Origin of the sequence: Streptomyces sp. NPDC014894 (assembly GCF_043080985.1) — a bacterium.
Taxonomy (GTDB): domain Bacteria; phylum Actinomycetota; class Actinomycetes; order Streptomycetales; family Streptomycetaceae; genus Streptomyces.
The window spans coordinates 1-57671 of the sequence record NZ_JBIBWD010000025.1; the positions used below are offsets into that span (position 1 = coordinate 1).

Annotated in this window: 29 protein-coding genes (1 of these 29 running past the window's edge); 10 read left to right on the forward strand and 19 right to left on the reverse strand. The window is 72.2% G+C overall.

The window, feature by feature from the left end:
- From ACF089_RS34795 to ACF089_RS34805, 3 genes are all read right to left on the reverse strand, one after another.
- Nucleotides 1-17600, reverse strand: a 17600-nt coding sequence (locus tag ACF089_RS34795; RefSeq protein ID WP_392035872.1) for an amino acid adenylation domain-containing protein, incomplete at its 3' end; no start/stop codon positions are given.
- Nucleotides 17601-17988: 388 nt separating this feature from the next.
- Nucleotides 17989-20055, reverse strand: a complete 2067-nt coding sequence (locus ACF089_RS34800) for an ABC transporter ATP-binding protein (protein WP_392035875.1) — start codon at nt 20053-20055, stop codon at nt 17989-17991.
- Nucleotides 20056-20154: 99 nt separating this feature from the next.
- On the reverse strand, nt 20155-20379 hold the full coding sequence (locus tag ACF089_RS34805) for an MbtH family protein (RefSeq protein ID WP_392035877.1): 225 nt from the start codon (nt 20377-20379) through the stop codon (nt 20155-20157).
- A gap of 405 nt (nt 20380-20784) precedes the next feature.
- Here ACF089_RS34805 and ACF089_RS34810 point away from each other — a divergent pair, with 405 nt between their 5' ends.
- Nucleotides 20785-21438, forward strand: a complete 654-nt coding sequence (locus tag ACF089_RS34810) for a response regulator transcription factor (protein ID WP_392035880.1) — start codon at nt 20785-20787, stop codon at nt 21436-21438.
- 2 nt (nt 21439-21440) lie between these two features.
- Complete coding sequence (locus ACF089_RS34815; protein ID WP_392035883.1) at nt 21441-22709, forward strand: sensor histidine kinase; 1269 nt, start codon at nt 21441-21443, stop codon at nt 22707-22709.
- Here ACF089_RS34815 and ACF089_RS34820 read toward each other — a convergent pair.
- The 8 genes from ACF089_RS34820 to ACF089_RS34855 all read right to left on the reverse strand — a co-directional run bounded on the left by ACF089_RS34820 (nt 22687) and on the right by ACF089_RS34855 (nt 34769).
- Nucleotides 22687-23487: an alpha/beta fold hydrolase gene (locus ACF089_RS34820; RefSeq protein WP_392035885.1), complete on the reverse strand. Its 801-nt coding sequence runs from the start codon at nt 23485-23487 to the stop codon at nt 22687-22689. The two genes, ACF089_RS34815 and ACF089_RS34820, sit on opposite strands and share 23 nt — an antisense overlap.
- Before the next feature lie 104 nt (nt 23488-23591).
- Nucleotides 23592-24395, reverse strand: coding sequence for an enoyl-CoA-hydratase DpgD (gene dpgD / locus ACF089_RS34825; protein ID WP_392035888.1), 804 nt, complete (start codon nt 24393-24395; stop codon nt 23592-23594).
- Nucleotides 24392-25702: a (3,5-dihydroxyphenyl)acetyl-CoA 1,2-dioxygenase DpgC gene (gene dpgC, locus ACF089_RS34830; RefSeq protein WP_392035891.1), complete on the reverse strand. Its 1311-nt coding sequence runs from the start codon at nt 25700-25702 to the stop codon at nt 24392-24394. Before dpgC ends, dpgD begins: the two co-directional genes overlap by 4 nt.
- Nucleotides 25699-26352, reverse strand: coding sequence for an enoyl-CoA-hydratase DpgB (gene dpgB, locus ACF089_RS34835; RefSeq protein WP_392035893.1), 654 nt, complete (start codon nt 26350-26352; stop codon nt 25699-25701). Before dpgB ends, dpgC begins: the two co-directional genes overlap by 4 nt.
- Before the next feature lie 23 nt (nt 26353-26375).
- Complete coding sequence (gene dpgA / locus ACF089_RS34840; RefSeq protein WP_392035952.1) at nt 26376-27443, reverse strand: 3,5-dihydroxyphenylacetyl-CoA synthase DpgA; 1068 nt, start codon at nt 27441-27443, stop codon at nt 26376-26378.
- 311 nt (nt 27444-27754) lie between these two features.
- Nucleotides 27755-30280, reverse strand: a complete 2526-nt coding sequence (locus ACF089_RS34845; RefSeq protein WP_392035897.1) for an aminotransferase class I/II-fold pyridoxal phosphate-dependent enzyme — start codon at nt 30278-30280, stop codon at nt 27755-27757.
- Nucleotides 30281-30431: 151 nt separating this feature from the next.
- Nucleotides 30432-33299, reverse strand: coding sequence for an AAA family ATPase (locus ACF089_RS34850; protein ID WP_392035900.1), 2868 nt, complete (start codon nt 33297-33299; stop codon nt 30432-30434).
- Nucleotides 33300-33626: 327 nt separating this feature from the next.
- Entirely contained in the window at nt 33627-34769 is a 1143-nt protein-coding gene (locus ACF089_RS34855; protein WP_392035955.1) for a prephenate dehydrogenase, read from the reverse strand.
- Nucleotides 34770-34960: 191 nt separating this feature from the next.
- On the opposite strand from ACF089_RS34855, the gene hppD reads away from it, so the two are divergent.
- The gene (gene hppD / locus ACF089_RS34860; RefSeq protein ID WP_392035903.1) at nt 34961-36058 is read left to right on the forward strand and encodes a 4-hydroxyphenylpyruvate dioxygenase; all 1098 of its coding nucleotides are present in this window, start codon (nt 34961-34963) and stop codon (nt 36056-36058) included.
- Nucleotides 36059-36104: 46 nt separating this feature from the next.
- Nucleotides 36105-37208, forward strand: coding sequence for an alpha-hydroxy acid oxidase (locus ACF089_RS34865; protein ID WP_392035906.1), 1104 nt, complete (start codon nt 36105-36107; stop codon nt 37206-37208).
- Nucleotides 37209-37355: 147 nt separating this feature from the next.
- Here ACF089_RS34865 and ACF089_RS34870 read toward each other — a convergent pair whose 3' ends face one another.
- Together ACF089_RS34870 and aroF are read right to left on the reverse strand one after the other, a co-directional pair.
- Complete coding sequence (locus ACF089_RS34870) at nt 37356-38390, reverse strand: ParB N-terminal domain-containing protein (RefSeq protein ID WP_392035909.1); 1035 nt, start codon at nt 38388-38390, stop codon at nt 37356-37358.
- A 357-nt stretch (nt 38391-38747) separates the two neighbouring features.
- Nucleotides 38748-39815: a 3-deoxy-7-phosphoheptulonate synthase gene (aroF, locus tag ACF089_RS34875; protein ID WP_392035912.1), complete on the reverse strand. Its 1068-nt coding sequence runs from the start codon at nt 39813-39815 to the stop codon at nt 38748-38750.
- A gap of 718 nt (nt 39816-40533) precedes the next feature.
- On the opposite strand from aroF, the gene ACF089_RS34880 reads away from it, so the two are divergent.
- Nucleotides 40534-40962, forward strand: a complete 429-nt coding sequence (locus tag ACF089_RS34880; protein WP_392035914.1) for a DoxX family protein — start codon at nt 40534-40536, stop codon at nt 40960-40962.
- A 31-nt stretch (nt 40963-40993) separates the two neighbouring features.
- Here the strand turns inward: ACF089_RS34880 and ACF089_RS34885 are convergent, their stop codons facing one another.
- Nucleotides 40994-41713 (reverse strand): SDR family NAD(P)-dependent oxidoreductase, encoded by a 720-nt coding sequence (locus ACF089_RS34885; protein ID WP_392035917.1) that lies wholly within the window; start codon nt 41711-41713, stop codon nt 40994-40996.
- A gap of 66 nt (nt 41714-41779) precedes the next feature.
- Between ACF089_RS34885 and ACF089_RS34890 the strand changes: the two genes are divergently transcribed.
- Nucleotides 41780-42352: a MarR family winged helix-turn-helix transcriptional regulator gene (locus ACF089_RS34890; protein ID WP_392035920.1), complete on the forward strand. Its 573-nt coding sequence runs from the start codon at nt 41780-41782 to the stop codon at nt 42350-42352.
- 158 nt (nt 42353-42510) lie between these two features.
- Complete coding sequence (locus ACF089_RS34895; RefSeq protein ID WP_392035923.1) at nt 42511-46071, forward strand: S8 family serine peptidase; 3561 nt, start codon at nt 42511-42513, stop codon at nt 46069-46071.
- A gap of 63 nt (nt 46072-46134) precedes the next feature.
- Here ACF089_RS34895 and ACF089_RS34900 read toward each other — a convergent pair whose 3' ends face one another.
- Both ACF089_RS34900 and ACF089_RS34905 read right to left on the reverse strand, forming a co-directional pair.
- The gene (locus tag ACF089_RS34900; protein WP_392035926.1) at nt 46135-47997 is read right to left on the reverse strand and encodes a protein kinase; all 1863 of its coding nucleotides are present in this window, start codon (nt 47995-47997) and stop codon (nt 46135-46137) included.
- Between the two features lie 118 nt (nt 47998-48115).
- Entirely contained in the window at nt 48116-48595 is a 480-nt protein-coding gene (locus ACF089_RS34905; RefSeq protein WP_392035929.1) for a GNAT family N-acetyltransferase, read from the reverse strand.
- Nucleotides 48596-48820: 225 nt separating this feature from the next.
- Here ACF089_RS34905 and ACF089_RS34910 point away from each other — a divergent pair, with 225 nt between their 5' ends.
- Nucleotides 48821-51640: an ABC transporter substrate-binding protein gene (locus ACF089_RS34910; RefSeq protein WP_392035958.1), complete on the forward strand. Its 2820-nt coding sequence runs from the start codon at nt 48821-48823 to the stop codon at nt 51638-51640.
- Between the two features lie 166 nt (nt 51641-51806).
- Nucleotides 51807-52445: a LysE family translocator gene (locus ACF089_RS34915; protein ID WP_392035932.1), complete on the forward strand. Its 639-nt coding sequence runs from the start codon at nt 51807-51809 to the stop codon at nt 52443-52445.
- Nucleotides 52446-52488: 43 nt separating this feature from the next.
- On the opposite strand, the gene ACF089_RS34920 is transcribed toward ACF089_RS34915, so the two are convergent.
- Nucleotides 52489-52935, reverse strand: a complete 447-nt coding sequence (locus ACF089_RS34920) for a hypothetical protein (RefSeq protein ID WP_392035934.1) — start codon at nt 52933-52935, stop codon at nt 52489-52491.
- Nucleotides 52929-53237 (reverse strand): SDR family oxidoreductase, encoded by a 309-nt coding sequence (locus ACF089_RS34925; protein ID WP_392035937.1) that lies wholly within the window; start codon nt 53235-53237, stop codon nt 52929-52931. The genes ACF089_RS34920 and ACF089_RS34925 overlap by 7 nt, the downstream gene beginning before the upstream one ends.
- Before the next feature lie 327 nt (nt 53238-53564).
- Here ACF089_RS34925 and ACF089_RS34930 point away from each other — a divergent pair, with 327 nt between their 5' ends.
- Nucleotides 53565-54266, forward strand: coding sequence for a LuxR C-terminal-related transcriptional regulator (locus ACF089_RS34930; protein WP_392035940.1), 702 nt, complete (start codon nt 53565-53567; stop codon nt 54264-54266).
- A gap of 136 nt (nt 54267-54402) precedes the next feature.
- On the opposite strand, the gene ACF089_RS34935 is transcribed toward ACF089_RS34930, so the two are convergent.
- Nucleotides 54403-57671, reverse strand: partial view of an SDR family NAD(P)-dependent oxidoreductase gene (locus ACF089_RS34935; protein ID WP_392035943.1) — the 3' end only. Its footprint extends 3493 nt past the window's final position; only the last 3269 of its 6762 coding nucleotides appear in the window; the start codon falls outside the window, past its right edge; the stop codon is at nt 54403-54405.

The window sequence follows — 57671 nt, forward strand, 5'->3', positions numbered from 1 at the left end:
GCCGTCACATGCACCGCCGTCAAACCATGCACCCCCACCAAACCCGCCAGAACCACCCCGTCCACCCGACCAGGCCCAGCCACCACCACCCGACCACCATGAACCAACGGCACCCACAACTCGAACACCGACGCATCGAACGCGAACGGAGCATGGAACAACACCCGACCCCGCGCCGCCTCACTCCAGCACCCGTCCGACACCAACGCCGCCACCGCCGAATGCGACACCACCACACCCTTCGGCACACCCGTCGAACCCGACGTGAACATCACATACGCCACATCCGAACCACCCACCACAACCGACGGCACCCCATCAGGACCCGCCAACAACTCCCCCACCGAAACCACCGGCACCGAAACCCCCGAAACCTCCCCATCCGCCACCACCACAGCCACATCACCCAACACACCCCCAACCCGCGCCGCCGGCCACGACCCGTCCACCGGCACAAACCCCGCACCCGACTTCGCGATCCCCAACAACACCCCCACCAACTCCACCGACCGCTCCATCACCACACCCACACGATCCCCACGCCCCACACCCCGCGCGATCAGACCACACGCCACACGATCCGACACCCGACCCAACTCCGCATACGACCACTCCACACCACCATCAGCCGCGACCACCGCCACCGCGTCCGGCGAACGAACCACCTGAGCCCCCACCAACTCCACCAACGACGAACCCGGAACCACACCATCCGTGTCATTCCACCGCTCCACCACCAACGACCGCTCAGCCTCACCCAACACATCAATCCGGCCCAGCAGAGCATCCGGATCCGCCGCCATCCGCCCCAACAACAACAGCAACCGATCCAGCACACCCTGCGCCTCATCAGCCCCGAACACATCCGGCCGATAGTTCAACCGCATACCCAGACCACCGATCGACCCCGCCACCAAACCCAGCGGATAGCTGATCGACTCTCGAATGCCGGAGTCCACCACCCTCAGGGCCGAGGGCCCGGAAAGCCGGCCCTGGGCCCCGGAGGGGAAGTTCTCGAAGGCCATGATCGTGTCGAAGGACGCCCCGGCGCCCGCCAGCCGCTGCACCTCGCTCAGGCTCAGGAACTGATGGTCCAGCAACGCCGACTGCTCCGCCTGAAGCCCGGACAACAGCCCCGCCACCGTCTGCCCCGGATCCAGCCGCACCCGCACCGGCACCGTATTGATGAACAGCCCGAGCATCGACTCCATCCCCGGCAACTCCGCCGGACGACCCGCCACACTCGCCCCGAACACCACATCACGACGGCCCGTCAACGTCCCCACCAACAACGCCCACGCCGCCTGCACCACCGTATTCATGGTGACCCCATGCTCCCGGGCCAACTCGGTGAGAGCGTCGTTCAGGGCGGTGTCGACCAAGGCGAATCGTTCATGGGACTCGGCCGGGATCTCGTCCCGATCGGCCGAGGGCGCGATGATCGTGGGCTCGTCCGCGCCCGCCAGCGCCTCCCGCCACGCCTCGCGCGCGGCTTCTTTGTCCTGGCGGGTGAGCCATTCCAGATAGTCGCGGTACGGGGTGACCGCCGGGAGCGCGGTCGTGCTGCCGCCGGCCTCGTACGCCGTCCACAGCTCCTGCGTCAGAATCGGCAGCGACCAGCCGTCCAGCACGATGTGATGCAGCGTGATCATCATCCGGTACTGGTCAGGACCCATCCTGACCAGCAGAATCCGCACCAGCGGCGGCGCGGCCAGATCGAACCGGCGCGAGCGCTCCTCGATTCCCAGCCGCTCCGCCGCAGCCGCACGCTCCCCCTCCGCCAGCCCGGAGAGATCCTCCTCCCGCCACGGCAGCACCACCTCGCGGGCGACCACCTGCACCGGCTCATCCACCCCCGACAACTGCCGGAACCCCGCCCGCAGACTCGCGTGCCGATCCAGCAGCGCCTGCCACGAAGCCCGCAGCACCGCCGGATTCACCGGCCCGTCCAGCCCGAGATCCAACTGCTCGACATAGACATCCGTGCCCTGCTCGTCGAAGAGCGCGTGGAACAGAAGCCCTTCCTGAAGCGGCGAGACGGGCAGGATGTCCACCAGCTGCGGAACCTCTGCCTCCAGCTCCTCGATCCGCGCCTGGTCCAGCGCGACGAGCGGGAAGTCGGACGGCGTATGACCACCGCTCCCCGCCACCGAGGCATGCGTCACCAGACCGGCCAGCATCGCCGCCCAGCCCTCCACCAGCGACCGCACGGACGCCTCGTCGACCAACGCCTCCGGCCACAGCAGGGTCAGCGTCAGCTCGGGCCCCTCCGGCAGATCGTGGACGACACCGAGGGCTTCCAGCGCATGCGCGAGGGGAGCGTCCGCGCTCGCTTCGTTCTCGTCGGCCAACGGCCAGCCGCTCGTCGACCCCCGGTCGGTCGTCGCCTCCGCGGCCGCGAACCGGCCGAGGTAGTTGAAGCCGATCTGCGCGGTCGGCAGCTCGGCCAGTCCGGGCGCCGTCTCCGGGTTGAGATGACGGAGCATGCCGTAGCCCAGACCGTCGCCGGGCACCGCCCGCATCTGCTCCTTGACCCGCTTCAGCACCCGCCCGGCGGCCGGACCACCGGCCCGCACCTCGGACAGATCCGCCGAGCCGACGTCCAGCCGCACCGGATGACTGCTCGTGAACCAGCCCACCGTCCGCGACAGATCATCGCTCTCGGCGAGAGGTGTGCGTCCGTGTCCCTCGACGTCGACCAGGAAGCCGCCCGCCGAAGCCTTGAGACGCCGCCAGTCGGCGACGGCCGCCGCCAGCCCTGTCAGCAGCACCTGGTCCACTCCCGCGTGGAAGGCGGTCGGCACTCGGGTGAGCAGCAGGGCGGTCGTCCCCGTGGGGATCTTCACGGAGATCTGGCGCGGTGCGGTGGATTCCGCAGGAGCGGGGAGGGGCTCGGCCCCGACGATCAGCGGCTCGGAACCCTCCAGGAGATCCGCCCACTTCGGCAGCTCCGCCAGCCGCTCTTCGCTCCCGGCCTGTTCGACCAGCTCACGGGCCCAGTGCCGGAACGACGTCGGTACGGGATCCAGCGCGGCTTCGCGACCGGCGGCCAGGGCCTCGTACGACTGGGCGAGATCGGGCAGCAGCACCCGCCACGAGACGCCGTCGACCACCAGATGATCCACGACCATCAGCAGCCGGCCCGGCGCATCGGGGCCGAGATCGAACCAGACCGCCTGGACCATCGCCCCGGCCCGCGGGTCGATGCGGTCGGCGGCCGCCCGTGTCTCGTCGCGGATGAGTCGCCGCAGATCGCTCGCCGTCGCCCCGACCCGTCGCACCCAGGGGGCGGCGGTCGCCGTGTCGGGGACGACGAGCGCCGGCTCCCGCCCGTCCACGAGCCGGGCCCGGAGCATGTCGTGCCGGTCGGCCAGCGCCTGGACGGCCGCGGTGAGCAGCTCGAAGTCCAGACCCGCCGGGGTCACGGTCAAGGTCGACTGAACAGCTGTGCCCGGCTCGGCCCGCCCGAGGAGTTCGCGCATGACCGGGGTCAGTGGGACGTCGCCCACTCCGATGTCACCGCTTCGACCGGGGCCGTTCGGGACGGCGACGGCGACAGCGGCCAGACTCGCCGGGGTCCTGTGCTCGAAGATCTGACGGGCGGTGATGACGAGCCCGGCCTTGCGGGCGCTCGACACCAGCAGCATCGACATGATCGAGTCGCCGCCCAGCTCGAAGAACGAGCCGTCGGCACTCACCTCCTCCAGCCCCAGCACCTCGGCGAACAGCGCACACAGCGTGGCCTCCACCGGCGTCTCCGCAGCCCGCCCGGCCCTCTCACCGCCGGACTCCGGAGCGGGCAGCGCGGCCTTGTCCAGCTTGCCGTTGACAGTCAGCGGCAGGGCGTCGAGTACGAGGACGGCGGCCGGGACCATGTACTCCGGGAGCCGTTCACCCGCGTACTCGCGCAGTGCCGGTATGTCGACTTCTCGACCGATCGCAGGTACGGCATAGGCAACCAGCTTCTTGTCACCCGGCCGGTCCTCGCGGACGATCACCGCGATCTGTCCCACGCTCTCGTGCGCGGCGAGAACGGACTCGACCTCGCCGGGCTCCACCCGGAAGCCGCGGATCTTCACCTGCTCGTCCGCCCGACCCGCGAACCACAGCTGACCATCAGCCGACCAACGCGCCAGGTCACCAGAGCGGTACATCCGCCCGCCGAACGGACTCGCCACAAACCGCTCAGCCGTCAGATCCGCCCGACCCGCATAGCCACGCGCCAGACCGTCACCGGCCACATACAGCTCACCCGTCACACCCACCGGCACCGGACGCAAAAACCCGTCCAGGACGAACACCTTCGCGTTGCCGATCGGACTGCCGATCGCCGGAGGCTGATCCTGCGCCGACATCCCCGGATCGAGCGGAACAGCCGTGGTGATGACCGTGGCCTCGGTCGGACCGTACGTGTTCCACACCCGGGAACCCGCCAGCCACCGGCTCGCCAGATCGGCGTTCAACCGCTCGGCGCCCAGAACCCAGTTCCGCACCCCCGGCACCGACGACGGATCCAGCACACCGAGAAGGGACGGCACCACGCTCGCGACCTCGACCCCGGACGTGCGGATCATCTCCGCCAGCGCCTCGGGCTCCGTCCGCTCCTCACTCGACGCGACCGCCAGCACTCCGCCCGCGGCGAGCGTCACCACCACATCCAGCACCGCCGCGTCGAAGCTGAACGACGCGAACTGAAGCGCCACCACACCCTCGCCCACACCCAGAGCCGGTCGCATCGCCAGCGCGAGGTTCGCCACGCCGCCGTGCGCGACCGCCACCCCCTTCGGCCGGCCCGTCGAACCCGACGTATAGATGACGTAGGCCAGCTGCTCCGCGCCCACCACGGTGTCGAGCGGCTCGGCGGACTCAGCGACGAGTTCCGCCTCGATCTCGTCCAGCAGTACGGTCCGGGCGGTGGCGGCGACCGTGCCGCCGGCCAGTGTCCGGCCCGTGCCCAGGACGACCGACGCGCCGCTGTCGGCGACCATGTACGCGAGACGGTCCGCCGGGTACTCGGGATCGAGTGGTACGTACGCCCCGCCGGCCTTCCACACCGCCAGCAGCGCCACCACCATGTCCACCCCGCGCGGCAGGCACAGACCCACCACCCGCTCCCGGCCCACGCCGACAGCGGTCAGATAGCGGGCCAGCCGGTTCGCGCGTCCGTCCAGCTCCCCGTACGACAGAACATCCGCGCCGCACCGCACGGCCAGGGTCTCGGGCCCGTGCTCGACCCGGTCCGCGAACAGCTCCAGGAAGGTGCCCGCCGCCACCGGCGAGGCCGTGTCGTTCCACTCCGACACCACCTGAGCGCGCTCGGCCTCGTCCAGCACCGCGATCTCACTCAGCCGGACATCCGGATCCGCGGCGACCTGCTCCAGCACCCGACCCAGACGAACCGCAAGACCCTCCACCGTCGCCGCGTCGAACAGATCCGTCGCGTACAGAATCCCGCCGCCGATACCGGCCGGAGCCCCGTCCGCGTCCCGCTCCTCGACGAGGTCCACCGAGAGATCGAAGCGGGCGGCGTCCGCGGCGAACTCGATCCGGTCGACGGCGAGTCCTGGCAGGTCCCAGCGCGCCCAGGTGCGGGTCTCCAGGGCGAGCATCACCTGGAAGAGGGGGTTCCGGGAGAGTGAGCGGGCCGGGTTCACCGCCTCCACCAGGCGTTCGAAGGGGACGTCCTGGTGGGCGTAGGCGGAGAGATCGGCGTCGCGCACCCGGCCGAGCAGTTCGCTGAAGGGCGGGTCGCCGCCGAGGTCCGAGCGGAGCACCACGGTGTTGACGAAGAGCCCGGCCAGATCGTCCAGCTCCGCGTGTCCGCGGCCCGCCGTCGCGGTGCCGATCGGGATGTCGTCCCCGGCGCCCATCCGGGACAGCAGCACGGCCAGCGCGGCGTGCACGACCATGAACAAGGTCGCCTGTTCGCGTCCGGCGACCTCCGCGAGCCCGGCGTGGATCCGGGCGTTCACGCGCACCGGCTCGGAACGGCCGTGGAAGGAGGACGCCGGAGGGCGCGGCCGGTCGCTCGGCAGCGGGAGTTCCTCCGGCGCCCCTCGCAGCGCTTCCCGCCAGAAGCGCAGCTGTGTGCTGATCGGGCTCTGCGCGTCGTCCGGCTCGCCGAGCAGTTCGCGCTGCCAGAGCGCGTAGTCGGCGTACTGCACCGGCAGCGGTTCCCAGCCCGGGGCCCGCCCTTCGCGCCGAGCCGCGTACGCCACGCCGAGATCACGGGCCAGTACGCCCATCGACCAGCCGTCCACCGCGATGTGGTGCGCGACGATCAGCAGCGCGTTCTCCGAGGGGGCGGTCCTCAGCAGCCGCACCCGCCAGGGCAGATCGGCGCTGACGTCGAAGCCCTGGGCCGAGTGGGCGGCGAGCGTCTCCTCCACACCGGCCCCGGCGGACTCCACGACCTCCAGCCGCGGCCGGCCGGCCGCACCGCGCAGAATCTCCTGCCGGGGGAGGCCGTCGGTCTCCGGGAAGACGGTCCGCAGGCTCTCGTGCCGGTCGGCCACATCGCCGAGCGCCGCCTCCAGCGCGGCGATGTCCAGCTCGCCCGACATCCGCAGCGCGAGCGGCAGGTTGTAGGTCGCGTCGGCTCCGGAGTCGGTCTCCTCCAGCCGGTTCAGGAACCACATCCGCTGCTGGGCGTACGACAGCGGCAGCACCTCCGGCCGCTCCCGGGGCGTGGGGGCGGTACGGGTTTCGCCGTCGGCGCCGGATGGGCCGTCCGCGCCGTGGATCAGTTCGGCGAGGGCGGCCACAGTGGCGGCGGAGAACAGTTCCCGGATGCTGATGTCCGTGTCGAGCACGGCGCGGACGCGCGCGATGAGGCGCATGGCGAGGAGGGAGTCGCCGCCGAGGTCGAAGAAGGAGGTCTCGGCGCCCACCCGGTCCAGGCCGAGCACCTCGGCGAAGAGACCGCAGAGCACCTCCTCCGCCGGGGTCGCGGGGCCCCGGCCGCCGGCCGTCCCGTCGAACTCGGGCGCGGGCAGCGCGGCCCGGTCCAGCTTTCCGTTGACGGTGATGGGGAGGGCGTCGAGGACGACGACGGCGGCCGGGACCAGGAACTCGGGCAGCCGGTCGGCGGCGAACGCCCGCAGTTCCCCGCTCAGATCGGCGGTGGCGGCGGTCGTGGGGACGACATAGCCGACCAGGCGCTTCTCTCCCGGGCGGTCCTCGCGGACGATCACCGCGGCCTGGCCGACCCGGTCGTGGGCGGCGAGCACGGCCTCGGTCTCGCCGGGCTCCACCCGGAAGCCGCGGATCTTGGCCTGGGAGTCCGCGCGGCCCGCGAACATCAGCTGACCGTCGTCGGTCCAGCGGGCCAGATCGCCCGTACGGTACATCCGGCCGCCGAAGGGGCAGGCGACGAACCGCTCGGACGTCAGTCCCGGCCGGCCGGCGTAGCCCCGGGCGAGACCGGCTCCGGCGATGTACAGCTCGCCGTCGACGCCGACCGGGACCGGCTGGAGGAACTCGTCGAGCACATACATGCGGGTGTTGTCCCGCAGCCGCCCGATCGGGACGACCGCCGGGGAGGGGTCGCCGGGGGCCACGGTGTAGGTGGTGGCGATGACCGTGGTCTCGGTCGGCCCGTACACATTCACGAACGCCAGGCCGGGCGAGGCCGCCTGGGCCTTCGCGATCGCTCCGGCGGGTATCACGTCGCCGCCGATCAGCACCTCGGAGAGCCCGGTCAGCGCCTCCGGGGAGTCGTCGGCGGTGACGCCGAAGAGTCCGGCGGACATATAGACGGCGGTGAGGCCGTGTGCGCCGACGAGCCCGGCGAGCGTCGCCGCGTCCACCCGTCCCGGCGGGGCGATCACGATCCGGCCGCCGCTGACGAGCGGCACCCAGAGTTCGTAGGTCGAGGCGTCGAAGGTGTGCGGCGAGTGGACGAGCACCCGGTCCCGCGCCGCCTCGCTCCAGCAGGAGTCCGACACCAGGGCCGCCACCGCCGAGTGCGGGATCGCGGCTCCCTTCGGCACGCCCGTTGAGCCGGACGTGTACATCACATACGCCACATCGTCGCCGCCCACGGTGACGCCGGACGCTCCGTCGGGGCCGCTCAGCAGCTCCTCCGCCGAAACCGTCCGCTCGCCCGGCGCGTCCTCGGTCACGGTCAGCGCGACATGTTCGAGGACGATCCGGGTGCGCGCCCCGGGCCACGACGGATCCACCGGTACGAAGCCGGCTCCGGCCTTGGCGACGCCCAGCAGCACCGCCACCAGGTCGGCGGAGCGCTCCATGACGACGCCGACGAGATCGCCGCGGCGTACGCCCCTGGCGCCCAGTCCGCGGGCGACGCGGTCCGCGATCCGGTCGAGTTCCGCGTACGACCAGGTGGGGTCGGGGCCGGTCCCGACGACCGCGACGGCGTCGGGCGTACGGCGTGCCTGGGCCTCGAACAGCGCGACCAGGGTGGGCGCAGGGACCGGGCGGTCGGTGGCGTTCCACCGGTCGACCACGAGGGCGCGTTCGGCCGTCTCCAGCACCTCGATCCGGCTGAGCGGGGCGTCCGGGGCAGCGGCCATCTGTTCCAGCACCGACACGACGCGCCGGGCGAGGGAGTGGGCGGTCGGCCCGTCGAAGGCGCTGAGCAGATGCTCCAGCCGGAAGGTGATCTCGTCGTCGGCCGGGTTCACGATCATGATCAGGGGGAAGTTGGTCGACTCACGGGCGGTGGAGTCGGTGAGGGTCAGCCCTTCCGTGGGGGGCTGGGCGTCCGGGTCGCCCGGGTAGTTCTCGAAGGCCATGAGGGTGTCGAAGGCCGCGCCGGGTCCGGCGAGCCGCTGGATCTCGGTGAGGCCCAGGTACTGGTGGTCGAGCAGGGCGGACTGTTCGGCCTGAAGCTCGGCGAGCAGCCCGGCGACCGTCTGCGCCGGGTCGAGCCGTACGCGTACCGGCACGGTGTTGATGAAGAGTCCGAGCATCGACTCCATGCCCGGCAGTTCGGCGGGCCGGCCCGCGACCGTCGCTCCGAACACCACGTCGGCGCGGCCCGCGAGCTGGCCGACGACGCGGGCCCAGGCGGTCTGGACGACCGTGTTGAGGGTGAGCCCCCGGGTGCGGGCCAGGTCGCGCAGCGCGTGGGTGAGTTCCGCGCCGGCCCGGGCGGAGACCCGGCCGAAGGGGGCCGACGCGACGACGGCCGTCTCGGCCGGGGCGACCCGGGTCGGTTCGTCCGCGCCGATGAGGGTCTGTCGCCAGGCCTCCCGCGCCTCTTCCCTGTCCTGGCGGGCCAGCCAGCGCAGATAGCCCCGGTACGGGGTCGCCGGGGGCAGCTCGCGGGTGGTGCCCCCGGCTTCGTACGCCGCCCACAGGTCCGACATCAGGATCGGCAGGGACCAGCCGTCGAGGACGATGTGGTGCAGTGTGATCAGCAGTCGGTGGCGGTCGGGGCCCGTCTTCACCAGGAGGATCCGCAGCAGCGGCGGCCTCGCCAGATCGAATCGGCGGGACCGCTCCTCGATCCCGAGGCGTTCGGCCCCGGCGGCCGCCCCGGCCTCGTCCAGCGCCGAGAGATCCTCCTCGCGCCATGGCAGGGTCACCTCGCGGGCGATCACCTGGACCGGCCGGTCCACGCCCGGCAGCTGCCGGAAGCCGGCCCGCAGACTGTCGTGGCGCGCCACCACGGCCTCCCAGGACGCGCGCAGGGTCGCGCTGTCCAAGGGTCCTTCGAGTCCGAGGTCGAACTGCTCGACATAGATGTCGGTCTCGCGCTCGTCGAAGGTCGCGTGGAAGAGGAATCCCTCCTGGAGGGGGGTGACGGGCAGGATGTCGGTCAGCTCGGGGACCTCGGTCTCCAGCTCCTCGATCTGTTCCTGGCCGAGCGCGACCAGCGGGAAGTCCGAGGGGGTGCGGCCGCCCGCGCCGGTTTCGGAGGCGTGGGCGGCGAGTCCGGTCAGCATCGCCGCCCAGCCCTCGACCAGGGCGCGCGCGGACGTCTCGTCCAGGAGCCGTTCGGGACGGACGAGGGTCAGCGTGAGCCGGGGCCCGTCGGCGGACTCATGGATCTCTCCCTCGGCTTCGAGGGCGTGCGACACGGGGAACGCGCCGCCGACGCCGCCGACCGGGCCGCCTTCGGCCGCCGGGGACCAGGCTGTCGCCCCGGTCTCCACCGGGGGCGCGGAGAACCGGCCGAGGTAGTTGAAGCCGATCTGGGCGGTGGGCAGTTCGGCGAGTCCGGGCGCGGTCCCCGGGTTGAGACGGCGCAGGATGCCATGGCCCAGACCGTCGCCGGGCACCGCCCTGACCTGCTCCTTGATCCGCTTGACCGCCCGGCCCGCCGCCGGACCGCCGGACCGCACCCCGGACGGATCGATCGGGCCCAGGCCGAGCCGGACGGGGTGGATCCCGGTGAACCAGCCGACCGTACGGGACAGATCCACGCCGTCGGTCAGCGGAACCCGGCCGTGGCCCTCCACATCCACCAGGAACCCGTCCCCGGCGGCGGAGCGCTCGCCCCGCCACTCGGTGACCGCCGCCGCGAGCCCGGTCAGCAGCACCTGCTCGGCTCCCGTGTGGAAGGCCGCGGGTACGGCGGTGAGCAGCGCGGACGTCACCTCGGCGGACAGGTTCACCGAGACGCGCCGGACGGTGGCGTCCAGATCCCTGCTCGGGTCCAGCGGCTCGGCGGTCAGCAGCGGGTCGGCGCCCCGGAGGAGTTCCGTCCACCGCGGGAGTTCCGCCAGCCGTTCGGCGCTGTCGGCCTGGGCGGCGAGCGCGCGTGCCCAGTGCCGGAAGGAGGTGGGCACGGTCTGCGGCTCGGGGGCGCGGCCTTCGGAGAGCGCGGTGCAGACGGCCGCGAGGTCGGGGAGGAGGACGCGGAGGGAGACCGCGTCGACGGCGAGGTGGTTGACGGCGATCAGGAGCCGGCCGGGGGTGTCGGGGCCGAGGTCGAACCAGACGACCTGGACCATCGTCCCGGCGAGCGGGTCCAGCCGGCCGACGGCCGCCCGGGTCTCCTCCGCCACGATCCGCCGCAGCTCCCCGCCGCGCGCGTCCACCCGGCGGACCACGGAGTCCGGCGCGACCGTGCCCGGCTCGGGGACCACCAGCTCCTGACGGGGCTCGACCGTGAACCGAGCCCGCAGCACGTCATGGTGATCGAGCAGCACCCCGACCGCCCGGGTGAGGATCGCCGGATCCAGCCCGGCGGGGGCCACCACCAGCGCCGACTGATGGATCTGGCCCACGGTGTCGGCGCCGACCCGGTCGATCAGTTCGCGCATGACCGGGGTGAGCGGCACCTGTCCGACGCCGGATTCTCCGCCGGCTCCCGCTCCGGGGTCGTCGGCGGTGGCCACGGTGGCGAGGCTCGCCGGGGTCCGGTGCTCGAACACTTCACGGGCGGAGACGGCGAGGCCCGCGCGGCGCGCGCCGGAGACCAGGAGCATGGAGAGGATGGAGTCGCCGCCGAGTTCGAAGAAGGAGTCTTCGACGCTCACCTGATCCACTCCGAGGACTTCGGCGAAGAGTGCGCAGAGGGTCTCCTCGACCGGGGTCCGGGGCGCACGGCTCACACCCGTGCTTCGGCCGGGGGCGGGCAGGGCCGCCTTGTCCAGCTTGCTGTTCACCGTCAACGGCAACGCGTCCAGCACCACGAACGCCGACGGAACCATGTACTCCGGCAACCGCCCACCCGCGAACCCCCGCAACCCCTCCACATCCACAACCCCACCGGCCGCCGGCACCACATACGCCACTAACCGCCGCTCCCCCGGCCGATCCTCACGCACCACCACCGCGACCTGACCCACACCCCCGCCAAGCCCCAGAACCGCCTCCACCTCACCCGGCTCCACCCGGAACCCACGAACCTTCACCTGCTCATCCGCACGCCCCACGAACAACAACCCGCCATCACCCGACCACTCCACCAAGTCACCCGACCGATACATCCGCACACCCGGCACGAACGGACTCGCCACAAACCGCTCAGCCGTCAAATCCGCCCGACCCACATACCCCCGCGCCACACCCACACCCGCGATATACAACTCACCCACCACACCCACCGGCACCGGACGCAAAAACCCGTCCAACACCCACACCCGCATCCCACCGATCGCACCACCGATCGACGGAGCCGCATCCCCCGCACCAATCCCCCCGTCCACCCGCCCCACCGTCGCGATCACCGTCGCCTCGGTCGGACCGTACGCATTCCACACCCCCGCACCCCCCACCCACCGACTCGCCAACCCCGCACCCACCCGCTCCGAACCCACCACCCAATTCCGCACCCCGGAAACCAACCCCGGATCCAACACACCCAGCAACGACGGCACCACACTCGCCACCTCAACCCCCGACGCACGGATCATCCCCGCCAACGCCTCGGGCTCCGTACGCTCCCCACTCGACGCGATCGCCAACGTCCCACCCGCCGCCAACGTCACCACCACATCCAGCACCGCCGCGTCAAAACTGAACGACGCGAACTGAAGCGCCACCACCCCCTCACCCACACCCAACGCAGGACGCATCGCCAACGCCAGATTCGCCACCCCACCGTGCGCGACCGCCACACCCTTCGGCCGACCCGTCGAACCCGACGTATAGATGACATACGCCAGCTGGTGCGCGGACACCGTCGTGCCGAGGGGTTCGGCGGAAGCGTCCTCGATGTCCTCCAGCCGCAGGACGGGCGCGTCAAAACCGGAGGGCTCGGTCTCGGCCGTGGCGAGCACCAGCACCGCGCCGCTGTCGGCGACCATGTACGCCAGCCGCTCCGCCGGGTGCGCGGGATCCAGCGGCACATACGCACCACCCGCCTTCCACACCGCCAGCAGCGCCACCACCATCTCCACCCCACGCGGCAGGCACAGACCCACCACACACTCCCGACCCACACCGGCGCCGACCAGCACCCGCGCCAAACGGTTCGACCGCTCGTCCAGCTCCCCGTACGACAGAACATCCGCACCACAGCGGACGGCCGGGATCTCGGGCCCGCGCTCGATCCGGTCCGCGAAGAGGTCCAGGAAGGTGCCCGCGTCGACCGGGGCGGCGGTGTCGTTCCACTCGGACACGACGCGCGATCGCTCGGCGTCGCTCAGCACGGCGATCCGGCCGAGGCGTACGGCCGGGTCGGCGGCGAACTGGGCGAGGACCCGTACCAGGCGGTCGAGCAGCGCGGACGCGGCCTCCGTGTCGAAGGCGGCGAGCTGGTGGTCGAGCCGGAGGCGGAATTCGCCGACCGGGCTGACATCGAGCGCCAGGGGGTAGGTGGTCGACTCACGGACCTCGGTTCCGGTGAGCGTCAGCGGCGCGGGGGGCGTGTTCTCGGACGCGCGGTAGTTCTCGAAGGCCATGAGGGTGTCGAAGGCCGCGCCGGCGCCCGCGAGCCGCTGGATCTCGGTGAGCCCGAGATGCTGGTGGTCGAGCAGGGCGGACTGTTCGGCCTGAAGCTCGGCGAGCAGCCCGGCGACCGTCTGCGCCGGGTCGAGCCGTACGCGTACCGGCACGGTGTTGATGAAGAGTCCGAGCATCGACTCCATGCCCGGCAGCTCCGCCGGCCGGCCCGCGACCGTCGCTCCGAACACCACGTCGGCCCGGCCCGCGAGCTGGCCGACGACCAGGGCCCACGCTGCCTGCACCACGGTGTTCAGCGTCACCCCGCGCGTACGGGCCACATCGCGTACGGCGGTGGCCAGTTCCGCGCTCGGTTCGATGATCACGGTGCCGGTGAGGGCGGACTCGGCGGTCTGCTCGGGGGATGCGACGAGTGTGGGTTCGTCCAGCCCGGCGAGCGCCTTCCGCCAGGCGGTCCGCGCGGCCTCCTTGTCCTGGCGGGCCAGCCAGGCGAGGTGTTCCCGGTACGGCGTCACGGCGGGCAGCGCGTCGACGCGGCCTCCGGCCTCGTACGCGGACCACAGTTCGCGCACCAGGATCGGCAGGGACCAGCCGTCGAGGACGACATGGTGCAGGGTGACCGCCAGCCGGTACCGGTCCTCGCCCAGTCCGAGCAGGAGGATCCGGACGAGCGGCGGCTCGGCGAGGTCGAACCGGCGGTGCCGCTCCGTGTTCTCCAGGAATTCCGCTTCGCTCCGCGCGGTGTCCGGGTCGAGGTCCGAGAGGTCCTCCTCGCGCCAGGGGAGGGCGACGCTCTCCGAGATCACCTGTACGGGCCGGTCGGCTCCGGCGGGGTAGCGGAAGCCGGCCCGCAGGCTCGCGTGCCGGTCGAGAAGCGCTGCCCAGGACGCGCGGAGCACGGCCGGGTCGAGCGGGCCCTCCAGGGTGAGGACCAGCTGCTCGACATAGACGTCACGGCCCGCGTCGTCGAAGAGGGCGTGGAAGAGCAGACCTTCCTGGAGGGGGGTGACGGGCAGGATGTCGGTCAGCTCGGGGGCCTCGGTCTCCAGCTCCTCGATCTGCTGCTGGTCGAGCGCGACCAGCGGGAAGTCCGAGGGGGTGCGGCCGCCCGCGCCGGTTTCGGAGGCGTGGGCGGCGAGTCCGGTCAGCATCGCCGCCCAGCCCTCGACCAGGGCCCGCGCGGACGCCTCGTCCAGCAGACGGGCGGGCCAGGCCACGCTGAGCAGGAGTTCCGGGCCGTTCTCGCGATCGTGTACGACGCCCTCGGCCTCGATCGGGTGCATGACCGAAGCCCCGGGGTCGCTGCCTTCGCCGAGCGCGGACTCCCCCGCCAGCTGCCAGGGCTCGTCCCGTCCGGAGAACCGGCCGAGGTAGTTGAAGCCGATCTGGGCGGTGGGCAGTTCGGCGAGTCCGGGCGCGACCTCCGGGTTGAGACGGCGCAGGATGCCATGGCCCAGACCGTCGCCGGGCACCGCCCTGACCTGCTCCTTGATCCGCTTGACCGCCCGGCCCGCCGCCGGACCGCCGGACCGCACCTCGGACGGGTCCACCGGGCCGATGTCGAGCCGGACGGGGTGGATCCCGGTGAACCAGCCGACCGTACGGGACAGATCCACGCCGTCGGTCAGCGGAACCCGGCCGTGGCTCTCCACGTCCACCAGGAATCCGCCGTCGCCGGACGGCCGCTCGCGCCAGGCGTCCACGGCCGATGCGAGCCCGGTCAGCAGCACATCGTCGATTCCGGCGTGGAAGGCCGCGGGTACGGCGGTGAGCAGCGCGGACGTCACCTCGGACGGTACCCGGACGGATATCCGCCGGACGGTGGCGGAGTGGTCCTGGCCGGGGTCGAGGGGCTCGGCGGTCAGCAGCGGGTCGGCGCCCCGGAGGAGTTCCGTCCACCGCGGGAGTTCCGCGAGCCGTTCGGCGCTGTCGGCCTGGGCGGTCAGCTCGCCGGCCCAGTGGCGGAACGAGGTCGGCACCGGCGCGAGGGCGGCGGGGCGTCCGGCGGTCAGTTCGGTCCAGGCCTGGGCGAGGTCCGCGAGGAGGATCCGCCATGAGACGCCGTCGACGGCGAGGTGGTTGACGGCGATCAGGAGCCGGCCGGGGGTGTCGGGGCCGAGGTCGAACCAGACGACCTGGACCATCGTCCCGGCGAGCGGGTCCAGCCGGCCGACGGCCGCCCGGGTCTCCTCCGCCACGATCCGCCGCAGCTCCCCGCCGCGCGCGTCCACCCGGCGGACCACGGAGTCCGGCGCGACCGTGCCCGGCTCGGGAACCACCAGCTCCAGACGGGGCTCGACCGTGAACCGCGCCCGCAGCACGTCATGGTGATCGAGCAGCACCCCGACCGCCCGGGTGAGGATCGCCGGATCCAGCCCGGCGGGGGCCACCACCAGCGCCGACTGGTAGACGTCGGAGAGACCGTCGGGCCGGGAGCGGCCGAGGAGTTCGCGCATCACGGGGGTGAGGGCCAGGGCGCCGGTGCCGTTGGCGGTCTCTCCGGGGAGGGCCGCGGCGGCGAGCGGGGCGGCGACGGCGGCGAGCCCGGCGACGGTGCGGTGTTCGAAGACCGCCTGGGTGCTGATCACCAGGCCGGCGCGGCGGGCGCCGGAGACGACCATCATGGAGAGGATGGAGTCGCCGCCGAGTTCGAAGAACGATTCGTCGGCTCCGACCCGCTCCAGGCCCAGCACTTCGGCGAAGAGTGCGCAGAGGGTCCCCTCGACCGGGGTCCGGGGCGCACGGCTCACACCCGTGCTTCGGCCGGGGGCGGGCAGGGCCGCCTTGTCCAGCTTGCTGTTCACCGTCAACGGCAACGCGTCCAGCACCACGAACGCCGACGGAACCATGTACTCCGGCAACCGCCCACCCGCGAACCCCCGCAACCCCTCCACATCCACAACCCCACCGGCCGCCGGCACCACATACGCCACCAACCGCCGCTCCCCCGGCCGATCCTCACGCACCACCACCGCGACCTGACCCACACCCCCACCGAGCCCCAGAACCGCCTCCACCTCACCCGGCTCCACCCGGAACCCACGAACCTTCACCTGCTCATCCGCACGCCCCACGAACAACAACCCGCCATCCCCCGACCACTCCACCAAGTCACCCGACCGATACATCCGCACACCCGGCACGAACGGACTCGCCACAAACCGCTCGGCCGTCAAATCCGCCCGACCCACATACCCCCGCGCCACACCCACACCCGCGATATACAACTCACCCACCACACCCACCGGCACCGGACGCAAAAACCCGTCCAACACCCACACCCGCATCCCACCGATCGCACCACCGATCGACGGAGCCGCATCCCCCGCACCAATCCCCCCGTCCACCCGCCCCACCGTCGCGATCACCGTCGCCTCGGTCGGACCGTACGCATTCCACACCCCCGCACCCCCCACCCACCGACTCGCCAACCCCGCACCCACCCGCTCCGAACCCACCACCCAATTCCGCACCCCCGGCACCGCGCCCGGATCCAACACACCGAGAAGCGAGGGAACGACACTCGCCACCTCAACCCCCGACGCACGGATCATCCCCGCCAACGCCTCAGGCTCCGTACGCTCCCCACTCGACGCGATCGCCAACGTCCCACCCGCCGCCAACGTCACCACCACATCCAGCACCGCCGCGTCAAAACTGAACGACGCGAACTGAAGCGCCACCACCCCCTCACCCACACCCAACGCAGGACGCATCGCCAACGCCAGATTCGCCACCCCACCGTGCGCGACCGCCACACCCTTCGGCCGACCCGTCGAACCCGACGTATAGATGACATACGCCAGTTGCTCCTGGCTCGTCACCGTGCCGAGCGGCTCCGCGGAGTGCTCGCCCATCAGATCTTCGATCCGGTCGAGCAGCAGAACGGGCGTGTCACCGTCGGGGAGCCGAACGCCTTCGGCGCCCAGCACCAGCACCGCGCCGCTGTCGGCGACCATGTACGCCAGCCGCTCCGCCGGGTGGGCGGGATCCAGCGGCACATACGCACCGCCCGCCTTCCACACCGCCAGCAGCGCCACCACCATCTCCACCCCACGCGGCAGGCACAGACCCACCACCCGCTCCCGACCCACACCGGCGCCGACCAGCACCCGCGCCAAACGGTTCGACCGCTCGTCCAGCTCCGCGTACGACAGAACATCCGCACCGCACCGCAGAGCCGTGACCCCGGGCACACGTCCGACCCGCGCCGCAAAGAGATCGAGGAACGTGTCCGGGTGGGCGACGGAGCGAGGTGAGCGGTGAGAATCAGGCATTCCTACGGTCCCCAACTGACTCGATGGTGGATGTCCCTCTGTGCTGCGGGCGGGTGGCCCGCCCGTGGTGCGTCTGCCTCACACGGCGGTCGGGCGGGAGCCGTCCGGCCCGGGACGGCGCACGGCCCGGAAGTCCGGACGGCTCGGAGCGACGGGCGGCCGGGCAGGTCGCACGGCCCGGTCGAGGGCCGGCCGGGGTGCTCCGGCCGGCCCGTCGGGCCCGTTGTCCGTGTTCGTGTCCGTGTCTGTGTCCGTCGGGACGGCTGTCCGACCGGCCCGTTGTCCGACGGGCTCGCCTACCGACCGGTCCGTTGTCCCAGCAGGCCCCGCTGTCCGGCCGGCCCGGTCCCGTGTCCCGCCCGGAGGCGGTCGGTCCGGTCCGTGCCGGTCAGCCGTGGCGCGGGGGCGGTCCGCCGTGCATCGGGCCGTGGCCGCCCGGCATGGGGCCGCCGGGAGGAGGCCCGCCCGGGAAGAAACCGGGCCCGGGTCCGCCCGGATGGGCTCCGGGCCCCGGCATTCCGGGGTACGGGCCCGGGGGCGGTCCGCCGGGGAAGGCTCCGTGCGGTCCGACGGGCTCCGGGATCCGCTGCGGCGCGGGGCCGTCGCCGTTGGCCGACGAGGCGCCCTGCCCGGCGAACTGGGTCCGGTGGAGTTCCGCGTACAGCCCGTCCCGTTCGAGCAGCTCCTCGTGGGTGCCGCGCTCCTGGACCCGGCCCTGGTCGATGACGAGTATCTGGTCGGCCTCCCGGATCGTGGAGAGCCGGTGCGCGATCACCAGCGAGGTGCGGCCGGCCAGCGCGGTCTTGAGGGCGCGCTGGAGCGCGGCCTCGGACTCCGAGTCGAGGTGCGCGGTGGCCTCGTCCAGGACCACGATCGGCGGAGCCTTCAGCAGCAGCCTCGCCATGGCGATGCGCTGCTTCTCGCCGCCGGAGAGCCGGTAGCCGCGGTCGCCGACGACGGTGTCGAGTCCGTCGGGCAGCGATTCGATCAGATGCCAGATCTGCGCGGCCTTGCAGGCGGCGACGAGATCCTCCTCCGTCGCCTCCGGCTTCGCGTAGACGAGATTCCCGCGGATCGTGGTGTGGAAGAGGTGCGCGTCCTGGGTGACCATGCCGATGGAGGTGCGCAGCGATTCCAGGGTGAGGTCGCGTACGTCGTGGCCGCCGATGCTGACGGTCCCCTCGACCGCGTCGTAGAGCCGGGGCACCAGCTGGGTGATGGTGGTCTTGCCCGCGCCGGAGGGGCCGACGAGGGCGGTGAGCTTCCCGGCCGGGACGGTGAAGCTGAGATCGCGCAGGGTCCACTCGGTTCCGGTGCGTTCCTGCGTGGGCAGGGCGATGGATTCGAGGGAGGCGAGGGAGACGTCGGCGGCCTTCGGGTAGCGGAACGATACTGCGCTGAATTCGACGTCGGGCGCCGTTCCGTTTCCGGCGCCGGGGGCCGGCAGGGGCACCGCGCCGGGCTTCTCCGCGATGAGCGGCTTGAGGTCGAGCACCTCGAACAGCCGGTCGAAGCTGACCAGGGCGGACATGACGTCGGCCTGGGCGCTGGAGAGCTGGTTGACGGGTGTGAGCAGCCGGGTCATCAAGGTGGCCAGGGCGACGAGAGTGCCGATCTGGAAGGCGTCGCGGATGACGAGCGCGCCCCCCAGTCCGTACACGGTCGCCAGGGCCAGGGAGCCGAGGAGCAGCATGGAGATGGGGAGCATCTTCATGTAGACCGCGGTCTGGACGCCGAGGTCGCGGCCGCGGCCGGCCATCTTGGCGAAGAGGCCGGTCTCCTTGTCCGGTCGGCCGTAGAGCTTGGCCAGGAGGGCTCCGGTGACGTTGAAGCGCTCGTTCATCAGGGAGCCGATCTCCGCGTTGACTCCCATGTGCTGTCGCATCACGCGCTGGAGGCGGCGGCCGACGACCCTGCCGGGCAGGACGAAGAGCGGCAGCAGCACCAGGGAGACCAGGGTGACGGTCCAGGACAGATAGAACATGGCGACCAGGACGAAGATCACGGTCAGTCCGGCGGAGACGACGGTGGAGAGCAGGGCGGTGATCGCCTGCTGTGCTCCGATGACATCGTTGTTGAGCCGGCTGACCAGCGCGCCGGTCTGGGCGCGGGTGAAGAACGCCAGCGGCTGGCGCTGGACGTGGTCGAAGACCTTGGTGCGCAGATCGTAGATGAGCCCTTCGCCGACGCGTCCGGAGAGCCATGCCTCGGCGAAGCCGACGAATGAGTGTGCGAGCGCCAGTCCGGCGACGGCCACGGAGATCCAGACGACGACTTCGGTATTGCGTACGGCGATACCGTTGTCAATGAGGTACTTGAACAGCACCGGTGTCGCGACGGTGATGGTCGCGTTGAGTGCGGCGATGCCCAGGAGCAGGATGATGCTGAGCCGGTAGGGCCGGGCGTACGGAAGAATTCGCTTGGTCGTGCCGGGGGTGACCTGTCGTTTGGACATGGGTCCGTCCGGCCCGGGGCCGCCCATCATCGGCCCCGGGCCGCCGATTAGCGCCACTGCTGCCTCCTCTGTTTCGTCTTCGATGTCGGGAGGGCTTCGCTAGCCGGCGGCCTGGGCCTTGTTCATCTCGTCGATGAGGCTCTTCGGGCGCATGTCGGTCCAGCTCTCGTTGATGTACTCGAGGCAGGCCTTGCGGGTGTCCTCGCCGAACACGACCTTCCAGCCGGCGGGAACGTCGGCGAAGGCCGGCCAGAGCGAATGCTGGTTTTCCTCGTTCACCAGGACGAGGAAGGTGCCGTTTTCATCGTCGAACGGGTTGGCCATAACCACTCCCATCAATTGCCGTTGGCAGAACGAGCTTCACGTTAGCGGGGTGGCTGTGGGCGAGCAATGTTGGTCGTCTTCGATGGTGTCCAACCATGAATTTCCGACACTTGGACAGCTGTTGACAGATTTCTTTTATGAATTCATTGGAATGGCTGTGCCGGCGGCGCGCCGGGGCGGCAGAGGGCGCTTGGCGGGTCTCCGGACGAAACCCTGAGGAAACCGCCGGTGGAAGATCCTTGGGGTACTTGTCAAGGAGTTCGTGTTCCGGGCGTGGCCGTGTGGTAGAGGTCTCCCGGGACGGTCGCGGTGTCCAGCTGTGCGGCAGGGGCCGCGGAGCCCCGGCGCGTCGGCCGGCGGGTTCGGAGCGCTGAGGAATCGAGCTAGGGAATCGAGGGGGATCAGGTGCGCGTGCTGGTGGTGGAGGACGACGAGGAGATGGCGCAGACGGTGGCCGTCGGGCTGCGTCGGGCGCAGATGACGGTGGATGTGACGTTCGACGGCGAGGAGGGTCTGGAGCACGCGCTCTTCACGGACTACGACGTGATCGTCCTCGACCGGGACTTACCGGGGATGCACGGTGATCAGGTGTGTGCCGAGCTGATCGCCTCCGGGTGCCGGAGCCGGGTGCTCATGCTGACGGCCGCGGCCACGGCGGAGGATCTGGTGGACGGGCTGAGCCTGGGGGCCGACGACTATCTCGCGAAGCCGTTCGACTTCCCGGTGCTGATCGCGCGGATCGGGGCGCTGGCGCGCCGCGCCCATCCGCTGGTGCCGCCGGTGGTGCGGCACGGGGATCTGATGGTGGACACCGCGCGGCGCACGGCGAGCCGGGGCGGCCGTGCGCTGGATCTGGCGCCCAAGGAGTTCGGGGTGCTGGAGCTGCTGCTGGCTTCCAAGGGGCGGGCGGTGTCGGCGGAGGAGCTGCTCGAACGGGTCTGGGACGAGGCGGCGGATCCGTTCACCAGCGCGGTGAAGATCACGATCAGCAGACTGCGGGCCAAGCTCGGCGATCCTCCGGTGATCGAGACCGTGGCCAAGCGCGGATACCGGATCTGAGGATGACCATGTCTGTGACGGCCCGGCTCTCCGGCGGACCGCTGCGCCCGGGACGTTCCCGGCGCAGTGTGCGGCTACGGCTCACCCTGTTGTACGGGGCGCTGTTCCTGGTCTCCGGGGCGGCTCTTTTGGCGATCATGCTGATTCTGGTCAACAACAGCGTGAAGGACAGCTGGCGGGACAAGCTCGGTCCGAGCGACGATCCGCTGAAGCCGCTGCCCGGGCTGACGGAGCCCGCGCCCACCCGGCAGCCGGGGCAGGTGACCCCGCAGCCGAGCCCGGTGGACAGCAAGGACCATCTGATGGGCGAGCTGTTGACGCAGTCGGGGATCGCGCTCGCCATCATGCTGGTGGTCTCGATCGCGCTGGGCTGGATCGTGGCCGGGCGGATACTGCGTCCGCTGCGGACGATCACGGCGGCGGCGCAGGCGATCTCGGCGACGAGTCTGCATCAGCGGCTGGCGCTGGAGGGCCCCGGTGATGAGCTGAAGGAGCTGGGCGACACCTTCGACCGGCTGCTGAGCCGGCTGGAGACCTCGTTCGAGGCGCAGCGGCGGTTCGTGGCGAACGCGTCGCACGAGTTGCGTACGCCGCTGGCACGACAGCGGGCTCTGGGGCAGGTGGCGCTGGCGGATCCGGACGCGACGGTGGAGTCGCTGCGGGCCGCGCACGAGCGGATCCTGGTGACGGGTACGCAGCAGGAGCGGCTGATCGAGGCGCTGCTGACGCTGGCGCGGAGCCAGGGCGGCATCGATGTGCGGGAGCCGTTCGATCTGGCGCGGCTGACGCAGGAGGTGATCGATTCCCGGGAGGCGGACGCGCGCCATCGGACGGTGGTGTTTCTGCCGTCGTTGTCGTCGGCGACCGCGGCGGGGCACCGGAATCTCGCGGAGCGGCTGGTGACGAATCTGGTGGACAACGCTCTGCGGCACAACACGCGGGGCGGCCGGGTCGATGTGACCACGGGGACGGTCGACGGCCGGGCGACGCTCACGGTGACCAATACCGGTCCGGTGGTGCCGCCGGACGAGATCGGCCGGCTGTTTCAGCCGTTCCAGCGGCTGGACGCGACGCGGGTGGCGCGTACGGAGGGCCTGGGGCTCGGTCTGTCGATCGTGCAGGCGATCGCCCAGGCCCATGACGCGACGGTGACCACGCGGGCGCGGCCGGAGGGCGGGCTGACGATTCTGGTGACGTTTCCGGAGACGGGCGACCGGCCGGTTCCGGTCCGGCCGGCCGCGGAGCGGGTCAGCGGGCGAAGAAGCCGGTGATGGCGGCGTTCACGGCGTTGGGCTGTTCGAGGTAGCCGTAGTGTCCGCAGTCGGCGATCTCGGTGTAGACGGCGCCGGGGATGCTGTCGGCGACCTCGCGGGAGAGGTGGGGCCGGACGACGAGGTCGTCGCTGAATCCGATGACGAGGCAGGGGCGGTCGATGTTCCGGTAGGCGGGGCGGCGGTCGGGGATGACGTCCAGGCCGAGCTGGCCCCGTACGGAGGTGAGGTCGACGGGGGACATTTCGAGGACGGTCAGCCAGTCCTGGAGTTTGGCCTCGTCGTTGAGGGTGCTGGGCGAGAGGTTCTGGAGGGCCTGGACGTAGGCGGCGTAGCGGGGCGGGATCTTGACTCCGCTGTCGCTGAGTTCGATGTCGCCGGCGGACATGCCGGCGAGGAGGGCGTCGGTCCGTCCGCTGGTGGCCATCAGGACGGCCTGGCTGACGAGTTCGGGCCGGGCGACCAGGAGTTCCTGGACGATGATGGCGCCCATGGAGGTGCCGACGACGCGGCTGGGTCCCCGGCCGAGGTGTTCGATGAGGGCGGCGACGTCGGCGACCATGTCGGCGAGGGTGAAGGCCCGGGGGCCGGCGTCGGTCGGCGGGATGCCGCGGTTGTCGACGGTGATCACCTGGTATCCCGCCCGGCGCAGCGCGGGGACCTGGTGGGTCCGCCAGACGCGTCCGGGGGCTCCGGTTCCGGTGACCATGACGACCGGCTCGCCGGTCCCGTGGATGTCGTGGCTGAGGCTGATTCCGTTGATCCGGGCGACCGGCATCGGCGTGTGTCCTTGTCTCTCTTCGTCCAACCGTCCGGTCCCCACGCTTGGACACCGGAGGGCCGGGCCCGTCGCCCGGTGGGGCGGCGGGCCCGGCGGGGTGGTCAGCGGCCGGTCCAGACGGGGTCGCGTCGTTCGGCGAACGCCCGGACTCCTTCGACCGCGTCGTCGCTGGCTCGGCGGCGTTCCTCCCATGTGTAGCGGGTGGTGAACGCCTGTTCCAGGGGTATGTCGACGGAGGTGAGGACGGCTTCCTTGATGGCGCGTACGGACAGCGGGGCGCTGCGTACGAGGTCGTCGGTCCACTCCTCGACGCAGGCGTCGAGCCGGTCGGCGGGGACGACCTCGTTGACCAGCCCGTGGCGCAGGGCGGTGGCGGCGTCGAGCCGGCGGCCCGTGAGGAGGTGTCCCATGGCGGTCTTCTGGGGGAGCTGCCGGGCGAGCCGGAAGGCGCCGCCCGCTCCGGGCACGAGACCGAGGCGGGCCTCGGGGAGGCCGAAGACGGCCTGGTCGGAGGCGATGATGAGGTCGCAGGCGAGGGCGAGTTCGAAGCCGCCGCCGAGGGCGTAGCCGTGGACGCGGGCGACGACGGGTTTGGAGAGGGTGAAGCGGTCGGTGAGGCGGGGCCAGCCGGGCTGGCCGCGGCTGCCGAAGGTGGTGCGCGGGGCGCCCCCGGCGTCGAGCCGGGCGCGTTCTTTGAGGTCCTGTCCGACGCAGAAGGCGCGGTCGCCCGCTCCGGTGAGGACGGCTGCTCTGATGTCGTCGTCGGCTTCGACGTCGTCCCAGATCGAGGCCAGTTCGGTGTGGGTCCGCTGGTCCATGGCGTTGAGGACGTGCGGCCGGTCGATGGTGACGCGGGCGACGTGGTCCTTCTTCTCGTAGCGCACCCGGGCGCGGTCGTCGCTCATGGGGCGGGGGCCGCGAAGTGGCCGGCCTTGTGGATGACGTCCTCGCCGTAGATCCGCAGGGCCTGCTGGAGGGCGAATTCGGCGAGGTAGGCGCGGAAGGCGTCGGGGGGTTCCTCGGCGAGGTTGAGCATGCGCCGGTTGGTGACGACGGCTTCGCCGTCGAGCCGGCGCAGGCCGCGTTCGACGGCGGCGTCCATGTCGTCGGGTTCGGCGACTTCGTCGACGAGGAGCCGGGCGTCGGGTTCGGTGGCCCGGATTCTGCGTCCCTGGAGGATGACCTGCCGGGACAGGCGCGGTCCGGCGAAGCGGCTGAGCCGGAAGTTGGAGACGCCGGGGATGATGCCTTCCTTGGCGGCGGGGAGGCTGAGGTAGGAGTCGGCGGCGGCGATGACGTGGTCGAAGACGAGGAGGAGCTGGGCGCCGCCCCCGATGGCGAAGCCGTCGACGGCGGCGAGCCAGGGTTTCTCGGTGTGGGGCGAGTGCCAGCGGGCGGGGTCGTCGACGCGGACGCCGCGGACGATTTTGTGGATGTAGCCGAGTTCGCGGCGGAGCAGGAAGTCCACCAGGGAGATGTCGCCGGAGCTGAGGTTCTTGAGGTTGATGCCGGCGCAGAAGACGCGCCGGCCCCGGTGGCGCGGGTGGCTCATCTCGCCGCCGCGCAGGAGTCCGACGCGGACGGACGGGTCGAGGAGGGCGAGGTCGACGGCGGTCTCCATGTCGTCGACCTGCTGGTTGTCCTCGGCGTTGAGGCAGTCGTCGCGGCAGAGCGTGAGCCGGGCGACGCCGTCGCGGCGTTCGAGGAGTACGGCTTCCATCCGCACGGTCCCGGTGCGGATGAACTCGGGGAGCAGCCGCAGGGCCCGGGGGGTGGGGCGGAGCATGGTGTCGAGGAGGTGGGGGCCGGCGGTGGGTGAGCGGAGGACGGCCCGCAGGAAGATGCCCTGGTCGATCTCGTGGCCTTCTTTGTCGGCCTGGTTTCTGCTGCGCTCCTGGGCGAGCCGGCCGGCGGAGGGCGTCAGTCCGGGGAAGGCGGTGGCGGCGGCCGCGACGAGTTCGTCGAGCCGCAGGGGCAGGGTGCGGTCCTCGGTGAGCTGGTCGTAGACGGCGTCGATGTGGGTGTCGAGATGGCGGGCGCGCAGGGCGCGGGCGGCGTCCTTGGCCGCGGCGGCGACGGCGCGCTGCTCCGGGGTGCGTTCGCTCGGCCGGGGCAGGGCGGCGGCGACGGCGTCGGCGTGCCGGACGGCGTCGACGAGTTCCGGCGGGAGTCCGGGGGCCGCGGTGTGGCGCTCGGGCAGGGTGGTCGTCATGGGGCCGCCCCGGCGGAGGTGCGGCGCAGCGCGCGGTCGCAGGCGGCGAGGTGGGGGCCGATGGCGTCCTCGAAGCTGGTCGTCGTGGCGTCGAAGAGGAGCTGTCGCCGGATGGCGAGTTCCTTGCCGGGGAGGCCGGTGACGGTGCGTACGGTGGCGTCGAGGGCGCTCGCGGGGTCGTCGGCGACGGTGTCGACGATGCCGAGGGAGGCGGCTTCGGCGGCGGTGATGGGCAGGCCGAGGAGGAGGGCGCGGCGGACGGCGGCGACGCCGGCCTGCTGGACGAGCCGGTACGCGGCCATGCCGGGCCAGGTCGCCTCGCCGTCGGTGACGATCAGGAGGCGGGCGTCGGCGGCGGCGATGCGGAAGTCGGTGGCCAGGAGGGCGTCGAGCGCGGTGCCTCCGCAGTCTCCCCGGGCGACGGCGACGGTGGGGGTGGGCAGCCGTTCGAGCCGGCGGAGGGTGCGCTCCCATTTGGTGACCGCGGCGACGCCGAGGCCGCTGGTCCAGCCTTCGGCGGGGGCGCCCTCGACGTGGAGGGCGACGATCTCGGGGCCGGTGTGGTCCTCGGCCTGGTCGCAGAGGGCCGCGAGGGCCTTGACGGATTCGGCCGACAGCGGCGCTGTTCCGTCGATCTTCAGTGTGAGCATGTTCTCCGTCACTTCCCCCGTGGTCACCATCGGACCAGCGCCGTTTCGATCGTGGATCCCGGTCCCATCGTCATGAGGACGCCGTGGTCGCCGGGTGCGGTGACTTGCTCGTCGAGGAGCCTTTCGTAGGAGAAGAGGAAGGAGCCGCTCGACACGTTGCCGTAGTCGCGCAGTACGCCGACGGTGTGCCGGAGGTCGTGGCGGGTGAGTCCGAGGTTGACGATGACCGCGTCGATGACCTTCTTGCCGCCGGAGTGGACGAGCCAGTGCTTGATGTCGCTGCGGCGCAGGCCCGTTCCCTTCAGCAGCCGGTCGACGGTGAGTTCGGCGTGCGCGCCCACGACGTAGGGGATCTGCGGGTCGAGGAAGAAGCTGAACCGGCCCTGGGTCCGGTCCCAGTCGTAGCGCATGGCGTCGGCGGCCTCGGGGATGATGCAGCTCGCGAATTTGAGGACGCGGGGGCCCTCGGGTGTGCCGGAGGTGTCGTCGCCCGCGCCGGCGATGAGGGCGACGGCTCCGGAGCCGTCGCCGAAGAGGCTGTTGACCACGGCGGTGCGCATGGTGGAGTCCATGGCGTACGCGGCGGAGCAGGCTTCCGAGCAGAGGACCACGGCGAGTTCGCCGGGGTGGGCGGCGGCCCAGCCGCTGACGACGCCGAGGGCGTTGAGGCCGGCGTTGCAGCCCATGCCGACGATGTCGGACCGGCTGCAGTGGCGGTCGATGCCCAGTTCGCGGATGAGGAGGGCGCTGAGGCCGGGGGTGAGGAAGCCGGTCGAGGTCACGCAGCACAGATGGCGCAGGTCGGAGAGTTCGGCGCCGGCGCGTTTGAGGCAGGCGCGGAGGGCTTCGGCGCCCATCTCGATCGCGAGCGCCTTGTGCTTGTCGAGGAGATCGCCCTGGGCCTCGGGGAGGCGGACGCCGTGGGCGTCCTCGGGAGGCAGGGTGAGGTGGCGGCGGTCGATGGCGCTGTTGAGGAAGACGCCGCGGATCTTCGGGTCGTTGATGTCGAAGACGTCGAGGATCTCGCGCTGGGTGTAGGAGGTGGCGGTGGCGGAGGTGCCGACGCCGACGATGCGCGGGGCGAGCGGCATGTACGGGCCGGGCGCCGCCGTGTCCGCGGCGGGCAGGCGGAGCGGATTCTCCGTGTCGTCGGCGGTCTCGGCGATCTCTGTGCCCAAGGCCGGATGGGCGCCGTCGCCGGTCGCGGCGCCCGGTATCGCCGGATGCTCGATGCTGATGGTCATCGGAAGGTCCACCCCCACATGCGCGGCTTGCTCCGCGCTCGCTGTGTGTCTCTGGTGCCGGTCACGTGCTTCGTCCTTCTCGTGTGGTGTCGGGGAACGCTCGGGAGGAGCGCCGGCGCGGGAGCGATCGCGGGCGCCGGCGGCGACGGGCGGCCGGGTCAGGTCCCGGGTGTCGCGCTGCGCGCCTCGATGAAACGGGCGAGGCGCGCCGTGCCCTCTTCGATCTCGGCGGGCGTCAGATAGCTGGTGGACAGCCGCAGCGTGTGATCGCCGCCGCCGTGCGGATAGAAGTAGCTCATGGGCGTCCAGATGACGCCGAACTCCTGCGCGGAGCGGGTCAGGGCCTCGTTGTCGACGCGGAAGGGGACCTGGACGGTGAGGAAGAAGCCGCCGGTGGGCTCGTTCCAGCTCACGCCCAGGGCGGTCCGGCGCTCGGCGGGCAGATTCAGCTCCAGGTGGCGCAGCGTGGTGCGCAGGGCCTCGCCGTAGTACGCGGCGGCCTCGGCGTTGCGTTCGGAGACGAGTCCGCGGGCGGTGATGAGCGCTCCGGCGACGGCGGCCTGGCTCAGCGAGGAGGTGTTCACCGTGACCATGCTCTTGATCTTGGCGAGTTCTCCGGCGAGGAGGCCGGTGGCGCCCCGTTCGTCCACGACCACCTGGTCGGCGACGGCGAAGCCGACGCGGGCGCCGGGGAAGATGGTCTTGGAGAAGGAGCCGAGGTGGACGACCCTGCGGTCGCGGTCGAGCGATTTGAGGGTCGGCAGCCGTTCGCCGGGGCTCACCATCCGGTAGGGGCTGTCCTCCAGGACGAGGATGTCGTGGCGGGCGGCGAGGTCGAGGAGTTCGGCGCGGGCCCGGACGCTCATGGTCGTACCGGACGGGTTGGAGTGGTCGGGTACGACGTAGAAGGCGCGGGGCCGTCGTCCTCGTGCCTTCTCGCGCAGGATCGCGGCGTCGAGGTCGGCGGCGGCGGGGCCGTCCTCGCGGGCCTCGACGGCGGTCAGTTCGATGTCGAGGAGCCGGGCCGCGCCGGTGATGCCGACGTAGCAGGGGCTGGAGACGAGGAGGACGTCGTCGGGGCCGGTGATGAGCGCGCGGAGCGTCAGCAGCATGGCTTCCTGCGCGCCGACGGTGACCACGATCGACTCGGGCGGCACATCGATGTTCTCGTCGGCGCGCAGCGAGTCGGCGATGATCTCGCGGATCTGGCCGGCGGTGGGTCCGTACTGGTACATGGCGGTACGGATGGACTGGGGCGAGCCGCCCTGCTCCGCGAGGTGGGCGAGGTAGGTGCGGACGTGGGTGATGATCTCCTCGGTGTCGAAGAAGCCGTCGTAGGGGCGTCCGGGGGCGAAGGAGATCGCGTCGGGGTAGCGGTGGGTGACCTCGTTGAGGAAGGTCATGGTGTCGAGGACGGGGTCGGAGACGCTGATGTGGAGATCGCTCTTGCGGAGGTCGCCGCCGCTGGGGCGCGGGGGTGCGGGGGCGGGGTCCGCCGGGGCCCGCCGCCCGGCGTCCGCCGTACCGCTGGTCCGCCCGGCGTCCGCCGTGGCGCGGGTCGGCCCGGCGTCTTCCGTGGCCCGGTCCCGCCCGGTGTCCGCCGTGTCGTCGTCGCGCCCGGTGGGCCCGGCGGGGACGTCCCGGCCGGTGCGCTCCCGTACGCCGTCCTCGTCCCCGGTGTCGAGCAGTTCGGCTCCGGCGTCGGCGGCCGAGGCGGTGCCGGTGTGGGTCAGCGCGGACCGGAGTTCGCCCACGAGGGCGTCCAGGACGTCCGCGACGCCTTCGCGGGCCGCGACCAGGAGGCCGTCCAGGACGGGCCGTTCCACGAACACCGCGTCGGCGCCGTGGGCGAGGGCGGCGAGGACGTCCCGGCCTCGGCGGATCCCGCCGCGCAGGAGTACGGGGCCCCGGCCGGCGACGGTCTCCGCGATGCCCGGGAGCGCGCCGAGGTCCTCGGCGACGATGCCGTCGGCCCCGGCGTCGAGCGCGCGGGCCGCGTCCTCGCGGGTGCGGACTCCGGCGACGAGCAGCGGGAGCGGTGAGACCGAGCGCAGCCAGGCGACCCCGGACCAGTCGAGGTCGTCGTCCAGGAGGGCGCGCGGGTCGGCGTAGGGGCCGTATCCGCCGAGGTCGGCGAGGGGGCCGTCGCCGTGGGGGCGTCGGATGGGGACGTCCTCGGCGAGGTTCACCGGCACCGCGCCGGGTGAGAGCCGGATGTGGTGCTGGGGTCCGACGGAGAGGACGACGGCGCCGAAGCCCGCGTCGGCAGCGCGGGAGAGGAGCCAGCGGGCGGCGCCTCGGTCGCGGAAGGGGTGGGTACGCAGCCAGAGCGGTCCGGTGGCGGCGGAGGCCAGCTCCGCGAAGGCGCGTCCGGTGAACGCGCTCACGGCGGCCGGGAGTCCGGCCGCGCCGGCGGCCCGTACCACGGCCAGCTCTCCCTCGGGCCGGACGAGTCCGGCGAGGGGGCCGACGGCGAGCGGGGCCGACCAACTGTGGCCGAGGATCTTGACAGCGGTCCCGGGCGGTCCGGAGGGATCGCCGCGGCGGGGGCGCAGGAGGGTTCGGCCGAGGATTTCCCGGTTGCCGGACCACTCGCGTTCTTCCGAGGCGAGGAATTCCGCCGGCGCGGTGTCCAGACCTTCCCGCGCCAGGCGCGCATAGTCGTCGAGACTGCGTCCGGCCATGGATTTCCCCCAGGCAATCAAGGAATTGCGGCGAATGGATTACCGGCCGCCAGGATCACATGGGCGTTAGCCGACCGCCAGCTCCGTCCAACCGACGGGTGTGGTCACTTGGACACGCGGAAGCCCGTCATGGCATGGACGCGTTTCCTTTTTATCCGCCATTCGGGAAGCATGGGAGGTCGTTGAAGGCGAGGAGTTCCGCGGGCAGCCCGGAACGGCTCCTGACCTTTAACTTGCGATAAATCTTGGTGAGATGCTGCTCGACCGTACTGACGGTAATGAAGAGCTGGACGGCGATCTCGCGATTGGTGCAGCCCGCGACGGCGAGGGCTCCGACCCTGCGTTCGGCCTCGGTGAGTTCGGCGAGCTGCGGAGGCACCGCGCTCTCGTCGTCGGTGCCGCTCTGGCCCGCGTTGCGGACGCTGTACGGGGCCGGGGGGCTGGTGCGGCCGGGGCTCTCGGCCGGGGGGATGTCCCGGGCGAAGTCGAAGGCGCGGGGGCCGGGGTCGGGGAATCTTCCGGCGGCTCCGTTGAGACCCTCGCGGACCGTGGCCGGGCGTTCGGGGACGGTGGCCGCGGCCATCGCGGACCGGGCTCTTCCGAGTTCGAACTCGTCGCCGCAGTCGGCGAGGATCCGGATGGCCTCCTTGAGCAGGGACTGCCGGTCGGGGGCCGCGCTGATGGCCGCGAGCCGGCGCAGCGCCACGCCCCGGTCGCGGCTGCGGCCGTCGCCGAGGAGGGTCAGCTGTTCCTCCAGCAGGGTCCGGGCCTGCCCCGCCCGCCGCATCGCGACGAGGGCGGCGACGGCGTCCTTGCGCCAGTCGGCGAGGTCGGGCGAGTCGGCTCCCCACTGGCGCATCAGGTCGCCGCACGACTGGAAGTTGCTGAGCGCGGTGTGGGGGCGGCCCATGGCCAGGTGGTAGCGGCCCAGCGCCTGGAGGTAGGGCAGCGCGAAGGGGGTGTCGAACATGACGGGCGGTACGGCGGTGTTGAGATAGGGCGTGACGGCGTCGAAGTCGCGCTGTTCGGTGGCGGCGCGGACGGCGAGCGCCAGCGGCAGGCCGACGGCGACGCCCCAGGCGGCGGCGGTGACGAGTTCCAGCGCGGTGCGGGCCGACTCGCCCGCGGTGACGGGGTCCCCTCCGCGCAGGGCGGCGGCCGATCTGATCGTCTCGAACATCGCGCGGCGCATCGGCACATGCCGGATCCACGGCTCGCGCAGCAGCCGGTCGGACCACTGGACGGCCTCGTCGGAGCGGTGGTTCTGGATCAGGAAGAGGAGCGCGAACAGGGCCGGGGTGAGCGGGCTGTCGGCGTCGGTGCGGCGCAGGACGTGGTCGGCTCCCTGGAACTCCTCGCCGTCGCCGTCCAGGGTGGCCGAGACGTTCAGCAGGGTGCTCAGGGAGACCGGCCGGCGGGGGCGCGGGGCCGGCGGGGCGGGGCGCGCGGCGGCGGCCGCCTGGACGTCCTGGGACAGTCCGGGGCAGACGAAGGACAGCCAGAGCCGGCCGATCTTCGCGTCGACCGGGGCGACGGCCCAGGGAGAGCCGGCCGGAACGTGTCCGGAACCGCTCTCGATGATGCCGAGGAGGTCGTCGGCGCGGGCGAAGTCGCCCCGCCACATGAGGTGTTTGACGGGGACCATGGCGTCGTCGCCGGTCAGGGTGCCGGAGGTGACCAGCGCGCTCAGATGGGGCAGATAGCGGCCGGCTTTGACGGGGTCGATGAGCCATTGGGCGTCGGCGAGCGCGGCGGCGATGTGCGCCTCCTCGACGGCGCCCTCGCAGATCGCGGACGCGTGGCGCAGATAGTCGACGGTGTGGCCGATCTCTCCGGCGTGGAGCGCCTCGCGGGCCGCCTCGCGGAGGATGCCGACGCGCCAGGGGGCCTTCACGGAGGCGTGGGTGGCCATGAGCTGGTCGGCGACGGCGCGGGCGGGCGCTCCGCTCGCGTGGAGGAGTTCGGCGGCGCGGCCGTGCATGGTGAGCAGGCCGTCGGGAGGGATGCCGTCGAGGACGGCCTGCCGGGCCCGTTCGTGCCGGAACCGGAGGTCGATCAGGAGTCCCGCGGCGTTCAGGTCGGCGAGGCAGCGGCGTACGGAGGTGGCGTCGACGCCGAGGAAGTCCCCGACCAGGGCGGGCGAGGCCGAGTCGCCGAGGACGGCGAGGGCGCGGGCGGCGGCGAGCATGGAGGGCTCGCAGCGGTGGAGGCAGCGGAGGAAGGCGTGGCGGAAGGACTCCCCCGGTTCGGGCGTCCCCCGGACGGGTCCGTCGTCGCCCGCGGCGAGCTGCTCCTCGATCAGATAGTCCTCGACGAGGGCGTTGAGCAGCAGCGGGTTGCCGCCGCTGACGTCGGACCAGGATTCGGCGGTGCGGATGGTCGGCACGATGCCCAGCCGCCGGGTGAGCTGGTCGGCGGTGCCGCTGACGGTCAGCGGGGCGAGGCGGATGCGGTGGCAGTAGGGCAGGTGGAGGGTCTCGGCGTGCAGGGTCGCCAGTTCCCTCTCGTGGCAGGAGCTCTCGTTCATCACGATGAGGACGGCCGAGGAATCGATCCGGCGGATGAGGTAGCGCAGACACTGGAGGGAGGGTTCGTCGGCGAAGTGCACATCGTCGACGCCGAGGACGAGCGGTCCCTGTGCGGCGAGTTCGGAGATGGTCCGGCTGACGCGCTGGAGGAGTCCGAGCGGGATCCTCGGGGGGCGCTGGTGGTCGCCGACGTCCACGGTGACGTCGACCTCTTCGGCGGCGAACGGGTCGGCGGTCAGACCGGCGGCGCGTATGGCGTTCACCAGCTGGTCGATGAGGCCGTAGAGATGGAACCGCTCGCTGGTGGAGGCGGTGACAGACAGGAAGTGGCCGCCCTGTTCCTTCACCCGGCTGGCGAACGCCTGGAGCAGTGCGGTCTTCCCGCAGCCGACGGGCCCGTTGGTGAAGACGACGGCGCCCCTGCCTCGAGCGGTGCCCGCGTACAACCGGACGAGCAGTCGCAGTTCCTCGTCTCTTTCACTGAACTTCACGGATCCCCCCGTACGTTCTGTGCGCTCTGTCCAGCTTTGTATGACTTGGCCGCGCATGTTTGCCACGTGAACCGTCCTTCGCGCGATTCTCAAGGAAACGCGCCTGACCTGCGGCGATTTAACTTGTGGGGGATGCAGGATCTGGAGGCCACCCGAACAGAAACACACCTCAAAACAGCATACCGAGCTGAACCGGCCGACGTGGGCCCTTTCCAGCCACTCACAGGGCAGCGCACGGACGACTTTGGGACATCACTCGAATTCATGTGCGGGTGAGATTAGGCGAAATGCGTCAGCGCGGGAATAGAGAATCGGCCAGTCGAGGGCTCAGGTCCGGACAGTCGGACGTACCGGGTCTTCTTCGTACCGATCGGTATACGCGCCGTTCTCCCCCCGCGCGTCCCAGCCGTCGGCGACCAGGGCCGCCACCACCCGGCCCGCGAGGTGCGGCGGGACGCCGAACCGGACGGCCAGCCGGCCGGGACCGGCGTCCTCGACGCTCGCCCGCTCGGCGTCGGCGCCGGCCACCGCGGCCCGGGAGAGCAGCCTCGGCAGTTCGCCGGAGCCGTCCGCCACGGCCACCCGCACCCGGGGTCCGTCGGCCGGATCGGCCCGGGCCCCGCTCCGGATCTCGCCGAGGCCCGCGACGCCCCGGTCGAGCAGATCCACCAGGGTCCCCATCCCGTGTGCCCGGCGCGACTCGTCGGGCCCGGTCAGCCCCTCCAGCGCGTCCACCAGCCGCGCCAGATCCGCGTGCACCTCCCTGATCACCTCGGTGACGGCGACCGCGTTCGACCGCAGGATGTCGCCCCACAGCCCCGGGTCGCCCGCCGCGATCCGGGTGACGTCCCGCAGCCCCTGACCGGCGAACCGGGTCGCCCCGGCCGGCCCCGCGGACAGCCGGGCCGCCATCAGACTGGCGAGCAGATGGGGAACGTGCGAGGTCAGCGCCACGGCCTCGTCATGGGACGCGCTCTCGGTGACGACCGGGACGGCGCCGCAGAGCACCGCCAGTTCACGCGCCCGGCGCAGCGCGGTGGCCGAGGTCAGCGAGGACGGGGTGAGCGCCCACGGTCTGCCCTCGAACAGTTCGGCGCGGGCCGCGAGCGGACCCGACCGCTCCCGTCCGGCCAGCGGATGGCCGCCGACATAGCTCGACGGATCGGGCGCGAGGCTGAGGGCGGTGCGCTCGGGCAGGGCCTTCACGCTCGCCACGTCGGTGTAGCAGTGCGCGAGTCCGCGCGCCTGCTGCTCGGCGAGGACCGCGCCGACCTGACTGGGCGGCACGGCGAGCACCGCCAGATCGACCGGCACGGCCGGCGGCCGGATCCGCCCCGCGCCCAGGGCGGCCGCGGTCCGGGCGGCCACTCGGTCGCGGTCGGAGAGGAACACGGTCACACCCCGGCGGCGCGCCGCGAGTGCGACGGACGTGCCGATCAAGCCGGTGCCGATGACGGCAATGGCGCGGATCACCAGTCTTCACTCCGTTCAAAAAGCATCGTTCATTGAGGAACTCAGCAGAAGACATTTATGTGTCTAACCATGCGCGTCCATCCGTCTGTCTAACCGTGCAAGCAATGCCGTAACTGTCCATTGGTCAGACGGAAGACCGGGGCTCTACAGTTCCAGAAACTCAGTTCTTTCCCGGTTGGGGGGCACTCATGAGTGATTCATCAAAAGCCGTCGATCCGCACGAGGATCTCGCCGTCGACTACGTCGAGATATACGTCGAACAGCTGGAGTCGGCGGCATTCGACTGGGTCGACCGGTACGCCTTCACGGTCGTCGGCACCGCGGGGTCCGCGGAGCACCGCAGCATCGCCCTGCGCCACGGGCGGATCACCCTGGTCCTCACGCAGGCCACCTCGGACCACCACCCGGCGTCGGCCTATGTGGCGACGCACGGCGACGGGGTCGCGGACATCGCCCTGCGCACCTCCGACGTGGAGACGGCCTTCGCCGCCGCCGTCGCGGGCGGGGCGCGGGTGCGGCGGGGGCCCACCCGTCACGCCGGATCCGGGCCGGCCGTCACGGCGGTGATCGAGGGCTTCGGGGATCTGGTGCACACCCTGGTGGAGCGCGCGGACGGGGAGCCGGCGGGGCTGCCGGCCGGATTCGCGCCCGCGCTGCGGGCGGACGGCGACCGGGCGGACGACGTCGGCCTGATCGAGATCGACCATGTCGCGGTGTGCCTGAACATCGGCGACCTGGAGTCGACGGTCGAGTACTACGAGAACGCCCTCGGGTTCCTGAACATCTTCGAGGAGCACATCGCGGTGGGCCGGCAGGCGATGGAGTCGAAGGTCGTGCAGAGCCGCTCCGGGGCGGTGACCCTGACGCTCATCCAGCCGGATCCGACGGCGGACCCGGGTCAGATCGACGAGTTCCTCAAGGGCCACCAGGGCTCCGGCGTCCAGCATCTGGCGTTCTCCTCGCCGGACGCGGTCCGCTCGGTACGCGCCCTGGGGCGGCGCGGCGTCGGCTTCCTGACCACGCCGGCGGCCTACTACGACCTGCTCGGGGAGCGCATCGACCTGGGCGATCGGCTCGCGGATCTGCGCGCGACGAACGTGCTCGCGGACGCGGACCACGGCGGGCTGCTGTTCCAGATCTTCACCGCCTCGACCCACCCGCGGCACACCCTGTTCTTCGAGGTCATCGAGCGGCAGGGCGCCGAGACGTTCGGCAGCTCGAACATCAAGGCGCTGTACGAGGCCGTCGAGCTGGAGAGGACCGGGCAGCGTGGGGGCCGGCTCTGATCCGCCCCCGGGGGCGGGGTCCGGCGGGACGGGGTCCGGTACGGCCGTGTGCCTGGCCGACTTCGAACGCGCCGCGGCCGCCGTCCTGCCCCCGGACATCTGGGACTTCATCGCCGGGGGCAGCGGATCGGAGACCACGCTCGACGCCAACCGGGCCGCGCTGGACCGGGTCTTCCTGCTCTCCCGGGTCCTCCGGGACGTCTCGCGGGTGTCGACGCGGGCCCGGCTGCTGGGCCGGCCCGCGGCCCTGCCGGTGGCGGTGGCGCCCATCGCGTACCACCGGCTGGTGCACCCCGAGGGCGAACTCGCCGCCGCCCGCGCGGCGAAGGCCGCCGGGGTGCCGTTCACGGCGAGCACGCTGAGCAGCGTCCCGGTCGAGGCGATCACGGCGGTCGGCGGCCCGGTCTGGTTCCAGCTGTACTGGCTGCGGGACACCGAGCGGACGCTGGCCATGGTCCGCAGGGCGCAGGACGCCGGGTGCGAGGCGATCGTGCTCACCGTCGACGTGCCCTGGATGGGCCGGCGGCTCAGGGATGTGCGCAATCGCTTCGCGCTGCCCGCCGATGTGCGGGCGGCCCATCTGGAGACGGACGCCGCCGCCCATGAGCGTCCGGCGGGCGGCTCCGCGGTGGCCGTCCACACCCGTCAGTCGTTCTCCCCGGCGCTGACCTGGTCCTCCGTGGCCGAGCTGCGGGAACGGACGAGTCTTCCGCTGGTTCTGAAGGGGGTGCTGGCCCCCGAGGACGCGCTGCGGGCGGCCGGGGCCGGGGTCGACGCCGTCGTGGTCTCCAACCACGGCGGGCGGCAGCTCGACGGCGCCGCGCCCAGCGTCGACGCGCTGCCGGAGGTGGTGCGGGCGGTCGGCGGGCGCTGCGAGGTCCTCCTCGACAGCGGCATCCGCAGCGGCACCGATGTGCTGCGGGCCCTGGCGCTCGGCGCGTCGGGCGTCCTGGTGGGGCGGCCGGTGCTCTGGGGGCTGGCGGCCGGCGGCGAGGCCGGGGCCGCCCGGGTGCTGGAGTTGCTGGCCGAGGAGTTCCGGGACGCCCTCGGGCTCTCGGGCTGCGACGGCGTCGCCGCGGCCGGCCGGCTGCGGGCGCGGCGCGACGGCACGCTCCCGGGGCGGGCCCCCGGCGGGCCGGCGCCGGGCTGAGCGCCGGGCGGCGCGCCGCCCGGCAGAGCGAGGCCGAGGGCCCTCCCGCTGTGACAGCGGGAGGGCCCTCGGTCCGTGAAGGTGCGCACGGTATTCCGCCCGGTGTCCAACCGTTCGCTTTCCACGCTCGGACACCGAGGCGAATGCTCAGCCTATCTGGGCGACGTCGTCCTTGATCCTGACGGCGAATTCCGACCAGAGATCGGCGAACTGCCGGGCGAGATCGGCGACAATGTCGCTGCAGTGCGGCGGCACATTGTTGATGATCGCGTCCCACTCCTCCTTCCGGAGCGAGTGCAGGGCCAGCAGACGCAGAAGATTGCGCCCCGTCTCGGTGAAGCGGAGCGCCGGATCGGCCTTGAGCCGTTTCACCAGCACGGCCCGGTCGGGTGCGATGTCCGTACGGGACCGTACGGAGCGCGGGGACGGATGCTGGGCGTCCGGCTCCCCGGGCCGGCCGAAGGAGGACCCGTCCGCGGAGATCTCCTCGTCCTCCGCGACCGTCAGGACGACCGGGGTCCTCCTGCGGCGCTGCCGGGGCACCAGCTCGTCGCCGTTGCGCAGCCGGTTGCGCACATCGCGGGCGGTCTCGGGAGAGATGCCCGCCGCGCGGGCCACCTGGCGCAGCGACAGTCCCGGATCGGCGGCGAGGAGTTCCCCGGCGAGCATCCTGCCCGCGCTGCCGTCGAGCGGGCGGACCCGGCCGTCCTGTCCGATGCGCCGGGCCGCCGGCTCCGGCCGGACGGTCCGCTTGCGGATGTCGCCGACGGTGCCCGGGGAGATCCCGGTGACGGAGGCGACCCGGCGGTCGGACCACTGCGGGTGCGTGGCGATGATGCGCTCGGCCGCGCACTTGCGGTCGGCCAGGGCCAGCGGCAGACCGTGGGTGACGTTGAGCCTGACCGCGAGGACGAACGCCTCGGCCTCGTTCCCGTCGAAGAAGCGGACCTCGATCGTGTCCGCGCCGCGCAGCCTCGCCGCCCTCAGCCGGTGGAAGCCGTCGATGACCTTCATGGTGGGCCGGTGCACGACGATGGGCGGCAGCGGGCTCTGCGCCGCCGCCAGAATGTGTACGTGTTCGAGGTTCTCACCGGAAAGCCGGGGCGAACCCGCCGAGTTCAGATAACTCAGTTCGATTTCCACTACGGGCTGCTCTTCGATGCTCACTTCTTCGGGTCCCATCCAGCCACCTCACGCACTCGTGGTGAAGAGGCGGACGCCTGTGCGAGCCCGGTTGGTTCCCGGATCGTTGTGGTATCCCCCGTAGCGTCTGTGGCACTGTGGATCGATGAGCAGAAACCAGCTCGCTGCCAATTCCTTCGAACCCCCCTGGACGTTTTCGAGCAGAACATCCGTTCGGCTGACCGGACTTCCGCCAGATGAGAAAGAAATTAACATTCGTCCTTTGAGGGTTGTAACCCCTGCGTAAGTCCCATCTGTCGACCCTTATGCCCCCCTAACCCCTAGGGGGGTGTCCTCAGTGAGCGCAAAGGACACCCCCCGCACCAGCAGCCCCACGGGAGGGCGCCGGATCCGGGCTCAGGCCGCCCGTACAGGGGTACGGCCGGCGGTCGGCGCGGAGCGGTTGGGCATCGTGAGGGTGCGGCCCATGAGCGGCGACAGGACCCTCACGGCCTCGGCTACCGCGCGGACGTCGGACTCGACCAGGGCCTGATCGCCGTCGCACAGCGCGGTCTTCGGCTCCGGGTGGACATCGATGATGACCCCGTCGGCCCCGGCCGCGATCGCCGCCCGGGTCAGCGGCAGGACCAGATCGCGGCGGCCGCCCGAGTGCGAGGGATCCACGATCACCGGCAGGTGCGAGAGCCGCTGCACCACGGGCACCGCGCTGATGTCCAGGGTGTTGCGCGTCGCGGTCTCGAACGTCCGGATTCCGCGCTCGCACAGCACGATGTCCAGGTTCCCGCGCTGCGCGATGTACTCCGCCGCGCTCAGCCACTCCTCGATCGTGGCGCTGAACCCCCGCTTGAGCAGCACCGGCCGCCCCGCCCGGCCCACGGCCTGGAGCAGGGCGAAGTTCTGCATGTTCCGGGCGCCGATCTGCAGCATGTCCGCGTAGGAGGCGACCATGTCGACGCTGCCGGGGTCGATGACCTCGGTGACGACCGGCAGCCCGGTCTCGGCCCGCACCTCGGCGAGGATCTTCAGTCCGCGCTCGCCGAGTCCCTGGTAGGAGTAGGGCGAGGTACGCGGTTTGAACGCGCCGCCGCGCAGCAGCGAGGCCCCGGCGCGCTTCGCCATCCGCACCGCCTCGAGCGTCTGCTCCGGCGTCTCCACCGCACAGGGGCCGGCGATCACGCTCAGGGTGTCGGGCCCGATCGGCACCCCGCCCACCCGGATCACGGACCGGGCCGGGTGGTGCTCCCTGCTGACCAGTTTGTACGGTGCGGACACCCGCATCACCTGGAGCACCCCGCTGCGGCTGCCCAGGTTCAACGCGTCAAAGTCATCCACATCGCCGACCAGACCGACGATTGTCCGGGAAACCCCACGGCTGACAAAAGCATCTCCGCCGGCCGACCGCACCAGCCCCACGACACCGTCGATTTCCTCTTGAGTGGCCTCGGGAGCCATCACCACAACCATGAGTTCTCCTCACCGTGAACTTTCTTGTCCGCCGGAGCAGTGGTCTTTCCATTCGGAACAAGGAATTTCTGACCACTCATCGTTTTCAGCATCCTAAGAGCGCCCGGTCCGCGCAGTCGACCGCCGCCGTCGGCGTCCAACTCCTCATGGAGAAAAGCGGATCGGGTGCTTTAGGCTGCACGGATGGGCATTCTCGGCGGCCGGGCGAAGCGCTGCGCCGCCGCGCCGGGCGCGGCCGTGGAGCCGAATGGGACGTGAAGGAAAGAAGGGGCCGGAGAGGATCCGGGAGCGGGCCGTGCCGCCGCGCGTACGGCCGTCCGGCCCGGGGCCGGGCCGTCCCCGGGCCCGGGTGATCAGCGCGGCCCGCCGGCCGGCCCGGCGGTCGGGCGCTGCCGCGAGGCCGGTCGCCGCGCCGTGGCTGTTTCGACTCCGGCCGGACAGCCCTGGACCGCCCCGGCCCGCGCAGGGCGGGCGCGCGCCCGTCGAACCCCGGCATGGGCAGGCTCCCCACGGCCGGGGTGACAGGGGGCGAGCCCCGGCCGCCCCGGCTCGCGCCGCGGGCGGGCTTCCGCCGGGCGGGTGCACATCGTCGCCCACCCGGCCGATCCGCCGCTTCGGGCGGCCTCCCCGCAGCGGGCCCGGTGATCGAGTGGGGGCGGAGGCGGTCTCCGTACGGGATCGCCGGAACGTATGCGCAACGGAACGCCGGAGGCACCCGATGGAGCCCTTGATCGCCCTCGTGACCGGGTTTCTGGCGGCCCGGCTGGCCGGGTTCGCCGGGGTGGACTCGCTCGACGCCTGGCAGCCGGCGCTGCGGGTGGGGCTCGCCCTGATGTTCGTCTTCACCGGGCTCGCCCACTTCCACCCGAAGACCCGTGCCGAGATCGTCGAGATGGTGCCGCCCGCGCTGCCCCGGCCCGGCCTGCTGGTGACCGTGACCGGGATCCTGGAGCTGGCGGGCGCGATCGGGCTGCTGATCCCCGCGACGGCCCCGTGGGCCGCGGGCTGTCTCGTTCTGCTGCTGATCGCTATGTTCCCGGCGAACATCTCCGCGGCCCGGCGGAAGGTGGCCCAGGGCGACCCGATCGGGCCGCGCACCGCCCAGCAGATCGTGTACATCGCCGCGGTCGCCCTGGTGCTGGTCTGATCCGTACGCGCCCGCACCGGGCGCGGGCGCTTCAGCGGGTCCGGTACGCGCCCCCGTTCACCTGGAGCACCTGACCGGTGATGTGGCGCGCGGCGGGCGACGCGAGGAAGAGGACCGCCCCCGCGATGTCGGCCGGCGCGCCCGCCCTGCCGAGCGCGGTGGCGGCGACGAGCCGCTCGCGCCGGGCCTCGTCCAGCACGTCCCGGAAGAACTCGGTGTCGGCCACATAGCCGGGCGACACGACGTTGGCGGTGATGTCGCGGGGGCCGAGCACGGCGGCCAGATCGAGATTCCACGCGGCGAGTCCGGCCTTGGCCGCGCCGTAGGAGCCCGCGCCCTGGTCGGCGGCGATCGACCCGATGTGGACGACCGCGCCGCCCGGGGCGAGCCGCTCCTCCAGCGCCTTGGTGGTCAGTGCGGCGCCGACGAGATTGGCGTCGAGGTTGGCGCGGAAGTCCCGGGCGTAGGAGGCCAGGTCCGTCCGGCCGTCGGCGTCGAAGTCGGTGTTCCCGCCCGCGTTGTTGACGAGCACGTCCACGGCGGCGGGCAGCCGGTCGAGCAGTCCGGCGAGCGCCTTGGGGTCGGTGTGGTCGCACACCGCGGGCCGCGCGCCGGTGGCCTCGGCGAGCGCGTCGAGCGGGGCGGACCGGCGGCCGGTGACGTAGACCGTGTCGCCCTCCTCGGTGAAGCGCTCGACGACCGCGCGGCCGATTCCGGTGCCGCCGCCGGTGACCAGGATGGTGCGTGACATAGGGTGGACTCCTCGTTCAGGTCTAAATTTAGCTCTAAACGTAACACTGGGGAGAGGACCGACGCCATGGACGCCACGACGGGCGCGCACCAGGACGGCACCGCCGGGGACCGGCCGGACACCGCGGCGGACATCGCCGCGGCCTGGGAGCGCGAGCGTCCGGGCACCCCCGTGTCCTCGATCGGGATCGTCACCCCCCTGTGGCAGCTGGCGAAGCTCTTCGGCGACGACCGGCGCCGGGCGCTGGCGGACGCGGGGCTGGACGCCGCCACCCTGGACCTGCTGAGCGTGCTGCGCCGCGGCGGCCCCCCGTACACCCTCAGCACCCGTGAGCTGGGGCGGCGGTCCCTGGTCACGGCGGGGGCGATCTCCCAGCGGGTGGCCCGCGCCGAGCGCGAGGGCCTGGTCGAGCGGCGACCGGGCGCGGGCCGTCCCCGTACCGTTCAGGTGTCCCTCACCCCGGCCGGACACGAGCTGGTCGAGTCGACCGTGGACCGGGTGCTGGGGCGCGAGGCCGAGCTGATCGGCGGTCTCGGCCCCGAACAGCAGCGTCTGCTGACCGCACTGCTCGGGGCGCTGCTCGCCGATGTGCAGCGCCGTCTCGGCGACGACGGGGTCTCCCATGTGGGGCACGAGTGAGCGAGGCCCTCTTGTCCCACGCTGCACACTGAACGACCATGACGGCAGTTCTTGACCCGTCCATGGCAAATGACGGGATGAGCCGCACCTGAACCACGCACGTTTCCTGCACGTCCACCGGCGGGCGCGCGCCCGCCGCCAGCGCCAGAGGAGACATCGTGGCACCACGGAGCAGACGGACCGGCCGGACCAGATCCCTGCGTTCGGCCTGCGCGGCCCTGACCGCGCTCGTTCTCTTACCCCTCGGCGGAGGGACGGCGCTCGCGGCGCCCGCCCCCGCCGACCGGCCCACCGCGGCCGACCGCAAGCTGGAACCCCGGCTCAAGGCGGAGCTGGCGGAGGGCAAGACCGCCTTCTGGGTCTATCTCGACAGCGCCGCCGATCTGACCGCCGCCTCCCGCGAGAAGACCAAGAAGGCCAGGACCAAGGCGGTCTACGAAGCCCAGCGCGACCACGCCCGGCGCACCCAGGCCGATCTTCTCAAGGCCCTGGAGGGCGCACGCGCCGAGGCCACCCCGTACTGGATCGTCAACGCCGTCCGGGTGGTGGGCGACGCCAAGGTGGCGAACAGCGTCGCCCAGCGGCCCGAGGTCGAACGGATCGGCGCCGACGAACGCATCCCGCTCCCCCGGCCGGTCGAGGGCGCCCGGGAGCACACCGTCAACGCGGTCGAGTGGAACATCGACCGGATCAAGGCCCCCGAGGTCTGGAACCGGCTCGGAGTGCGCGGCGAGGGCGTCGTCGTGGCGAACATCGACACCGGCGTCGACGTCGCGCACCCCGCCGTCGACGATCAGTACCGGGGCCGGGCGGCCGACGGCAGCCTGAGCCACGACTACAACTGGTTCGACCCCGCGGCGGTCTGCCCCACCGCGGCCCCCTGCGACAACAACAACCACGGCACCCACACCATGGGCACGATGGTCGGCGACGACGGCGCGGAGAACAAGATCGGCGTGGCCCCGGGGGCCAGGTGGATCGCCGCGAAGGGCTGTGAGTCCAGCTCCTGCTCCCAGGCGTCGCTGCTCGCCTCCGGCCAGTGGGTCCTCGCGCCCACCGACCGCAACGGCCAGAACCCCCGCCCCGATCTCGCGCCCGACATCGTCAACAACTCCTGGGGCAGCTCGGCGCACACCCCCTGGTACAAGGACGTCGTCAACTCCTGGCGCGCCGCCGGAATCTTCCCGGCCTTCTCCAACGGCAACGGCGGCCCCGGCTGCGCCACCAGCGGATCGCCCGGCGACTACGTGGCCTCCTACAGCTCCGGCGCCTTCGACAGCGCCAACGCCATCGCCAGCTTCTCCTCGCGGGGCGCGGGCGACGAGGGCGGCATCAAACCGAACATCGCCGCTCCCGGCTCCAATGTCCGCTCCGCGATCCGGAACGGCGGGTACGGCGCGCTCTCCGGAACCTCGATGGCCTCCCCGCACACCGCCGCCACCGTGGCGCTGATCTGGTCGGCGGCCCCGGCGCTCCACGGGAACATCGTCCAGACCGAGCAGCTGCTCGACCAGACCGCCGTGGACGTGGACAGCACGTCCTGCGGCGGCACCCCGGCCGACAACAACGTCTTCGGCGAGGGCAGGCTCGACGCGCTCGCCGCCGTCGAGGGCGCTCCGCGCGGCCCGGTCGGCTCCCTCACGGGCACGGTCACCTCCGGCGGCGTTCCCGTCGCCGGCGCCCAGGTCGCCGCCGACGGGCCGATCAGCCGCACCGCGCTGACGGCCGCCGACGGCACCTACTCCTTCGCCTCCCTCTCGGTGGGCGACTACACCCTGTCCGTCACCAAGTTCGGCTACGGCAGGGCGACGGCCGCGGCCACCGTGACCGAAGGGGCCGCCGCCACCCGGGACGTCACCCTCGCCCAGGCGGCGTCCGGGAAGGTCACGGGCACCGTCTCGGCCGGCTCCGGGCCCGCGTCGGCGGCCTCCGTCACCGTGACCGGCACCCCGGTGACCGCCACGGCGGACGCCGACGGCCGGTTCGAGGTGACGCTCCCCCACGGCGAGTACGAGATCCGCGCCACCCATCCGTCCCGCTGCGTCACCGCGGGCGGCGTCCGGATCACGGTCGCCGGCGACACCACCGCCGCGGTGATCCTGCCCGAGCGCACCGACTCCTACGGCCACGCCTGCGCGACGGGCTCCCGGAGCCAGCCCGTCGGCGACCGCAAGCTGGCCCTGACCGGCGACGACGCCACCGAGCGGGTGGAACTGCCCTTCCCCGTGCCGCTGTACGGCAAGAGCTACGCCGCGGCCTGGGTGGGCACCAACGGCACCCTGAGCTTCGGCGGCGCGCACACCGGCGACACCAACGGCCAGATCCCCAGCGCGAGCACGCCCAACGCGGCCCTCTACCCGTTCTGGGACGATCTGCTGCTGAGCGGGGAGGGCGCGGGCGTCTTCACCGGGGTCGTGGGCACCGCCCCGCACCGCGCGTACATCGTGGAGTGGCGCAACGCGGTCCACTGGTCCGCGCAGTCCGACCGGTTCACCTTCGCCGCCGCCATCGGCGAGGACGGCCGGGTCTCGTACCACTACAAGGGCACCACCGGGGTCGGTCTCAAGGCCGGGTCGAGCGCGACCGTCGGGGTGGAGAACGCGACCGGGACCGACGCCTTCTCGTACTCGTACAACACGCCGGTGCTCAGCGACGGGCTCTCGGTGTCCTTCCGCACCACGAAGAGCGGCGTGGTGCACGGCCGGGTGCTCGACGCCAATGACGGCAAGGGCGTCGCGGGCGCGACGGTCACGGTCGGATCGGGGGCGACGGCGGTGACCACCACCACCGCGTCCGACGGCGGCTACGCGGCCCAGGCCCCGGCCGGCGACCACGCGGTGGCCCTCACCGCCCCCGCCTACCAGCGGGCGGAGACCGCCGTACGGGTCGAGCCCGACGCCGTGTCCCCGTACACCGGGTCGCTGAAGACCGGACGAGTGACCGCCGCCCGAAGCTCCGTCGACGTCGTGGCCCCCGGCGAGCAGCGGCGCACCCGCACCCTGGAGCTGACCAACCCGGGCTTCGGCACCCCGTTCACCGTCGCCGAGGAGGCGTCCTGGCTGACCGTCAGCCCCACCGCCGGTGAGCTGGCGACCGGGCAGAAGCAGCCGCTGACCCTCTCGGTCGACACGGCGGGCCTCGCGCCGGGCACGGTGCTCACCGCCGACGTCCGGATCGAGTCCCAGAGCGGGCGCACCCCCGTGCTGACCGTGCCCGTCAAGATCGTCGTACCGCGCTACCAGACCGCCCTGGACAGCGGCGCGTCCTCGGAGCGGGTCGACGTCCTCGGCGACACCTGGTCGCCGGACCGCAAGTACGGCGCCGGCTCCCACGGGTACCAGGGGACCTCCTCGGTCAGGTCCACCGGGCGCGCCATCTCCGGCACGGACGACCAGGCGCTCTTCCGCACGGCCCGTGAGGGGATGTACGAGTACCGCTTCGACCAGGTGCCGAACGGCGTCTACACGGTGGAGCTGGGCTTCGCCGAGGTGTCGTCCGCCCGGCCCAACAAGCGGGTCTTCGACGTGCTGGCGGAGGGGACCGAGGTGCTGCCCTCGCTGGACATCGCGCTGGAGGCGGGGTCGTACGCGGCGGTTCAGCGCACCTATCAGGTCACCGTGACCGACGGAACGCTGAATGTGCGGTTCGTCGCGCACAACGGCTATGGGAAACCCCTGCTCAACACCCTCCGGGTGACCGAGCGTCCCGACCGGGGCTGACACCGGCCGGGGCGGGTCCGTGCCGTCGCGCGGACGGCACGGACCCGCCCCGGCTCCGCCCGGTCACGCCTTCGGCAGCTTCGCCGCCGCCGCGCGGGACAGCGCCTCGGCCGCCGCGCACAGTTCGTTCGGCGAACGCTCGCCCCAGACGGCGAGGAGCACCAGCTCGACGGTGGTGTCGCCGGAGGAGTTGGCGTAGTCGCGGTGCGGGGTGCGCACCACACAGGTGTCGTCGCCGTGGTCCTCGGGGGCGACACGGGCCCGCCGGCCGCCGATGACGACCGGCCGGCCGTTGTCCGCCAGGGTGTTGTCCCGGCTGAAGGTCACACTCACCTCCATGTCGTCGCCGGTGCTCCGCCAGTCGCACTTCCAGCCGGCGAAGTCGCGGTCCGGCGGCCGCCACCCGGCGATCCCCTTCACCGAGCCGAGCGCGGCCGCGTCCAGCATCCCGCAGGCGTCGAGACGGGCCAGGGACTCCTTGGTGAAGGGAGCCTGCCGCTGCGGCGCGGCCCCCCGGTTGAGGATCGAGACCGCGTGGCCGGTCGCGGTCCGGACGATCGCGCACAGATCGGGTGCGGAGCCGCCCAGCCGCTCCGCCGAGATCCAGATCTCATGGCCGTCGGCGAGCCGGAGATTGCGCTCGCACCCCTCCGCGTCACCGGGCATCGCGGACACGGCCACCCGGCCGATCTGCTCCGTACGGACTCCTGAGCCGAATTCGGCCCGGTCGCCGGAGAAGTTGAGCTGGACGTCGACGATCTCCTCGCCGCCGCGATCCTCGCTGATCAGCACATCGCACCGGTCGAACTCACCGTAGTCGTCGTCGAGTTCGGCATGGCCGTGGCGGGCGAGCACGCGGGGGTCCAGGAGTGCGCAGGGATCGGCCCGGGGGGCGTCGACCAGCGCGGCCGTCGGGCCGGGGGCGGGCGCCTTCGCCCCGGCGCCGCCGTCGTCGTCGTCCCCCCAGTCCCACGGTCCGAGGACGGCGACCGCCGCGATCAGCGCCAGGGCGGTCACCGTCCCCGTGGCGGCCGCTCCGCGCGGGCCTCCCCGCCACCAGGGCACCGCGGGCCGCAGCCGGGAGCGGAGGCCGGACCGGCGCTCCCCCATCCGGGACAGGACGTGCAGGGGAGGCGGGGTCGCCTCGGTCAGCGCCAGTCGGGCCTTCGCCGCGCTCGGGCGGCGGCGCGGGTCGGCCATCAGCATCGCCGCCAGCGGACCGCCGAGCGGACCGCACCGGCGGGCCGGCTCGATCCGGCCCGCCGCGGCCCTGCTCAGATAGGCGAGGGCGTGCTCGGCGTCCCCGTACGGCGACCGGCCCTCGACGGCGGCGTACAGCGACGCGCCCAGCGAGAACACGTCCGCCTTGTGGTCGGGCGACTTCCCGCGCGCCACCTCGGGCGGCAGATAGCGGGGCTTGCCGCGCACCCCGCCGCTCTGGGTGGTCTCGGTCCACATCGCGCGGGAGATCCCGAAGTCCGTCAGCTTGGCGACGCCGTCGGCGGTGACGAGGATGTTCTCCGGGGTCACGTCCCCGTGCACCACCCCCGCGCGGTGCGACACGGCCAGCGCCTCGGCGATCTGACAGCCGATCGCTCCGGCGACCTCGGGCCTGAGCCTGCCGCGCTCGGTCATCAGCTGCTTCAGACTCCGCGAGGGCAGATACTCCATGACGATCCAGCACACCGTCCCCTCGGCGACGAAGGTCAGGACGCCGACGATGTTGGCGTGGTGGAACCGCGCGGCGTTGCGCGCCTCGCGTCTGAGCCGCCGCGCGTCCCGCTCGTCCGTCACCCGGGCGCACTTGAGCGCCACTTCCCGCTCCAGCAGCGTGTCCAGCGCGCGCCAGACGACTCCCATGCCGCCCGCGCCGATCCGCTCCAGCAGACGGTAGCGCCCGTCGACGACGTACCCCTCGCCGATCACCGGTGCCGCGCCGTTCCCAGGCCGCCAGTCGTTCGCATGGGGCCGGAGCGTACTCCAGCCGTAGCACAGGGGGACCCGAGTCGGGAAGACAGCACCTGAACGAGGGGCGGGGCCCGCTCTACAGGTCCCGGTACATGATGTGCAGGCCCACGGGCCCGTGCTCGGGATGGTCGTACGCGGCGGGGACGGTGCCGAGGATCCGGAAGCCGAGCGAGGTCCACAGCCGCACCGCGGGGTTGGTCTCGACGACCGCGTTGAACACCATGCCGGTGTAGCCCTCGCGGCGCGCCTCCGCCAGCACGTGCTCGGCCAGCGCGCGGCCGACGCCCCGGCCGGTGCGCTCGGGGTCGACCATGAAGGCCGCGTTGGCGATCCGGGCCGCCGGACCGCCGTAGTTGGCGCGCAGCACGGCGGAGCCGGTGATCCCGTCGTCGTCCCGGGCGACGAACACCCGGTTGCCGGGGGCCGTCCAGAGCGCCCGGGCCGACTCCTCGGAGGTGTCCGGATCCCAGGTGTAGGTGTCCCCCGCCGCGACGATCTTCCGCCAGAACGGCCAGACGGCCGGCCAGTCTTCCGGGGCAGCGTCTTGAACGATCACGGTGCCCGAGTCTGCCACACCGCCCCGGCGCCGCCGCGGGTCCGCCCGTCCCGGGTGGGAGCGACGCTCACGGGGAATACGCGACACACGACGGGCCAAAATCCGACTTGCGGTACTCAGAGCGACCGGGGCCGCTAGCGTCGTAACCCAGACCATGATGAACGGGGGTTGGCCGTGGTCTACAGCGATCGTGAACCGCCGCAGTGCCCGGGCGGGCATCTCGGCATGTCGACGGGTGCGGGCATCGACGTCCAGCGGAGGCTGGAGACCCTGATAAGGGATTTCCGCGCCAGTGAACCGCCCATGCCCGTCGTCGTCCTGCACGCGGAGGACGCCGCCGACGAGGAACGGGTCGTCGAGCTGGTCGAAGAGCTGTACACGGGGCAGGAGGCGCACGGCACCCGCTGCGCCGTCGCCCCCGAACAGCAGGAGGGCCCGACCGAGGTGCGGCGCGCGGCGGGACTCGTGCGCGACCTGGGCGACCCGAGGCGGTGGGACGGCCGGCGCTCGATCTACCGCCGGTACGCCTTCCCGCGGCTGCGGCTGGTACGGGCCATCGAGGACGCGGTGCGCGAACTGGACGCCGACTGGCCGCAGGCCCTCTCGTCGGCCGGGGCCAGGGGCGGCGGGCCCGATCCCGCGCAGCAGCTGCTGGACCAGCTGGCGCGGCAGCGCTGGCGGCCCAGGGGAGGAGCCCGCTGGCGCAGCGGGCTGCGCATGTTCGACATGGCGCACATCCTCCCGGCCAGTCTGGTGGCGGTGCTCGCGGCGCTGCTGGCGCGCACCCACTGGCCGGTGGCGCTGGCCTCGGGCACCGCGTTCCTGGTGCTGCTGGTGCTGCTCGACAATGTGCTGCCGAGCCGGGCGCCGATCTTCCTCTGGCTGCGCCGGGAGAGCCGCTGGTTCATGACCACCACCTTCCTCAGGGCGGCCGCGCGCGGCCGGCCGACCGATGTCTCGCGGCTGCGCCCGGCCCGCTCCTGGCACGCGATCTCGACGCGCGCGTACGACGTGGCGGAGGCCCTGAAATCGGGCGGCGACTTCCAGCTCCAGCTGTATGTGCTGGCCCTGCTGGAGGATCTGCGCGACAACCACCGCCGCTGGAGCTGGGATCTGCGCGGCTTCAAACGGCCCCGGCCGCCCGTTCTCCTCCTGCCGCGTCTGAGCGCGGCGAACGGCGGGATCGAGCTGATCAAGGCGGTCAGCGATGTCCGCAGCCGGCGCAGCGAACTCGATCCGATGCTGATCGTGGCGGCGGTGCGCGGCGCCGATGTGCCGCGGCTCCAGCGCAGTGTGATCTCGGCGCCGGGCGGCACGCCGTGGACCTGGTACCAGGAGTGGGCGCGGAATCTGCGGGCCGGCCAGTCGCCGAGCCGGGAGCTGGCCGAGCTGCCGTGGGTGCTGAAGGTGGCCCTGCCCGGTGACCGGCTGGCGGTGCCGGTGGACGGGCAGCGGCACTGTGTGAAGGCCGTCTCCCGGCCGACGGCCGCGCGTCTGGTGTGGTCGCTCCACGCGCTGGGGCTGGTGGGGGTGCTGCTCGCCGTGGGTCTCGGCGTACGGGCGCAGACCCTGCACGAGCGGCACTGCTCGACGTCGGCGCTCTCCGCCAACACCGACACGCGGCTCATGACGACACGAGAGGGCGACACCGAGTGCATAGGGATCGCGACGGGAGACGTGCGGTTCGCCGACTGGGCGCCCGGGGACGGAAAGGCGCCCGGGCGTGACCGCGGGGGCTGGACCCTGGCCCAGCTGGAGCAGAGCATCCGGGCGGAGAACGAGAAGGTGGTCGCGCGGCGCGACGGCGGCTATGTGACGCTGGTCTACGCCGGTCCGCTCAGCCCCGACTCCGGCGGCGGGTCCTCTCCGCTCAAGGGAATCGAGGAGCTGGCGGGCGTCCATCTGGCCCAGTCCGTCGTCAATGAGAACTTCTCCGTGGGGCTGCGCGTCCTGATCGCCAACGGCGGGGTGGACATGCTGCACCAGAAGGAGATGGCCGAGGCCGTCGCCGCGTATGCGGAGGGGGACGACACGGTGATGGGCGTCGTGGGCAACGGGCGGGATCTGCGCTCCAGCGCGGACGCCACACGGACCCTGCGGGACGCCGGGCTGCCCGTGGTCTCGGGCACCAACTCGGCGACCTATCTGCCGCGTTCGTTCAGCAACTGGTTCAGCCTGGCCGCGCCCGACGAGTGGCAGGTGGATCAGCTGGGTCTGATCGCGGCCCAGCTGCGGACGCCGGAGAGGAAGCAGCGGGCGATGGTGCTCACCCAGAACACCCGCGGCACCGACGATCTCTACACGGAGGAGCAGGCGAAGTACGGACAGCAGATGCTGGAGGACCGGGGCTTCGCCATGCTGCCGCAGCGGCAGTACGCCCTGAAGGCGAACAAGCCGGAACTCCGGCTGCACGCCCAGGAGATCTGCCGCCGGGGGCGGGTGCCGTCCGTGATCTACTTCGCGGGCCGGGTGGAGCATGTCGGTCCGCTGATGACCCGGATCGGCACGGAGCCGGGCTGCGCGCGGAAGAGCATCTCCATCCTGACCGGTGACGATCTGTCGAAGGCGAACTTCTCGCAGGGCGGGGACGGGGTGGCGCCGAAGGTGACGCTCTATCACGCGGCGCTGGCCGAGCTGGAGCGGGCGGCGGCCATGACCGAGTTCTACGAGAACGCCGCGAAGCACCTTCCCGGGCTCGCCTCCGGGCGGCTGTCCCCCGACACGCCCGTCCTGGCCAGCGGTCAGACGGCCCTGGCGCACGACGCGACCCAGGCCCTGTACTCGGCGGCGACCCGGCGCGACGACTCGCGCAGCCGCTCCGAGACCTGGGTGAATCTGCGGACGGTGAAGCTGGGTGGAATGGCGACGGGCACCATCGACTTCACCGGTGCGCCGCTGTACGGGGATCGGAAGGGCCACAGCGTCGCCCTGAAGGAGGTGCGGCGCGGGGCGGACGGCTCGTCCCGTTCGCGGGTGCTCTGCAGCAGGGTGGCGGGGGACAGCAGGCCGCTGACGGAGAAGGAGTGCGCGATCGGCGCGGGGTGAGGATCCGGGGCGGTCCGGACACGGGACAGGTCGGCGGTCCGGACACGGACAGGTAGGCGGCCCGGGGGCGGGACGGACGAGCGGCCCGGGCCCGGGGCGGGCGGGCCGGCCGGCCGGTATCGAAAATGAGTGCGGGCGAGACGGCCGCCGTGGCTACGATGAGCCCATGGTGTCCACCGACCGGCTTCTCGCCTTCGCGGCCATGTCCTTTCTGCTGATCGTGATCCCCGGGCCCAGTGTGCTGTTCGTGGTCGGGCGGGCCCTGTCCCAGGGCCGCCGGGCCGCGCTCACCACGGTCGCGGGCAACACCGCCGGAGGGTATGTGCTCGTCGTGGCGGTGGCGTTGGGAGTCGGGGCGATCGTGGAGCGATCGGTTCTGGTCTTCACGGCGCTGAAGCTGGCGGGCGCCGCCTATCTGGTCTATCTGGGGGTGAAGGCGGTACGGGAACGCGGTTCGCTGCACGCCTCGTTCACCGGTGACGCGCCCTCCCGCGGCGGTCTGCGCACCTTCTGGGAGGGGTTCGCGGTCGGGGTGGCCAATCCCAAGACCATCGTGTTCTTCGCCGCGGTGCTGCCGCAGTTCGTCGACCACGGGGCGGGGAGCGTCCCGGCGCAGATGCTGCTGCTCGGTCTGGTCTTCCATGTCATCGCGGTGACCTGCGACAGCCTGTGGGGTCTGACCGCCGCCACCGCCCGGGGCTGGTTCGCCCGCTCCCCCCGCAGGCTCTCCCTCGTCGGCGGCGCCGGCGGGCTCACCATGATCGGCCTCGGCGTCACGGTCGCCGCGACGGGCCGGGAGCCGTAGCGGCCCGGGGCCGCCGGGATCCGTCAAGGCCCGACGCCCCGGCTCAGCGCTCGCGCCCCCGCCGCGCGGCCAGGAAGTCGTCGAAGGCGCGCGGCGGACGTCCGGTCAGCTCCTGCACGGCGGAGGTCACCCCGGACATCGCGCCGGACGCCATATCGGCGTAGAGCCACAGCAGATCGTCCACGAACGCCACCGGGCCGGTGAGCGGATACGCCTCGCCGGGGCCGGCCGGGCCGGTCAGCAGCGCGGCGGCGCAGGCGGCGACGTCAGCGGTGTCGATGTACGCCACCGCCACCGTGCCGTACGGTCCCGCGACCGCCTCGTCGTGGGCGAAGCCGCCCTCGCCGGTGAAGAAGTTCCGCATGTATCCGGTGGGTCGCAGCGTCGACCAGTTGAGACCGGACGCCTCCAGATGCCGTTCGATCTCCCAGTGCGCGCGGACGGACAGCTTCGCCTCGGGGCGGGGCCGCCACGCCGAGATCTTCACCACGTACGAGACTCCGGCCGCCCGTGCCGGTCGGCGGCCGCGATCTGCTGCCGGACCATGGGCTGCCGCCCGGCGACGGGAAGCGCGCCGCCGCTGGTGAGGAACAGCCGGTCCACGCCGTCCAGGGCGGCGGTGATCGAGGCGGGTTCGCCGAGGTCGCCGAGGTCGCCGACGGTGAAGTCGCAGCCCGGTTCCCTGCCCCGGGCCTCGTTCCGCACCAGCGCGCGGAAGGGCACGCCGTCCCGCGCGAGCGCCTTCACCAGATGCCGGCCGATGCCGCCGGTCGCACCCGTCACCAGAATCATCCGCTCCTCCTTCGGTCCGGGGCCGGGGCGCGCCGGCCCCGGCCGCCGATGCCCCCGCATCCGTTCGAATGACCGCCATAATTCACCCTTTCGAGTTAGGGCATGGGCGGTGCCGGACCCTCACATCACGTGGCTTTTCAACCCCAACCGGCCTGCGAACCTCATGATCGAACCGGCGATTTTTAGACATCAACAAACCTCCCCAATTCCCCTGTTGAACCCCCTCACCAGGTCAAGATAAGGTCAACTCCACTTACAGAACGAACTAATCTCGACAAGAAATGAAGGCCGAGAAATCGATCCGGGAGCCGACACGGAGGAGATGAAATGAAGGGGCACGGGAAAGTGAAGGTACTTCTCGTCTGTGAGAACGAGTTGGAACGTGCCGGACTGAGCGCGATACTCAACAACGACCGGGAAATATCGGTCATCGGAGAAGTGAGCGCCCTCTCGGAAGCCCCAAGATCCGCCGAACAGTTCAGACCGGACATCATCCTCTGCAGCTATCACGAGTTCTCCGCCCACACCCTCAAGATCGCCGAACAGGTCGCCGTCCAGTCCCAGGGCGGCATACCCATCTACCTCATCTTCCTGGCGACCTTCCCGGGCGATCAGGTCGTCAACCTGCTCCGCATCGGCAGATGCACGGTCCTGGACCGGCGCATCAGCCCCACCGAGCTCATCGCGGCGATCCGGGTCAGCATCGCCGGATACACCCCGGTAAAAGATGATGTCGTGGGAAATCTGGCGCGCGCCTCCGTGGCCCTCAAGGGGAGCAGCCACAGCAGCAAGGAGCATCTCTTATCCCTCACCAAACGCGAACGCCATGTCTTTGAATTAATGGTCCAGGGACTGTCCAACCCGGAGATCGCGGCCTGGCTCAAGGTCGCGGAATCCACCGTCAAATCACATGTGCAGGGAATACTGAGCAAATTGGATGTCCGCGACCGGGTCCAGGCGGTGATCTACGCCTACGAGGCGGGGATCGTGAATCGGTCCGCCCGTCAGGAAACCCAGAGAAGAACATGACCGCGGCCGGGGAGAGAAGTCCCGCGATCGGCTGCGACACCGCGCGTACACGGCGGATCCGGGGGGTGCGCCCCGGGCCCGCCGCATACACGGTTCCGACTCCGTCTCCGGTCCCGGTCCCCGCCCGGGCCTCCGCTCAGGAGCGGTCGTCGGCCAGTTCGTCGGCGATGAAGTCCGCCAGATCGGTGAGGCTCTGCCCGCCGAGCATCCGCGCCATCGGCACCATCACCCCGTACTCACGCTGAACCTGGCTGCGCACCTCGGTGGCCATCAGCGAGTCGAGCCCCTGACGGTTCAGGGGCTTGCGCGCGTTCAGCCGCCCGGCGGGGAGCGCCAGCACCTTCGCGATCCGCTGGGTCAGGAAGCCGCGCACCGTGACGGGATCGCCGCCCGAAGCCGGTACGGAGACCGGGTCCGAGACTCCGCCCGAAGCCGGAACGGAGACCGGTACGGGAACCGGGGCCACGACCTCGCCCGCGGCCGCCGGAGACGGCACGACGGCCGTGACGGTGACGGCCGCCGCCCGGGCGGCGGCGCTCTCCCCGGCCACGACGGCAGCGGCGGCGACCGGTCGGGACGGCGGCTCCGGGACCGGCCTACCGGCGATCACTTCGCGCAGCAGCGGATCGCGCGCGGCGTCGGGATACGCGGCGCTCCAGCGCTCCCAGTCCGCGGCGAGCACGGTGAGCTGCCCCGCCCCGCTCCCCCACACGCGCTCCAGCAGCCCGATGCCCTCCTCCGGGGTGAAGCTCTCGATCCCCTGGGGCGCGAGGGCGCGTTCGTGCTCCGCGTCGTAGCGGGCGACCATGCCGACCGAGGACCAGAACCCCCAGTTGACCGAGAGCGCCGGCAGACCCCGGGCGCGCCGGTGGTGGGCGAGCGCGTCGAGACCGGCGTTGGCCGCCGCGTACGCCCCGAGCATGGGCGAGCCCAGGACGGCCGAGGCCGAGGAGAAGAGCACGAAGAAGTCGAGCGGTGCGCGCTCCAGCAGCCGGTGCAGATTCCAGGCCCCGGTGACCTTGGGCCGGACCATGGCGTCGAACCGGCCGGGCTCGGTCTCGGCGGCCGAGACCAGCTCGATCACCCCGGCGGCGTGCAGCACGCCCCGTACGGGCGGCAGTCCGCTGCTCGCGTGCTCCTGGAGGACGGCCCGCAGGGCGTCCTCGTCGGCCACGTCCACCGCGTGGTACGCGACCCGGGCTCCGGTGCGCTCCAGCTCGCGCAGCTCCCGGACCCGGTCGCCGAGCGGGCTGCGTCCGAGCAGGATCAGATGCCGGGCCCCCCGCTCCACCAGCCATGCGGCCAGTTCGAGACCGATGCCGCCGAGGCCGCCGGCGATCACATAGGCGGCGTCGGCCGTGACGACCGGACCGCCGGCCGCGGTCACGGCGGGGAGCGGCGCGGCGATCCCGGCCGGTTCGGCCGGCGCGGGCGCGGCGGTCTCCGCCGTCTCGTCCAGGCGGATGAGGACCTTGCCGATGTGCCGGGCCCGCGCCATCCGCCGGAACGCCGACTCCGCGTCGGCGACGCCGTACGCCTCGTACGGCAGGGGTTCGATCGCCCGGCCCTCGACCAGTTCGAGCACCCGTTCCAGCAGCGCCCCGGCCTGGCGGGGCCGGGTCCGGAGCATGTCGACGAGGTCCATCGAGTGGAAGGTCAGGTTCTTGGAGAACGGCAGCAGCCCGATCGAGCTGTTCTCGATCAGATCCTTCTTGCTCAGCTCGACATAGCGGCCGTACGGCGCGAGGAGGGAGAGGCTGAGGGGGATCGCCTCGCCCGCCAGGGAGTTGAGGACGACATGGACGCCCTCGCCCCGGGTGGCCGCCATCACCGACTCGGCGAACTCCCCCGACCGGGAGTCGGCGACGTGCTTCACCCCGAGGGTCTTCAGCAGGGCGCGCTTCTCCGGACTGCCGGCCGTCGCGAAGATCTCCGCGCCGCGCCAGCGGGCGATCTGGAGCGCCGCCAGGCCCACTCCGCCGGTCGCCGAGTGGATCAGGACCCGCTCGCCGGGGCCCAGCCCCGCCAGCTCGCACAGGCCGTAGTACGCGGTGAGGTACGCCGCCGGGAGGGTAAGCGTCTCCTCGACGGTGAGCCGGGCGGGAATCCGGCCGACCAGTCGGGCGCTGGTCACCACATGGCTGGCGAGCGCGCCCTCGGCCAGCGCGACGACCTCCTCGCCCTCCCGCAGACCGGCCACTCCCTCGCCGAGCGCCGTGATGACGCCCGCGCACTCCCAGCCGAGCCGGGCGCCCTCGCCGAGTCCGGGGTACGCGCCCATCGCGGTGAGCACGTCCCGGTAGTTCAGGGCGGCCCGGGTCACCCGGATCTCGACCTCTCCCGGGCCCGGCCGCCGCTGCTCCACCGGTACGAGCCCGATCTCGTCCAGCAGGCCCGCGGTGGGGCTGCGGACCTCGAAGCGCTCCGGGCGCTCCCCGGGGCCGGCGGCCGGGCGGGGGACGTTCGCGGCGGCCGGGCGGGAGGCGGGCGCGGGCGGGGTGTGCCGCACCAGACGGGCCGCGTACCGCCGTCCGTCCCGGTACGCGATCTGGTTCTCCCCGCCGCCGTCGGCGGGGAGCGGGGCGGCGGCGAGCAGTTCGGCGGCGAGCGGTTCGACGGCCCTGCCCCCGGCCCCCGGGGGCAGGTCGACGAGGGCACAGCGCAGCTCGCGGTACTCCTGGATGAGTGAGCGGCCGAGCCCCCACAGCATCGACTGGCCGACCGAGATCTCGTCCTGGCGGCCGGGGAGCCGCTGGGCGCCCTCGGTCACCAGCCAGAGCCGGCTCGCGTACCAGGGCGTGCGCTCCAGCGCCTGCACCAGGCGCAGCACGCTGTGGCAGCCGAGCCGGGCGGCCGTGTCCGTCGCTTCGGCGGCCGGCGCCCCGGCCGCCCCGGGGTCGCGGGCGTCCCGCGACCAGAGGTGGACGATGCCCTCGCACACGCTGTCGCCGACCTCCCGGGCCACCTCGGCGAGCAGGGTGCGGCAGTCGTCGGGGCCGGTCTCGTAGCGGTCCTTCGCCAGGGGGGCGAAGGCCGTGCCGGGGGTGACGACGATCGCGCGGCCGCCGAGCCGGCGCGCGAGGGCGTCGGCGGTGTCCCCCCGGTCGGCGAAGAGCAGCCAGAAGCCGGTGCGCGGCCCGCCGGGGGCCGGGGGCGCGACGGGCCGCCAGACGACCTCGTGGAGCCAGTCGGCGGGGTCGCCCGGCACGCTCCTGGGGACGAGGAAGCGCAGCCGTACGCCTTCGAGTTCGGCGAGCAGGACGCCGTCCTCGTCGCGTACGTGGACATCGCCGACGATGGCGTCGGGCCGTACGGCGGTGCGCACCGCGTGGCTCCAGACGGGGCCGCGCGGACGGCGGTGCAGCCGGACGCGGTCGATGCCGCCGAGGACGAAGGCGTCGTGCT

Coding starts and splice junctions, on each gene's coding strand:
- ACF089_RS34925 (WP_392035937.1), bottom strand. CDS start 53,237: ATGATTCTGGTGACGGGTGCGACCGGCGGCATCGGCCGGCATCTGGTG.
- dpgD (WP_392035888.1), bottom strand. CDS start 24,395: ATGAGCGACGACCGCGCCCGGGTGCGCTACGAGAAGAAGGACCACGTC.
- dpgC (WP_392035891.1), bottom strand. CDS start 25,702: ATGACGACCACCCTGCCCGAGCGCCACACCGCGGCCCCCGGACTCCCG.
- ACF089_RS34890 (WP_392035920.1), top strand. CDS start 41,780: ATGGACGCCACGACGGGCGCGCACCAGGACGGCACCGCCGGGGACCGG.
- ACF089_RS34815 (WP_392035883.1), top strand. CDS start 21,441: ATGACCATGTCTGTGACGGCCCGGCTCTCCGGCGGACCGCTGCGCCCG.
- ACF089_RS34870 (WP_392035909.1), bottom strand. CDS start 38,390: ATGGGACCCGAAGAAGTGAGCATCGAAGAGCAGCCCGTAGTGGAAATC.
- aroF (WP_392035912.1), bottom strand. CDS start 39,815: ATGGTTGTGGTGATGGCTCCCGAGGCCACTCAAGAGGAAATCGACGGT.
- ACF089_RS34915 (WP_392035932.1), top strand. CDS start 51,807: ATGGTGTCCACCGACCGGCTTCTCGCCTTCGCGGCCATGTCCTTTCTG.
- ACF089_RS34885 (WP_392035917.1), bottom strand. CDS start 41,713: ATGTCACGCACCATCCTGGTCACCGGCGGCGGCACCGGAATCGGCCGC.
- ACF089_RS34930 (WP_392035940.1), top strand. CDS start 53,565: ATGAAGGGGCACGGGAAAGTGAAGGTACTTCTCGTCTGTGAGAACGAG.
- hppD (WP_392035903.1), top strand. CDS start 34,961: ATGAGTGATTCATCAAAAGCCGTCGATCCGCACGAGGATCTCGCCGTC.
- ACF089_RS34820 (WP_392035885.1), bottom strand. CDS start 23,487: ATGCCGGTCGCCCGGATCAACGGAATCAGCCTCAGCCACGACATCCAC.
- ACF089_RS34880 (WP_392035914.1), top strand. CDS start 40,534: ATGGAGCCCTTGATCGCCCTCGTGACCGGGTTTCTGGCGGCCCGGCTG.
- ACF089_RS34845 (WP_392035897.1), bottom strand. CDS start 30,280: ATGGCCGGACGCAGTCTCGACGACTATGCGCGCCTGGCGCGGGAAGGT.
- dpgB (WP_392035893.1), bottom strand. CDS start 26,352: ATGCTCACACTGAAGATCGACGGAACAGCGCCGCTGTCGGCCGAATCC.
- ACF089_RS34800 (WP_392035875.1), bottom strand. CDS start 20,055: ATGTCCAAACGACAGGTCACCCCCGGCACGACCAAGCGAATTCTTCCG.
- ACF089_RS34805 (WP_392035877.1), bottom strand. CDS start 20,379: ATGGCCAACCCGTTCGACGATGAAAACGGCACCTTCCTCGTCCTGGTG.
- ACF089_RS34910 (WP_392035958.1), top strand. CDS start 48,821: ATGTCGACGGGTGCGGGCATCGACGTCCAGCGGAGGCTGGAGACCCTG.
- dpgA (WP_392035952.1), bottom strand. CDS start 27,443: ATGCCGCTCGCCCCGCGCATCGTCGGCGTCGGCACCTCCGCCACCGCC.